Origin of the sequence: Paraburkholderia dinghuensis (assembly GCF_003837865.1) — a bacterium.
Lineage (GTDB): Bacteria > Pseudomonadota > Gammaproteobacteria > Burkholderiales > Burkholderiaceae > Paraburkholderia > Paraburkholderia dinghuensis.
Genome location: NZ_RQIS01000015.1, coordinates 50,037 through 106,219, shown reverse-complemented (window position 1 = coordinate 106,219; position 56,183 = coordinate 50,037). Strand labels below are relative to the sequence as shown.

Genomic DNA, 56,183 nt, shown 5'->3' with positions numbered 1-56,183 from the left:
GGCAACGGTGCTGACCGCGGCGAGCGCTCCGGGCGCGGGGGCCGTGATGGGTCACCATGTCGACGTACCCGGCGCGCCAGAAGCAACCCGGCCGGCCAAAGACGCTGCGCCACAAATCCCCGACGAATTTCTCGAGTACGAAGACGACACGCCTGCTCATCATCGGACGCTGCATTGAGCGCCCGATGGGTGCGGCTCGCCGTGAAGTCCGGGGAGCGTGCGTCTGCGTGTCTCTCTGCGAGCGGCGTCAGCGACCGAGCTGGCGCTGGATCCACGCGACGTAGCGGTCGACAAAAGACTGCAGGAATTTCCGCATATCGTCGTTGATAATTTCGCCTTTTTCGTTGATTTTGCCGTCTTCGTGCTTGATGAACATTTCAGGCAGACCGAGCAGCGAGACGTCGAGACAGGCCAGCACGGTTCGCAGATGCTGCTGCGCGATGGCCGTGCCGAGCGGGCTCAGCGAAGTACCGAGCACGGCGCCTGGCTTTCCTCGCCACGAACTCTGTCCCCGCGGACGCGATCCCCAGTCAATGGCGTTTTTCAGCACGCCCGGGATCGAGCGGTTGTATTCCGGCGTCACGAAAAGCAGCGCATCGGCCGCCTCGATCTTCTGCTTGAACTTGCGCGCGACCTCGGGAAAGTCGGCGTCATAGTCCTGGCTGTAGAGCGGCAATGCGCCAATGTCGATGAACTCGAACGAAAAGTCAGGCGGGGCCAGTGACGTCACCGCATGTGCGAGCTGCCGGTTGAACGACTCCTTGCGCAGACTGCCGACCACGACCGCGATTTGATAAGCCATCTCAGTGTCCTCGCTAGTGCGCGCGAAGCGCGGTGAAAGAGGACCTCATCATAGGCGCGAGGCCAAATTGACGAGCAGGTGATGGCCGTTGAGCCGTGCGCCTGGCAACTGGCTGTGGATAAGTCGAACACCACCGGATTTATCCACATTTTTTCTGGATAACCTTGTGGACAATTTAGCGTGAGGGTCGATACCACGGGGACTTGCGTGGGATCGTACAGCAGAAATTCGATTGCCCATATATTGGGCATTTTATATTCCGAGATTTTCGGTGCCGCTTTCGCTCGATAGATCAGAACGTTTCTCGATCGAGCAAAAGCAGGCCTGCGTGACGGCCGACTGCCGTCTGGTCGGTGAGACAACCGCGAGCCGTGGCGCGGGCCTCAAATAGCGGTCGCTCAGCGCGTGCAAATGTTCAAGTACGGCGTCCGCGAGCGCTCAGCCAAAAAGCGCGGCAACATTCTCGGGCGGACGGGCAATCACGGCGCGGCCATTGCGCACAACAATAGGTCGCTGGAGGAGGATCGGATGACGCGAAATTGATTCGTAGAGCTGATCATCGGCGACGTCGACTGCGTCGAGACCGAGTTCTTTGTACTCGGTTTCACCAGTCCGGATCATTTCGCGCAGCGGACATCCAAGCATCGCGTGCAGTGCCTTCAACTGGTCGACTGTTGGCGGAGTCTTCAGATACTCGATCACTTCGACAGCCTCATTGGCCGTGTTATAGGCGTGAGTAATGAGTTCGCAAGCACCGCGAGACTTGGAGCAGCGAGGGTTGTGATAGATCGTGATCATGGTTACCAGGTGACGAGCGAAGTGGAGTGCGGCCACACATTGTGCCGCCGATGAATCACCGGATTTTACCAGGCGCCCCGGACAGGCCGAAGCTCGGTTTGCTGGTATAGCCGCGTGGTTCGTCGGAAATCGGCGTCTTCCGCGAGGGAACTCGCTAATGGATTCAAGGGATACCCGGCGTGGCGTGCCCCATCGAGTTGGCCAACTGTGTCCGCGACCTCGGACCTTTATGCGCATAAAGCGGCTACCAGTGCCGCATCTCAATCGCGACGGAAAGGGTCATCCAGGAACGTCCAAGTCAAATCTGGCCGTGCTGATCCAGAGCTGCGATCACCTTTATGCGCATAAATCTTGGCCAAATGGCCAATTCGCAGCGTGAGCACGACAAAAGTCGTTGAATTGAAATTCATTCCCGGTAAAATTCCTAGCGATCAGCAAAACGGAGAAAATCAATTGGCAGCAGAGATAATCGCAGTCACGCAACAAAAGGGCGGGGTCGGCAAAAGCACGATCGCGATGCATCTCGGCGCGGCCTTCCACGAGAAAGGAAAGCGGGTGCTGGTCGTAGACGCCGATGGCCAAAACACTCTCATTCATTGGGCCAGTGCTTCGGGCGACGAAGAAGCCGGCATCCCGTTCCCGGTTGTGAATCTCTCCGAAGCGGGCGGGCAGATCCACCGGGAGATCAAAAAATTCATCGGTGACTACGACGTCATCGTGGTCGACTGCCCACCTTCAATAACGGAGAAAGTGTCCGGCGTCGTGTTGCTGGCTGCCTCGATCGCGATCGTTCCCACCTCGTCGTCACCCGCCGATTATTGGTCGAGCGTCGGATTGGTCAAATTGATACAGCAGGCGCAGGTCATGAACGAAGATTTGCGTGCTGTGTTCCTGCTGAACAAGACGGAAGAGAAGCGCATGCTCACGCGTGAGCTAAAGCGCGCTCTCGAAGACCTTGGCTTCCCGCTGCTCAAGACGCAGATACCTACCCGCGAGGCGTACAAACAAGCCATGGCACTCGGCCAAACGGTCCTGCAGATGAGCGACCGCGGTGCACGGCTAGCCGCGCTTGAGGTGCGCGCCGTCGCCGACGAAATTGCGGCGATGCTTCCCTGACTTTATGCGCATAAAGGACCCTGAATGAAACCCTCCCAATTTGCCAAAGGCTTTCAGGCAAGACCTGATACGACCAGCAGCGAAAAGCGCACGGCGCTCGACAGACTCAATGCCATCGATGGGCTCGTCCAGGACACTTCGAAAGCCAAAGAAGTCGCCGACCATTCGCGCCCGCCGGCAGCTGAAGCCCCCATGCCGATCGACACCGCGCCTGATCCGGTTGAAAACGAATCGTCCGAATATCGTACTTGGAGAGTCGAACATGGATACCGGCCCGGACAAATCATCGAACTGCCGTTGAAGGCGATCAAGCCGAGTCCCTTCAATCCTCGCCACTTTTACCTGAAGTCCTCGATCGCCGAGCTTGCAGTCAACCTCGCGAAACAAGGCCAGCAACAGGCCATCCATGTCATTCCCGATTACGTTACGCCCGGCAGCTATTACGTCAGCGACGGCGGACGCCGCGTACGCGCACTGAAGGAAGCGAACAAGGAAACGGTCAAGGCAATCGTCGTTGATTTGCCCATCGGGATTCAGAGTTACAAGCTTGGTTACGATCTCAACGTCCAACGCGATTCCCAGACCGTTTTCGACAACGCGGTGGTGTGGAAACGGTTTATCGACGAGAAATTCTTTCAGAGCCAGCGCGAGCTCGCGGACCATCTCGGACTCGACGAATCGACCGTGGCTGTCGCGCTGTCGATTGCGAAGTTACCGGAATCGGTGATGCAGGAAATGGTCGCCCGGACGGACCGCTTCGGGTCGAACATGGCTTATCAAGTCGGCCGCTACCATGGTGCACGCGGCACCGACGCCACGCTACGCTTGATCAACCGGATTCTTGCGGACGACCTGAGCACGCGCCAGGTCGCAGATATCGTCAAAGGACGGTCGAGCGCACAGGACAGTCCCAAAACACCTGGGCGCCAACGTTACGCTCAGCGCCTCGAGATCAAGATGGAAGGCGTATCCGTCGGCGATCTCAAGTCATACGGTGACGATCGGCTCGAACTGCGACTCAAGGGACTGTCCAAGGACCGACGCGACGAAATCCTGCATCAGATCGAACAGATTTTGCAGACCAGATAGTTAATTGCGGGAATTTCCGGAAGTCAATTTCCGGAAATTCCCGCTAGAGATCACGTCGCCGGATTACCCGGCCACACACTGCTCAGGCCGCGCGAGACTGGCCCAACGTGAATGCGAGCAGATCACCGTCGGTCGGCGCGCCCCAGGTCTTCCTCGCGAGCCAGTCGAAGAATGCAGTATCCGCCAGTTTCGATTCGAGACCACGCCGACGCCAGTCGTCTCGCATATGAGCACCGAGACCCGGCAACTCGTCGCTCTCGAACGACTCGCGCGCCACTTGCCGTTCCATCTCACCCTGTTCTTCGTAGAGCGCGCGCGCTTCTTTACGGCGATAAGCCGAGTATTCGTCGACCAGACGAGCTTTTGGATCATCTCCGCCCAGCGCTGCCACGGCGCCCTTGCCGGTTGCCGCCGAGCCCGACGCCGTCTCATCGACGGGCGGCGCATAGCCTTTCTTGAGCGCATCCTTGAACAGGGCCGCCGCACTGCGGACGGGCGGCAGGCTCGTGCTGCGCAAACGCTGCTCGGTCAGCTGAAGTGCAGCGCGAATCCGGTTCTCCTCGCTGTCAGCGTAGAGCGACTGCGCTTCCTTCAGAGGAATACCGATCTTCACCATCCGGTCGACCAGCGTGCTGTCGAATACGTTCGGATGCTCATCGAGCGCCAGCATGGGCTGCTTGCGCTCGGTGACGCGAAACTGGATTTCGGCTACCCGGCGACCTTCGCGATGTTCGATCAACTCGACGAATATGTTCGTGACCGCGTTGACTTCCGCGATGGCGGGGCGAAGATAGTCGCGTTTGAAATACTTGTATTCGCGTTTGGCCTCGTCGCCCGCCTCGGTATCCGGTGTGCCCGACAGGATCGGACGCCACCATTCCCAGGTCTCGCGCATCGTGAGATGGCTGGGATTCGTCAGGTAACGCACGCAGATTTCGTACAGCGCAAGGCCTGCGCTGCTGCGCAACTGGCTCTGAAACTGCAGACTCAAACGGGCATACTGCACCGGGTCGAGCAGCTTTTTCTTGATCTTTGGCGCGAACGAAAATTCGACCCAGACGCGCCGTGTAGCCGGATCCTCGAGGATTTCAGCGTCGGCGATCAGCGTCGAAATACCCCACTTCCGGCCAGGTTTCTGACTCGACGTCCCCTGACTCCATTCGACCTGCACCGACACCATGCGGCGCAAGTGCTCCTTCACGAGGGCGGTATCGTTGGAGTCGAACGCTGAATTCGCGACGATGTCCGACAACAGGGCGCGATACGTATCCCCCGACTCGTCTGCCTGCTGGGCGACGGCAAGCAGGACGTTGAAAAGCTTGCGAGTCAGCAACGTAATCTTGCCGCTTTTCGGTTGAATCGCGATCGCCTCGACGGCCTTGCGTAATTCGGCCGAACTGGGGCTTACCACATCGGTTTTTTTCACACGCTTCGTGGCCATGCGTCGAGTCGAGGAGAGATTTTCGCGAAAGGATACCGTCTGTGGTGATAGGCGTCTATAGGGGCGCTCTCACCATTGCCGGTGATGTGCATGCGCCGAACGTGGCTCACCACGGGACGCTCCCGAACAGGCTCACCCTTCGCTACAAGCCGCACTCGGCACAAACGTTACGGGTCGCACTATCCGCGTGGATGGCCCCGATCCTGCAGTCGGACAAGTTCTCCATCGTGCTCCCGTATCGCCTCACCTTAAAAAATTTTGACGAATCTCCGGTTCACTGCGAAATGACGTAACGGCACTACGACGGATGGCGTGAGGAGAGATCCTCTCCGGGGAGAAATCGTCAGGAGGCCGTGGCCGGATCGAAAACACCGTGTCGAAACGCACGAGACGGCACGAGAAGGCCGCAAACACTTCGCCGAATGCTCCGTCCTGCCATGCCGATCCAACGGGCATACGCCTTCATGTGGAAAGTCGCGGTTCGCGGGGCTCGCGTAAACCCGCTCTACGAGGACGGCAGGCCGATTCGTCAGTCAGGGATGACAACACAATCCGCTCCTGTCTCTCCCGAAAAATCTCACCTACAGGGCTAGAGCGAGACTGATGCGATGCCGCTTCTCGCCATCGGGACGCTAAATAGTGCCGAACGAGACTCCTGAAAAGCCTCACCTTTGACGCGTTGTGACGTCTCGCCAACGTTTGAAGGTCCCCGGCAAAGCACCTCCCGAAAAAGCTCACCGCACTCGATCTCATGTAGAAAAAGCCAATAGATTCCGTAACTTATCCACATATACTCGCACGCAGTATCCATACCGCCACGGTCCCGAAAAAGCTCACCATACCATCCATAGCCGACGAGCTGACTGCCGCACCCAGTTCAGTCGAGTGCCCCCGAAAAGCCTCACCTCAACGAACCACGAACGCCAGATCGCCCGGTCCCCAGGCCCGCCTCGTCGGTGTTTTCACGTTAGTGAACGCCAACTAGCTCCCGAATTAGCTCACCTTCAGCGAGATCAGGTGTTTCATCAGATCCCGAAAAAGCTCACCACAGGTGCCTGCGAACCCAAATTGGCATGCAACTGGCCTTCGTCACTTCAGAATCCCGAAAAATCTCACCTCACAACGCAAAACACACTTCTGCGGTCGGTGTGACAGGCTGTCTCCCAGCGCCCCACCTCTGTCGAACCTCCCGTAAACCCTCACCTGAAGGACTTCAACAGCATCCCCGGGCCTTAAATGAGCGCCCAGCCCCTGAAAAACCTCACGTTACGGAGCCGATTTGTCCCGTTTCGGCTCACCTCGCTCTTCGCAGGGCCGTTTTTCGACCTGAAAGTCCAGCAAATCAGAGGTCCCGAATCCCCTCACCGTTACAAATCGAGCAACTTTCAAAGGACTGGCGGTAATCCGCAGGCTTCCGGGTTACCTGCTCCCGTAGCCGCTCACCTGTGCGTAAAAGTCAAAAATGCCCCTTTCCCCGAACTCGCTCACCTCCCTTCCTGAACTGACTCACCGGCATCCCCGAACCCCATCACTCGACCATCCCGCAGCTTCTCACCCGACATCCTGTAAAGCTTCACCTGACTTCGCCGAAACCCTTGCCAGGTAAGGGTTTGCCGTGGCGTTAACGTTTTTAACAGGTATCAAGGGTGTTTACTTTTATTACTCTCAAGCACCGCCAAGCCGAGCGCCTCCTGAAACATCCTGAGCAAACCACGCTACGTCCCGACTCAACCCGGCACGACAAGCGTGAAACATTCGGGGGAAAATCCGCGACAACTAAAAATCGCGCATTTACAATGATTTATGGAACAAACTTCGCTTTGTTTCACGGAGTCGCGACGTCAATCGACGCTACCGACACCGTCCGCAGGTGTAGGGGGTCCAATTAGGGCGTATTTCTGGCACCATTGCCAAAAACGTAGCGGACATTACGTAATTTGTTATTATTTACATATCGTGCCGAGCCCCGAGACCACAATGATGCAAGATGAAAACCGCCAGACCCTGCGCGACGAGCTTGAAGCTTTGCGTAACGACGGAGCGCGGCGGCAAGATCTCTCACTACACGCCTGTAAGCGTCTCTTTTTCGATTTCGGGATCCGTCCGTCGATGGCGGCCGTTCGAGATCTGACGCAAACCGGTAGCGCAAGCGACATCCCAAAAGATATTGAACTGTTCTGGCAACGGATCCGCACCGCGTCGCGAGTACGTGTCGGCACAGGTTCTATCCCTCCAGCACTGGAGGAACGTGCGGGTGAACTGCTCGGCGCCCTGTTCCAGGAAGCGCAGACGCTCGCCCGCGAGGCCCTCGAATCCGAGCGGGCCGACATCGAAAGCGGCAAGAATCAAGCCGAACAAGCTGTCCAGAATGCCGAAGCGCGTCGGGCGGCCGTCGACGAGATGCTTCAGCGCAGTGAAGCCAGAACCGAAGCGGCCTGGGCAAAAATCCGCGAGCTGGAAAACCAGATCGCCGCATCGTCGGCTCACGGGGCCGTTCACCACGATAGCCTTCAGGGCGCAATACGGCGCCTCGAGGCGGAAAACGACATCCTGACAAAACGCCTCGAAGCCGAACAGGCAACCAACGCTGGGTTGCGCGATCGCATCGACGCCCTTCATGAGGATCTGCGCACGAGCACAGAGCACTATGCCCAGCAGATCAAGGACGCGCTCGCCGAGGCCGAGCGCCGCGTCAAGCCAATGCTGGTCGAACTCGATTCGCTACGCACCATGTCATCGACGTGGCAGGCCGCACAGCGCGAAGCCGGCAAGAAGGAGTTCGATTTCATCCAGCAACTGGCGACGGCGAAAGCCCGCTCGGATCGCCTCGACGCGCTGCTGCGCGAACGCTCCGATGAGGTTGACGCCCTCACACGAAAGATCACAACGTTGCGCGGCCAGCAGGGCGTCGATGCGTCGGTGGCGCAAGTGTTGTGCACCCTTGCCGAGTCGGGTCGACTGAGCGACGAAGAACTCACCCGTCTGGGTACGGAAGTCGACGGGTACGTCAGCTTGCCGGTTCGTTGTCCGAAGTGTCAGGAAGGTGAGCCGGAACTCTCCGAGGTCGATGACCACTATGAACTGTCGTGTCCGGAATGCGAACACACATCCGGCCTCGGCGGTTCGCGTCTTGAGGCCTTCAGCCGGTTCATGTCGGGAAAGCCGGCGTCCGGTGCAGCTTGAGGTGAGTGGTTACGGGATCCCGCCGATGTGATCCAAAGTGAGCTTCTACAGGAGCCAATGTGAGGCCGGCATGGCACCGGCCACCGTTCAGGCCCTTTCATGCAAGGCTTCGTGCCCTGCCGACGTTTCACGATCAACCCACATTTGCCACGCTCGATGGAGTCGGCCAGCCGAAATCGGTTGCATGAAACCGAGCCACTGTCCGACTAGTTCCGCATTCACACCTTGTTCGAAGCGATCCGCAGCGAAGGTGTTACGCAGTGTCTGCGGACTGGCACGTTGCGCGCGCGTCTCGGGAATGCCTGCGGCCGCGACGATCGCGTCGACCGCGCGAAGGATGGTGGCCTTGTGCATCGGCCGTCCGGAAGGCGAGCCCGGAAAAACGAGTTGTCCCGGCAATCCGGCTTCGCGTCGCGATTCGAGCCAGGCGCTCAGTACGTCCACCGCAAAAGGCGCGAGCCGCGTGACGCGCGTGAACATCGGATTGTCGGCCTCGATCGTCAGCCATTCCGAACCGGGCGTCGTGGCGTCCAGTGTCAGCGCGATGGCGTCGCCCGTCTTCAGTCCGCCGCCCAGAAACACGGCGACCAGCGCGCGGTCACGGTATTCGCGCCAGCGCTTCGCCGCCGAGTGTTCCGTGAGTGGCGCAAAGAGCCGGGCCAGGATCGCGGTCCTTTCAGCCGGGTCCAGAAAACCTGTTGGTTCGTTCTCGCGCGCATTGCGCCAGGCCGCTTCCCCGTCCTGCGCGATAAAGCGTGCGGGGTTGGTCGAAGCGAGTTCGATTTGACGGACATGATCGAGGACGCGCTCGATCAACCGCAGGTAGCGCAGACGTTGCGGTTTCTTTACGTCGAGCCCAGCGACGAATTCAGAGATCGTTCCGGTGTCGACCGAAAGTATCGTCTTGTGGCGCGTCGCCATCCACTCGAGAAAGCGGCCCCACTGGACACGGTAGACGTCGGCCGAGGACTGACGGAATTGCTGCGAGGCGAGCCAGGCATCGAAGGCGCCCGCCGGATCCTGTTGCCAGTCGGCGCGTTGCTGGTCAAAGAGGTCGCGTGAAGTTTGAGAAGACATCATCGCTCTCATTCCGTTAGTTGCGTTCTTGGCGCCCATTCTAACTGCAGGTCCATCGGGCGAGGTGGATATTCATCTACAGTTGGTTCGGCTAACCGGCCGAACTGCTAGCCGCCCCAGGCGCGCAGACGTCGATCTTCGCTTTGGTCTCGGGCTTCCCGGCCCGCCCGCACGGCGCTTTGCGCGGCACGTTCATAAGCGGAAACCGCGAAAGCGAACACGGCGGGCAACGCATTCGAGTGGCCGAAATCCACCGGATCATCGGTTTCCGGATAAGCAAGTTCGCCCGGACGCTGAAAGAGGCCAAGCATGTTGACGTCGTGCCGCCCGGCGAATCCCAGATCTGCAAGGGCCTCGGCCTCGATTGCATGCAGCAGCCTCCACGTCAGCGGAACCTGCTGCGCGATGTACCGCTGGGCAATACCGCGAACGACGTGTTCGAGGTCACGCGCGGCCGCCTGAAAACGCAAGGCGGCCAGATCCTGTTCATTTGGGGTCTGCATGGCTGCTCCGGAAGATCAATCGCACTGTATAAATATACAGTACTCGAGGCAACCATGCAGCGCTCGGTGCGCGTTCAGCCGTGGATCACGACGAGCAGCGCGCGCGCTTCGCCTTTACCGGCGTTGCGTATTGCGTGTGGTTGGTCCGCGACGTAGCGCGCCGTGTCCGCGGTTTTCACGCGCTGTGCCGTTCCGGCCGCTTCGATGTCAATGGTTCCCTGCAGCACCGTCAGGTGCTCGCGCGTGCCGGGTTCGTGCGCATTCGATACCAGTGCACCACCCGGCTTTAGCGTCAGTTCATACCATTCGAAGTGACCCGCAAGCTCGATCGGCCCCCAGACACGCAACTGGTAGCCCGCGTCGTGACCGAGCAGCGTTGGTATGTCGTGCGGACCCGCGACCGAGATCGCGTCAATGGCCTTGGGCGCCGCGAACAGCGAATCCAGCTTCACGCCGAGCGCGTTCGTGAGCCGCCACGCCACGGCAATGGTCGGATTCGCTTTGTCGCGTTCGATTTCCGATAGCATGGATTTCGATACGCCCGCCGCGCGCGACAGGTCGTCGAGCGTCATCTTGCGCTCGTTGCGCAGCCGCTGGATCTGTTCGCCGACGCGCGGCGGCGTCACGCCGGGAACGGCCTGTGCTGGCGCCTGATCTGACGTCGCAGTGCCGGACGCGCGCGGTTTTCGGGTGCTTGCCATTTGCTGCCCCATCGTTTAGAGTTTGTTCGACATATCGAACTTAGGTTCGAAAAAACGAATATTTTCGGTAAGGCTGACGGCGACTATAGCAGGCCGCGGCCCGTCCTGTCAGGAGCAAGACCTATGCGAACCCCCTACCTTGCACATCTGCGCGCGACGCTCGACCAGATTCGCGCCGACGGTTTCTACAAGAGCGAGCGCGTGATCGCGACGCCGCAGTCGTCGGCCATCCGTCTCGCGGATGGAAGCGGCGTGCTGAACTTCTGCGCAAACAACTATCTGGGCCTCGCCGACGATGCGCGTCTCATCGCCGCGGCGAAGGACGGACTCGATCGCGACGGGTTTGGCATGGCGTCGGTGCGTTTTATCTGCGGCACGCAGACGGTGCACAAGGAACTCGAAACTGCGCTCTCACAGTTTCTCCAGACCGAGGACTGCATTCTCTATTCAAGCTGTTTCGATGCGAATGGCGGTCTCTTCGAAACCCTGCTCGGTGAAGAAGACGCGATCATCAGCGACGAACTGAACCACGCGAGCATTATTGACGGGATTCGTCTTTCGAAAGCGCGCCGCTACCGCTACAAGAACAACGATCTCGCCGACCTCGAATCGAAACTGCGCGAAGCCGATGAAGGCGGGGCGCGTTACAAGCTGATTGCAACCGACGGTGTGTTTTCGATGGACGGCATCATCGCCGACCTCAAAGGCATCTGCGATCTCGCCGAACGTTACGACGCACTCGTGATGGTCGACGACTCGCACGCCGTGGGCTTCATCGGCGAACACGGCCGCGGCACGCCGGAGCACTGTGGCGTCGCGGACCGCGTGGACATCGTCACCGGTACGCTCGGCAAGGCGCTCGGCGGTGCGTCGGGTGGTTATATCGCGGGGAAAAAGGAAGTGGTCGAGTTGCTGCGTCAGCGCTCTCGCCCGTACCTCTTTTCGAACACGCTCACGCCGAGTATCGCCGCCGCTTCGCTCAAGGTGCTCGAGCTGATCGCGAGCGACGAAGGCGCGCAACTGCGGGCACGCGTGCGTGCGAACGGCTCGCATTTTCGCCGCGAGATGAGCGCGCTCGGCTTCACGCTCGTGCCGGGCGAGCATCCGATCATTCCGGTGATGCTCGGTGACGCACAAATCGCCTCGAAGATGGCCGACGCGCTGTTGCATGAAGGCGTGTACGTCATCGGTTTTTCGTTTCCGGTGGTGCCGAAGGGCCGTGCGCGCATCCGCACGCAGATGAGCGCCGCCCACGCGCCGGAACAGATTGAACGCGCGATTGCGGCGTTCGCACGCGTAGGCCGGCAGCTTGGCGTGATTTGAAAGGAATCCTGAACGAAATGAAAGCACTTGCGAAACTCGAACGCGCGCCCGGTCTCACGCTGACCGATGTGCCGAAGCCCGAAGTCGGGCACAACGATGTGATGATCAAGATTCTCCGCACGGCGATCTGCGGGACCGATATTCATATCTGGAAGTGGGACGACTGGGCCCAGCAAACCATACCTGTGCCGATGCACGTCGGTCACGAATACGTCGGCGAAATCGTCGAAATGGGCCAGGAAGTGCGCGGCTTCAAGATTGGCGATCGCGTATCCGGCGAAGGTCACATTACGTGCGGATTCTGCCGCAACTGCCGCGCGGGGCGTCGCCATCTTTGTCGCAACACGGTGGGTGTGGGGGTGAACCGTGAAGGCGCGTTCGCTGAATATCTCGTGATTCCGGCATTCAACGCGTTCAAGATTCCACCCGAGATTTCCGACGATCTCGCCGCGATCTTCGATCCGTTCGGCAACGCGACGCACACTGCCCTTTCGTTCAACCTCGTCGGCGAGGACGTGCTCATCACGGGCGCGGGGCCGATCGGCATCATGGCGGTGGCAATCGCGAAGCACGTGGGTGCGCGCAATGTTGTCATTACCGATGTGAATGACTACCGTCTCGAACTCGCCCGCAAGATGGGCGCGACGCGCGCCGTGAACGTGTCGCGCGAATCGCTGCGCGATGTGATGAGCGACCTGCACATGACCGAGGGTTTCGATGTGGGCCTCGAAATGTCGGGCGTACCGAGTGCGTTTACGTCGATGCTCGAAGCGATGAATCACGGCGGCAAGGTTGCGTTGCTCGGTATCCTGCCGTCGCAGACTGCGATCGACTGGAATCAGGTGATCTTCAAGGGCCTCGAAATGAAGGGCATTTACGGCCGTGAGATGTTCGAGACCTGGTACAAGATGGTCGCCATGCTCCAAAGCGGGCTCGATCTGACGCCGATCATCACGCACCGTTTCGGCGTGGACGACTACGAAAAGGGCTTCGCCGCGATGCTCTCCGGCGAGAGCGGTAAGGTCATTCTCGACTGGACCCGCGCGGCGGCTTGACGGCCTGGGTAACTCAATTCGCCCTGGCCGGCTGTTCGAATTCGGCCTCGATTCGCACGTTGATATCGTCGCCGACCGCCGGATACCAGGTCGTCAGTCCGAACTTCGCCCGGCTGAAATGGCCCGTCGCGGTGAAGCCCACGGTTGGCTGCTTCGTCAGCGGATTCGGCGCGTAACCATTGAAGGTCACGTCCAGCGTGACCGGCTGGGTGACGTCGCGAATCGTCAGATTGCCGGTGAGTGAGCCACGTGCCTTATCCGCGCGGTCGAAACGTGTGCTGACGAAGCGGATCTGCGGATAGCGCGCCACGTCCAGCATCTGCGTTCCTTTCACCATCTGGTCCAGTTGAGGCACGTTCGTGTCGAGACTGGATGCGTCGATGGTTGCCTCGACCGTCGCATTGTCAAGTCCACTCGCGCTCAGGTCGAGGTGCGCGCTGGCACGGTCGAAGCGCATGACAAAGCGCGAGTAGTGCAGGTGATCGACGTCGAACACCACGCTCCAGTGATGTGCGTCCAGTTCGTAGCGGCCGGCCGGCACGGCCGTCTCCGTGGTGCTCACGCTGTGAGTGACAACGCGCAGCGGCGTGCACGCCCAGAGCAGGCACGCCGCTCCCAGCGCCGCACAGCAGGCGCGACGCCTCCTGCCGGTAATGTGTTTTTCTTTCATATCATCTCCCTCGTTGCCTCGATGTTAACGCGTCGGGGCTTCCATCTATTCCACGCAACACCCGGGCGAGGATTTTTCTCCGCTTGATTCGGGAGAATGATCGTTCTACACTCGCGCGGTGGAGAACGATCGTTCTCCGTCGACACAATGCACAAAGCAACGCACAAAGCCGCCGGCCCGGCGCGGGCGGCGTGTGTGATGATGGAGATTGCAGCATGAACCCGACCGCCGCCTCGCAGCTCGACGCCCGCGAGCGCCTGCTCGATGCCGCCGAAGCGCTGATCTACGCAGGCGGCATTCACGCCACCGGCGTCGACGCGATTGTCCGCGAGGCGGGCGCCGCGCGAAAGAGCTTCTACAACTGGTTCGAGTCGAAGGACGCACTGGTCGCCGCGGCGTTGACGCGGCGCGACGAGCGCTGGATGCGCTGGTTCGTCGACGGCACACTCAAGCGCGCACGCGCGCCTCGCACGCGCCTGATTGCGATGTTCGATGTTCTGCGCGAGTGGTTCGCATCCGACGATTTTCACGGTTGCGCATTTCTGAACGCGGCAGGCGAAACGGCATCGCCTGACGATCCCGTCCGGCTCATCGCGCGCGAGCACAAGGCGCGGCTGCTTGCCTTCGTGCGCGAGCAGTGCGATGCCCTCGTGGCCGCGAACGAAATGGATCGACGTCACGCCGCGCGTCTCGCGCGTCAGTGGCTGATCCTGATCGACGGTGCGATCGGCGTCGCGTTGGTGAGCGGCGACGCCGATGCCGCGCTCGATGCGCGCGCGGCTGCGAGGCAGTTGCTCGATGCGTTCACCCGTACGCGCACGTTCCGCAGTCGTCCCCCATCGCGGTCGCCCGCCCGGCGCACCGCTCGTTCCGAGGAGAAAGATCATGAGTGACACCGCTGAAGTCCGTCCGCCGCTCCCGCCGTTCACACGCGAGACCGCAATCCAGAAGGTGCGCGCAGCGGAGGACGCGTGGAATACGCGCGATCCGAAACGCGTGGCGCTGGCCTACACGCCGCAAAGCGTCTGGCGCAATCGTGCTGAATTCATCACGGGCCGCGAGGCGATCGCCGAATTCCTTTCGCGCAAGTGGGCGCGTGAACTCGATTACCGGCTCATCAAGGAACTGTGGGCTTTTACGGAGAACCGCATCGCGGTGCGCTTCGCCTACGAGTGTCACGACGATTCAGGTAACTGGTTTCGCTCGTACGGCAACGAGAACTGGGAATTCGACGAGAACGGCCTGATGGCACGCCGATTTGCGTCGATCAACGACTTGCCGATTGCCGCGAAGGACCGTCTCTTCCACTGGCCGCCCGGCCGTCGTCCCGACGATCATCCGGGCCTGAGTGACCTCGGTTTGTAAGGCGCGTCACGCCGCGTTTATCGCGTTGACTTTCGGATCGGGCGTAATAGAGGTCGGCGCGGACTCTCCGCGCGGACCGGTCCGGGCAGATTCTCCATTGCATATGAAACGGGTTGCGGTAAAGTGCGCGCAGACCTGAACCAGACGACCCGAAGCGGATCGGCGCAAGAGAGGATCAATACGCATGCGTTTTTGGCAGAAATACGGGGGCAAGGCGACGATAAAGGCAATCGGCATGACGGCGTGCGGCGCGCTCGCGCTCGGCGCGGCAACCGGTGCGTGCGCAGCCGACTGGTGTAGCGGCGGTTTGTGGGTCGATGCGATGGTGGCCTCTTACCACATCCATCCCGACAAGGATTTCGAGCAATTCAATCCGGGGCTCGGCATCGAATGCTGGCCAGGTCAGACGTGGGGGCTCACGGCGGGTGGCTTTCGCAATTCGCTGCGGCGGCCTTCGTTTTACGGCGGCGGGATCTGGGCGCCGGAGTTGCTGCACTGGGGTTATGTGCGCCTAGCCGCGATGGGCGGCATCATCTCCGGCTACAACTACGGCAACTGGGGGCTTGGACACAATCACAGCGTCGGTCCGGTCGCGGCCCCGGTCGTGATGGTGGCGTACAAGCGCGTGGGCGTGAATTTCATCGTGATTCCTCCGATCCCTTCCGACGATCTTCCGTTCACGATCGGGTTTCAGTTGCGCTTCAAGTTCTGAGCGGGAGGTCGCCGCGTGGAATGGAGGCAGGGATGAAGTGTGGGTGTTCCGCCCGCGCACCGGAGATTGACCTGGCGTGAGGGACGCGAATTATACCGACGGTGCGCGCTGACGCTCCAGTCCTGACAGTTGAACCACGCGAAGCGAACCTGAGTGTTGGCGTCGTCCGGATCCGGGGCCGTGCGCGCGATACCTGTGGCGCCCATGTCAGCGTCTGCGTTGAACCGATAGTAGTACGTGGTATTTGGTGAGAGGCCTGTCGCCTTCGCGCGGACGGTGAAGTCGTAGGTGGCCAGCGCCTCGAGCGGAACGCTGACGACGAGGTCCGGGAAGTGCGGCTGTGTCGATACCTAGAGTGGTAACCGTACCGTACGCGCAGCGCCTGTCGCAGCGATGTGTTCGCAGCACGCGAGGCCGACGCGAATCAAGCGCGCGCGGGCGCCTTCCGTGATCGTTTCCGTGTACCCGCTTCGTTGCGCGAGCGCAGCTGTTCCAGCTGGCTCGCGATCATGCTTGCCACCGTACGGGCTACCGCGGCCGTGTCTTGACGCTCGTCGAACAGCATCTCGACCGTAGCGTAAATCAGCTCGACCGCGATGCGGCAGGTGAGCTCCAGCTCGGCCCTGGGCGCATCCGGAAGTACCTGCGACAGCAGCTGGGTCTGCATTTTTGTGACCTTTGCGTGCGAGGTGAGACGCACGTCCTGCAGGACCGGGACGGCACGCATGGCGCGCATGATCCACACCCCGCCCACGGCTTGCTCGGTCGCGGCGTAGGTATCCAGGATCAGCCCCTCCAGAGCACGCTCGAGGTCCGCGACTGTGCCGTCGAACAACCCCGGCGAGATCCAGCGCTCGATCCGTTCGTTTTGCCGCTGCATCAGCCGTTGTCCGAGTTCGGACAGCAGCGCGTACTTGTTTGGGAAGTAGCGATACAGCGCCGGAGGCGTCAGGCTCGCGCGCTCGCAAACCATGTTCGTCGAGAGGCGTTCGATTCCAACATCGGCGAGCGTCTGCGCGGCCACTTCGAGTATGCGCTCGTATGTTTCGGCGGCCCGTTGCTGGGCCGGTTGCATCTTCGTCGAGAGCGATGGCTTCTGTTTGCGGTCGGTTTTCATTGCATGCATGTCTGTGCGCCGCGTCCGGGATTGTCCCAGGGAGCGGCGCTCACCAAAAAGATAGTGATCGCTATATACTGCGCGAAAAGATAGTCATGACTATATATTAGCGATGACTATTGTTTTGGTTGAAGCATAACCTTCTTTCCCCCGAACGGTTCTTTCCCTGCCAAGGAACTTCATCGTGAAAGTCAGGACAGCACTGCTTTTCGCCAGCACCCTCGCGTTGGTCTCAACGGCATTCGCAGCCGACAGTGCCGACGACGCCAACGGCCTCTGGATGACTGCGGAGCACGACGCCGTGATCGAATTCAAGCCGTGCGATGCCCCGGGAGGCGCGTTGTGCGGGAGCATCGTCTGGGACAGGGATGCCGGTACGCCGACCGACACGTGCGGCATCCGCATTGCCCAGTTGGGGCGATACAACGACGGTGCGTGGCGCGATGGCTGGGTCTACGATCCACGCGACAAGAAAAAATACAAAGGAATCGTTCGTGTGAAGTCCGGGAATCTCTATCTGCGTGCGTTCGTGGGTATCGAAATGCTTGGAGAGACCGAGCAACTCACTCATGTTGCTGCGTTGCCGGCTACGCCGGTTTGCAAGTAATCATGCCCGTGGGAGCTAGCCGTGCTACTGCGCGCCATCTTTTCAGCCTGAACGACTCAGCCAGTTTCCGTGCAACGGACAACCCGGCTTGCCTGGGTGATCGAGACAAGACGAATGGAAGCTAAAAGCGGGTTGGTGCTGGCCGTCGATCTGGGAACGTCCGGCTGCAAATGCGCGTTGGTCGACCTTGACGGAGACGTGCATGGATGGTCGTTTCGCTCCGTGCCGTTGCATGTCGAGGCGGGCGCGGCCGAGCAGGACCCGAACGCGTGGTGGGCGGCCTTTCTGGAAAGCGCTAACGAACTGTTCGCCAGGGAAGCCGGATTGCGTCGCCGTGTGCTGGCCGTGTGCTGTTCGACGCAATCGGAAGGAACGGTTTGCGTGGACCGCGATCACCGAAGCATCGGCCCGGCAATGACCTGGCTCGATTCGCGCGGCGCGGCGCCCATGGCGCGGCGTGCGCGCGGACGCGGGCCAAACATCGAGGGCTATGGCCCGTTGAAGCTCTGGCGCTGGCTGCGCCTGACCGGCGGCGCACCGTCGCTTTCCGGGCGGGACTGCGCCGGGCACATCGCCTGGCTGCGCGACCACGAACCGGAACGGTACGACCGAACCTACAAGTTCCTGAACGTCCTGGACTTCATGAACCTGCGGCTGACCGGCCGGTTCTGCACGACTCGGGATTCGATCCTGACCACGTGGGTCACGGACAATCGGGACGTCGATCATGTGAAGTACGATGACAGCCTGTTGCGCATGCTGCGTATCGATGCGGACAAACTGCCTGAGATAGTAAGGTCTACTGATATTATCGGAACGCTTTTGCCGGACGTCGCGGCGTCACTCGGGCTCGATGCCGGGACCGCTGTCGTGGCCGGCGCCGTAGACAACTCGGCAGTGGCGGTCGGCGCGGCCGTCGACGACTTCGAGACCCATCTGTATCTCGGCACGTCGTCGTGGCTCGGTGCGCATGTTCCGTCGATGAAGACCGACGTCCGGAACAAGATCGCCGCGGTGCCCTGCGCCCGGGATGGGCGCTACCTCGCGATGGCGCTGCAATCGACTGCGGGCGCGAATCTTACGTTCCTGCGCGAGCGTATCCTCTATCACCCGGACGAACTCGCGAGCGACGAAGAGCACCCGGCCGTGTACGAGGTGTTGAACCAGATCGCGGCGCGCGTACCCGCTGGCGCGCGCGGGCTGATCTACACCCCGTGGCTGCAAGGCGAGCGCACGCCGGTCGACGATCCGTGCCTGCGCGCGGGGCTGTTCAACCTGTCGCTCGAGCACTCGCGCGAGGACATCTTCCGGGCGTTCCTCGAAGGCGTCGCGCTGAACACGCGCTGGATGCTGGAACCCTTCTCACGCTTTCTGGGCCGCGACGCCGGAACCATCACAGCCGTGGGCGGGGGAGCGCAATCCGACGTGTGGTGCCAGATTATTGCGGACGTGACTGGACAACCGGTTCGTCAACTCGCGAGGCCGATCCAGGCCAACGCGATCGGAGCGACGTTCATCGCCGGTGTGGGGTTGGGTGCGTTGCGCTTCAGCGACCTTTCCGCGCTACGCAGGATCCGGCGCACGTATGAACCGGCAACCGCCCTGCGGCGCCTGTACGGCGACAAGTTCGGGGCCTTCAAGGAAGTGCGCGCACGCCTCGCGCCCCTCTATCGCCGCCTGAACGCACCCACGGTGACGACCGCATGAGCACCTTTTACGTACGCCAGGCCGTAGTCGATCTCTGCAACGGACTATCGCGTCGCGGCTACCTCGCGGGCACGGGCGGCAACATCGCCATCCGGATCGGCACGGACCGGTTCGCCGTGACCCCGTCGGCGACGGACTACGCCACAATGAGCGCCGCCGACGTCTGCGTGCTGCGTCTTGACGATCTGAAGCGTATGGAAGGCGGGCGGGCCGCGTCGGTGGAAAGCGGTCTGCACGCGCGCGTGCTGCGCGCTCGCGCCGACGTTCAGTGCAGCATTCACACGCATCAGCCCGTGGCAAGCGCATGTGCGTTGCTGGGGAAGCCGCTGGACGTGCCGGAAGGTCCCCTGCGCCGATCGCTTGGATCGCGGGTTCCGGTGATCGGCTATGCGCCTTCGGGGAGCGGCTGGTTGTCGTCAAAGCTGGCCCGCGCGCTGCGCGAAGACATTCAGGCGTACTTGATGTTGAACCATGGCGTGCTGTGCTGCGGGGCGAGTCCGACTGCCGCCGTCGAAGCGGTCGAACATCTCGAGACCCTGACTCGCATGCATCTGACGCACATGATCGAGGCGCGCGCCGCGCGCGAACCCAGACAACGGACCATCTTGCTGCAAGTGGCGAGCGCACTTGCAGAAACCTCTCCATTCGATCGGACCGACACGCCATGAGCAACACCGTCATCGCCCATTCGTTCGGCAACTCAGCCGCCGACGCCAACGCCGCATTACCTGCGATCCCGACGTGGCCCGACGTGGATAACCTGTACCGCCGGTTCGACGCGCTAGTCCGGCAACCGATGCGGCCCATCCGCGCCGACGCGATGGACCAGGTGATGCGTTACTTCAATGAGCGTTGCAGGCGTTCGAAACAGCTGGCGGACGAAGCAAAGGCCGTCATTCCCGGCGGCGTCCAGCACAACCTTGCATTCAATCATCCGTTTCCCCTTGCTATCGCACAGGCCGAAGGGGCACACATGACGGACGTGGACGGAAATCGCTATATCGACTTCCTCCAGGCGGGCGGGCCGACGCTCCTCGGCTCCAATCATCCGGCCGTGCGGCAGAAAGTGAACGAAGTGCTGGACACGTGCGGCCCTGTCACCGGTCTGCTGCACGAATATGAGGTGAAGCTCGCGGAACTGGTGTGCCAGTCCATGCCGGGCGTCGAGATGGTGCGGTTACTGGGTTCCGGCACGGAAGCCGTGATGGGGGCGGTTCGTCTCGCCCGCGCCTACACCCGGAAAAAATGGGTCGTCAAAATCGGCGGCGCGTACCACGGCTGGAGCGATCAACTGGTGTTCGGCATGCGCTTGCCCGGAACGGGCCGCATGGAGGCGGTGGGCATTCCGCGCGGCGCGACGGCCCACACCCAGGAGTGCCATCCCAACGATCTCGACGCGCTGCGCCGCAAGCTTCAACTCAATCGCCTGCGTGGCGGGACGGCTGCCGTGCTGGTCGAGCCGTTCGGGCCGGAAAGCGGAACGCGGCCCGTGCATCGCGACTACAACCGCCAGGTCCGCGCACTGTGCGATGAATTCGGCGCGCTGCTGATTTTCGACGAGGTGGTCACCGGCTTTCGCGCCGGAATGGGCGGCGCGCAAGCCTACTTCGGCGTGACCCCCGATCTGACCGTGCTCGGCAAGTGCCTGACCGGCGGCTATCCGATGGCGGGCGCGATCGGTGGGCGCAAAGAAGTGATGATGCTGCTGGTCGGCGGAATCGGCACTACGTCGCGCCGTGCATTCGTCGGCGGCACGCTGTCGGCGAATCCGCTCTCGTGTGCTGCGGGCTACCACGCGCTGCTCGAGGCGCAACGCGTGAATGCGGCCGGCGTCGCCGGGCGTGCAGGCGAGCGCCTGTGCCAGGGTCTTGCCGAAATCATCGAACGCCTCGGGCTGCCCTACGTGACGTACAACATGGGCTCCATCGTGCACCTGCAGACATCGGGCGTGCTCCTGCTGGATACGAGCAACATCGTCAAGCTGATCCGTGTGAAAAATGAAGCCAGGGCGCGCAAAACCATGATGGAGGAGATGGGCGCGGCCTATACGGCACACGGTTTGATCACGCTCGCCGGAAGCCGGATCTACACCAGTTTCGCGGATACCGACGAGGTCGTCGACGACGCGCTGAATCGCTTCGAAGACGTTTTCAGGCTGGTTTGAATCATGTCGGTCGAACAGATGCTCGAGGCACAGTGGGTACAGACGCGCGACCGTCTTGTCGCAAAACAGTTGCTCGGACCGTCACACGCAAGCCTTTCGCTGCGAATCCCGGGGACGGACGCCATGTGGTTCGGTGCCGCTACCGACAACGCACCCCGCAGGATCGCCGTGGACGATACGGCCACGGCGGTTCCCGGCAGCGATCTTCATCTTGCGATCTATGCCGCGCGAAAAGACGTGGGCGCGATCGGCGTCGGCGGCGGGACGTTCGGCCGCTTGCTGGCTCACTCGGGCGACGCGATGCCGGGCGTATTCGATGAGCAGGTACGTCATCTCGGTCGCATGCGTCCCGCGGTCGGGCACGTTCGCGAGGTCAAGCGGGCGCTGGGCGGCGGGACCAATGCGCTAATCGTGCAAGGGGATCCGATCTGTCTGGGCATGACAGCGACCCGCCTCGCGCTGAATGCCGAACTGTTCGAGAAATGCGCCAAGGCGTTTGTGCTCGCCATGGCAGCTGGTTCACGCGTGAAGCAGTTGCCATGGCTCGTGCGCAGCGTAGCGAATGGACGTCTGATGAAGGACGAGCGACGTGCGATGGAGCGCATCCAGCAGGGAATGCTGCCTGAGGAAAGTCGGAGTTATTGAAGGCATCAATAACAAAGGGGGAGACCACATGAAAACGACGAATACCGCAAGCGGATTTTCCGCGGTGCAAGTGAGCGCCGCGCTTGCGATCGGAACCATTGCGCTTCTGATGATCGGGATCCAGCCGATCCTGCTGGGTGAACTGGTCGACGCGAAGCGCGTGACGCTCGAGGGTGTGGGTCTCGTGGCGATGGGCGAGATCGTGACGCTCGGCCTCGGCGTGGCGCTCGGCGATCTGCTCGTGCCAGTGTCGTGGCTAAGACGAGTTGCGATTATTGCGGGCTTGTCGAGCGCCGCGTTCGATCTGCTGACGACGCACGCTTCGGGTGACGGTCCGATGCTCGCCGTGCGTGCGTGCGCCGGCCTGGCGGAAGGTTTGCTGGTCTGGGGCACCACCGGCGTGGTGGTGCGTAGCGCCAATCCAACCCGCGTCGCCGCGATCTTCTTCGTCGTGCAGACTCTCGGTCAGGCGCTGGTCGGTGCGGTCCTCGCCAACCTCGTCATTCCGCGCGCGGGTTGGCAAGGCGGTTTCGAGACGCTGGCCGGACTATCGCTGCTGACCTGCGGCCTGGCGTTTGTCCAGCCCGCCACGTTGTCCCCGCTCGCGTCCGGTTCCACAGGGGACTTCCGCTGGTCTCCAGCCCTGTTGCTGCCGCTGCTCGTCGCATTCCTGCAACTCGCGGCGGTGGGTGCCTTCTGGGCCTATATGGAACCGTTGGGCAAGGTCGCCGGGCTGGATGGCCGCTCGTCCCAGACCTTGATTTCAGGCGTATTGGCGGCGCAGGTCCTGGGCGGCACCGCGGCGTCGCTGCTTGCTCGCCGCGTCGGAGCGAGGCCGGTTGTGTTCTGCGCCTCCCTCATATTCATCGCCGCCTTGACGACGGTGCACTGGATGTCGGCGGGACACGCACTGGTGTTTGGCGTCGCGAGCCTGCTGTTCGGTTTCGTCTGGCTTTTCGCGCTGCCGTTTCATGTCGCGCTCGCGTTCCAGGCCGACCCGAGTGGCCGTCTGGCGAGTCTCGTTCCCGCCGCGCAGTTGATCGGCAGCGCGTTCGGACCGCTCGCGGCGTCGCTCCTCGTGCAGGGCGACAACGCAACGGCCGTGCCGCTCGCAAGCATCTTCTTCGCCGCGCTCGCCACACTGCCGCTGCGAAGGATGCGCGAGCGACGGGTGTCCGCCACAGCATAAGGCATCCTTAAGATATGACGGACCGTCCGGATCAGATCGGTCAAGCGTCGCGCTGCCGGAAGGGGCATGCGGAATCCTGCTCACTGCTGATTTACAGGTGCTTCGAGCGATCCATGCATAGCCAGCATGTCGTCTGCCGCGCGTGGCGTGACCTGACACGCCGGCGGCGACGCAGTCTGGAACGACGGCGTGAGTTGGGGGTAAAGAAGCGATTTTCTATAACAAGAAGCTTATAACTTCGGAGACCAAAATGAAAAAACGAAAAGAAAGTATCCGCGTGGCGTGCTGCGCGGCGATGGCGCTCGCCGGTGTCACAGCACACGCACAAAGCAGCGTCACGCTGTATGGCGTGCTCGACGCAGGCATTCGCTATGAAACGCACGGCGTGAGCTACGGGCCGGACGGCATGCCGGTGTCGACGGGCACGAAGGTGTCGATGACGGACGGGGGCGGACTGACTGAGAGCTACTGGGGTCTCAAGGGCCAGGAGCAGATCGATACCGACCTGCAGGTCCAGTTCCAGCTCGAGAGCCACTTCGGGCCGAATAGCGGCAGCATCGTACCGGCGGGTTCGGACAACTTCTTCCAGGTTGCCTATGTGGGACTTGTGTCGCAGAAGTTCGGCGAACTGATGCTCGGCCGGCAGTACAACGTCGCGTTCGAGACGGTGTCGCTCGCGTATGGATCGAATCTGTGGGCCGGTCCGCAGGATCCGTACTTCAACCTGTTCAAACCGGAAATGACCATGCTGGCAGCCGCGCGCACGAGCAACATGGTCCAGTATGGCGCGCAGTTCGGCGACCTGTACGTGCTCGCCCAATACGCGCTCGGCGGGCACGCGGGCAGCGGCACGCAGGGCAGCCAGGCAGGCGCGGGCGTCGCCTATGCACCCGACAAGGGACCGTTCACGTTCGGCGCGGCGTTCCTGCGCAGTTGGGACGACAACAGCCATGCAAAGTTCGACATCTACACCGTCGGCGGTACGGTGACGCTCGGCAATGCAACCTTCAACGCCGGATATATCGAGAACGCACGCGACAACAACTTCACTTCGTTCTCGAACGGTCCGTTCGGCCCGATCGATCTCGCGGGGCTCGGCATCATCTCGCCGATACAGGTCGTCGATCCGACGCAGCCTGGGGGATTCAACAAGCGAAAAATGGGGCTGTTTGGATTCACCTACAAAATCTCGCCGACGCTGACCGCCGCGATCAACACCTGGTGGACCGCGCAGTCCGGCTATACGTCGGACTTCGACGGCCACGCGCGGCAATTCCAGGCGATCGCCGGCTACAGTCTGTCGAAGCGCACCATGCTGTACGCGGAAGTCGACTACGCGGTCTACCGCGACGGCCTCGTGGGCGCGCAGCTCGTGGGCGTCAACGGGCAGTCGCCGACCATCAGCACCACACAGTTCGGCGCGACAGTGGGCCTCCGTCACTACTTCTAGGGGTTTTGCCGCGATAGCGATGGCGGCTGGCGTAGCGTTCGATATAACCAGAAGCGCTTCTGCCGCCAACGAATGCAGAACCCGTCGTCACTCGCGATGGCACGAAGCTGTTTCCGGCCACTGCGCGTCACGCATCATCGATATTCCTCCGGTCGGCGTGCCGCTTCTTTTGCGTTGACATCGACGACGTCGGCGTGCACCAGTTCTCCGTGCTGCGCCGGCGCCTCACCCTCGCGCATTCCCTCCTTGAAGCTCTTCACGGCACCGCCAAGATCGCCGCCGATATTGCGCAGCTTCTTCGTGCCGAACACCAGCGCCACGATCAGCAAAACGATAAGCCAGTGCCAGATACTGAATTCACCCATGGAAACTCTCCTTTAAATCACCACGATTACGCATTGCGCCGACTGATCCTGCGCACGACGAGCCAGCCCGCCGCGATCAGACAGGCCGCGAGTGTTGCCACCGAGCGTGCCGGCGTGACTACGAACTGCGTTGTCAAAACGCCGCGCATCAAATCGACGGCATAAGCGGCGGGGTCGAATACGGCGGCAAGCCGGATCCAGTCGGGCGCGAGATCGAGTGGATAGAGCGCGCCCGAAAGGAAAAACATGGGCAGCAGCAGCGTGTTCGATACGACTGGAAACACGATCACCGACTGGAACGGCAGTGCGAGCGCGAGTCCGAGTGCCGAGAAGGCAAGTGAGGCAAGCGCCATTGCCATGACAAGGAGGGCGAGGCGCGGCATCGTCAGACCGATGCCGATTGTCGGCGAGAATGGGAGCAGCAGCGCGCTTTGCACCAACGCGACAACCGCACCGGCGCCTATCTTGCCAGCCGCGATCTCGACGCGTTTCACCGGTGAGACGAGCAGAGCGTTCAGAAGGCCGGTTTGCCGGTCGTGCACGATGCCGACTGCGGCTGAGATGGCCGTGAACATCAACGAAAGGCCGACGACGCCCGGAAAGATGTACGCCTGATAGCCGCTGACCTCCGCGTAGGTGCCGCTCCTGAGCGCGGCGCCCAGAACGAATAGATACAGCAGCGGCTGCGTGAGGCCGAGCGCGATCCGCAGCGGCGATGCCCAGAACCGCTTCAGGTCGAACCACACGATCGCGAGCACGTTGCTCATGCGTATGCCCTTCCTGTTGCGTGGGTCATGCGGATTGCGCGGCGTGGTTCGTCGTGGCGCGCGCGGCTCCAGTGCTCAACGATGTCAATGAGCCTGGGCGCCTCGATTTCCGCGCTGGAGACGCTGCACGGAATGCGTTGCAGCAGGGCCGGCAACGCGGCCTGCGGATTAGCGACCCAAATCTCAACGCCATCCTCGCGAACGGTCGCGACATACCCCGCTTCGCCAAGCCACCGCCGCGCGTCTTCGCTGCTCGGCACGCCGAGCCGGATCGTGCCGGGAATGTTCGCGCACAGTGCGCGCCACGGGCCATCCGCGAGCACACTTCCTTGATGCATCACGATGACGCGATCGGCGTCGCTTGCCTCGTCGGCATGGTGTGTCGAGCACAGGACGGTATGACCGTCGCCGACGAGCGTCCTGATTTCGGACCAGAAGACATGTCGTGCGGCGACATCGAGACCAAGCGTAGGTTCGTCGAGCAACAGCACACGCGGCCGTGCGATAAGTGCGCGCGCAAGTTCCAGCCGACGGCGCTGCCCGCCAGAGAGGCGCTGGACCCGTGTGGCCGCGAGCGCTTCGAGCCCGAGCGCCGTCAGCAACTCATCGACACGCTGCCGCGCAGCACGGCCCCTCAATCCCTGGCATTGCGCGATGAAACGCAAATTGTCGTGTGCGCTCAGACGCGGTTCCAGCGCGGATTCCTGAAACACGACGCCGATTTTCGAACGCACCTGCGCAGGCATCGCGATTGCGTCGATACCGTCGATGAAGATGCTCCCGCTGTCCGGTGCGGCGAGCGTGGCCAGAAGCGAGAGCAGCGTCGTTTTGCCAGCGCCGTTCAATCCAACGATCGCCACGAGTCCGGCGCTACCGATCGTCACGCTGACGTCGTTAAGAATTGCGCGCTCGCCGCGGCTAAAGCTCACATTTCGCAGGTCGATACAGGGTGCGTCCGGCATGGTGGAGATACTGGCCGTTCAATTGAGTAGCGTGGGGCGCAGCGACGGATCCGCGAAATGCAGCCTCGCCGCCATGGGCGCAGACGCCCACACGTGCCCCTGAGCGTCGACTATCAACACTGCTTCGACGCCGATCTTGCGCGCAAGCGACATCGCCGCCGCAGAACCAGCGATGAACGGTGGCTTGCTTGCGCCATCGGACAATGCGCCCGCATGCGGACCGGGTTTGACGAGCACCGTCACCGACTCGCTCTGCGTGGCGGGAAAGCCCGTGCGCGGATCGAGGATGTGGCAATAGCGCACACCATTGGACTCGAAGAAGCGTTCGTAGTCGCCGCTCGTGCCGATTGCTTCGCCGTCGCGCAGTTCGAGCGTCGCGAGTGACCCCGGTTTGCGCGGGTCCTGGATACCGACTTGCCACGGCGTGCCGCCCTTGCTTCCGAGCGCGAGCAGGTTGCCGCCCACGTCGATCAATGCATTTTCCACGCCGCGCTGCTTCAGTATCGCGGCGGCGTCGTCCAGAGACCAACCCTTCGCGTATCCGCCGAAATCGATCGCGACGGCACGGTTTGCACTCCTGACGACACCGGACGGCGAAATATCGAGATCCGCGATGCTGGCGTGCCGCGCCCACTCGCGCTGTACCGCGTCGCGCGATGGCGGCTTTACGTCGAATTGATCGGCCTGAAAGCCCCATAGCCGAATGAGCTTGCCGATACCGGGGTCGAACAATCCGTTTGTGTCGACTGACAGCTGCCGCGCCGCGCGCAGAATCTGCGCCAGGTCCGCGGACGCCTGGAATGGCTCACCCGCTGCGATGCTCTGGTTGAGCCGGGTGACCTCAGACGGCTGCCACGCGTGCATCTCGCGATGCATGGCCTGGAAATGCGCGAAGACTGCGTTGGTGTCCTGCTGCGCCTGATCGAGCGGTACGCCATAAAGCGCCAGCTGCACGCGAGTGCCGAAAACGTAAGTGCCTTGAACGTAGACTTCCGGCGCCCGGAGCGTTGCCCAGAGTCCGGCGGAGATGGCAAAAATAACGGCCAGCGAAATCAGGATGATTCTTCGGAAAGTGAACAATTTGCCAATGCTCCAGACAGTTTTTTACGCTCGGCAGACTGGCAATCTGATTCGCTGCGATGACTCGTCGTTACGTTTTTTGGGATGGTTATACACCCGTTTGATTCTCATCAAACTGGGCGTTTTGACGCACTGTTGGATGGGTGTCGCGACCGATCGCCACAGGGCTCACAAATGTCGCATTTGAAGCGCATCATTTATTAAGATAAGTCAATTCGCATTGACGGGCGGTACGCCACACTACGTGCCTGCAGGATATTCTTCCGCCCATTATTGGGATAACGATGGCCCTTATTAGCAAGGGGGTAGCGAAAGCGAGTTATCAAACTGCATAGGTTTGGAGTGTGGTTAGTTACCTCGAAGCCGAGAGATTTTTGTTCTCTGGCCTCGAGACGATTGGTAGATGTGAAACGAATTGACGAGTGAGAGCGTGATGACAATCTCAAAAGAAACTGAAAAGGCAGCAATCCTGGGGCGTCGGAAGTTCCTTGCTTCTTCCGCGGTTGCGGGTCTGGCAGGCGCCAGCCTGACGCTGGGTCTGGCCGGCTGCAACAAGGGCAGCAACGACGCTACGGCAGCGGCACCGGGCAATGCAAGCAGCGGCGCAAGCGGTGCGAGCGCTGACTCCTCCATCAACTGGGATAAGTATGAAGTGCATCCCGGCAAGCTCGATACGTACTACGGCTTTTCGAGCGGCGGGCACTCGGGCGATGTGCGCGTTATCGGCTTTCCGTCGGGACGCGAAATCCGCAAGATTCCGGTGTTCAACGTCGACTGTATGTCGGGTTGGGGCATCACGAACGAATCGCGGAAGATCATCGGCACGCGGCCGAACGGTCAGCTGAACTTCATTACCGGCGATACGCACCACGTCCACATGACGTACACGGACGGCCTGTACAACGGCAAATACATTTTCGTCAACGACAAGATCAATGCGCGTATCGCGCGTATTCGTCTCGACACGATGGAATGCGATGCGATGACGACGCTGCCGAACGTGCAGGGTTTCCATGGCATCTTCCCGGACAAGCGCGACCCGGTTGACGAGAAGATCAACTACTCGACGCGCGTGTTCTGCGGTAACGAATTCCATATTCCGCTCCCGAACAACGGCCACGATCTCAACGATCCGACGAAGTACGGCTGCCTGTTCACCTGCGTCGACGCTGAAACGATGCAGCCGCGCTGGCAGGTTCGCGTCGACGGCAACATGGACCTCGTCGCGACCTCGTATGACGGCAAGCTCGCCTGCTCGAACCAGTACAACACGGAAAACGGCGTCCACTACGAAGAAATGATGTCGGCGGAACGCGACTCGTGCGTGTTCTTCAACATCGCGCGCATCGAGGCAGCGATCAAGGCCGGCAAGTTCACCCACGTCGGCGACTCGAAGGTGCCGGTTGTGGACGGCACGAAGGCCGGCAACCCCGACCCGAAGACCGCGCTGACCGCCTACGTTCCGGTTCCGAAGAACCCGCACGGCGTGAACATCTCGCCGGACGGCAAGTACTACGCCTGCGCCGGCAAGCTGTCCCCGACGGCCACGGTGATCTCGCACGAACTGATGCTCAAGTGGTTCGACGGTGGTTTGAAAGAGCCGCGCGATGCAGTCGTCGCCGAGCCGGAAATCGGTCTTGGACCGCTCCACACGGGCTTCGACGGCAAGGGCTTCGTCTATACCACGCTGTTCCTCGACAGCCAGATCGTCAAGTGGGATCTCGAGGCAGCGATGAAGGCGTACAAGGGCGACAAGGACGCGAAGGTGGTCGTCGACCGTATCGACGTGCACTATCAGCCGGGTCACGGCTTCACGTCGATGGGCGAAACGAACCAGCCGGACGGTCAGTACTTCGTTTCGGACAACAAGTTCTCGAAGGACCGTTATCTGCCGGTCGGTCCGCTGCACCCGGAAAACGGTCAGCTGATCGATATCAGCGGCGACAAGATGAAGCTCGTGGGCGACCATCCGATGTATCCGGAACCGCACGACACGATCATGGTTCGCCGCGACATCATCAAGACGCGTCAGGTCTATGACATCAACGAGTTCCCGCTGGCCGTCAAGAGCCCGAAGGACTGCCGCGTCGAGCGTAACGGCAAGAAGGTGACGATCCATCTGACGTCGCAGGCTCCGACGTTCGGTCTGCGTGAGTGGACGGTGAAGAAGGGCGACGAAGTCACGGTCATCCTGACGAACCTGGATAAGGTCGAAGACTTGACGCACGGCTTCGCAATCCCGTTCCACAACGTCAACTTCGTCGTGCACCCGCAACAAACCCAGTCGGTCACATTCATTGCTGACAAGCCGGGCGTGTACTGGGCCTATTGCACGAACTTCTGCCACGCGCTGCACCTTGAAATGCGCTCGCGCATGATCGTGGAAGCGTAACGCGTCAATGCAGTAGTGAAGGCTCAGGCGGGCCGGGGAAGATGTGTACGCCCCGGCCCGCCCACCCGGCTTCATTTGAATATTGCAGTACACCTTTCGCTGGTAGTTCAGAATGCCGCAGTTCCGACTTGTCGTGGTGCCCGCGCTTGCGATGCTGTTCGTACGCGCTGTTGCCGCCGCCACACTCACCGTGCATCCCGGCGAGCGGATTGGTGCAGCGATCGATGCGGCCAAGCCTGGCGACACCATCGTCGTCCATGGCGGACGCTACGATGAGAATCTCAAGATCGGCAAGCGCCTCACGTTGCGCGGCATTGACCGGCCGATCATCGACGGACACAACACAGGCGACGTCATCCGCATCACGGCGCCGGACGTGACGATCAGCGGTCTCTCGATCGTGAACAGCGGTGCCAACCTGACCGCGCAGAACGCCGGCATCTATGTGCAACCCGGCGCTGACCGTGCCCAGATCGACCATTGCGAGCTCGTCTACAACCTGTTCGGACTCTGGATCGAACGCTCGGCAGACGTGCACGTGAGCGACAACGTTATCGTCGGCAAACGAGACCTTCGTTCTCCGGATCGCGGCAATGGCATCCAGCTTTACAACACGACGGGTGCACAGATCGTCGGCAACTCCATCAGCTATTCGCGTGACGGCATTTACGTCGATGTGTCGCGGAACGCGCTCTTCAAAGGTAATTCGATTCACAACGTCCGCTACGGAACGCATTACATGAATTCGTATTACAACGTATGGGACGGCAACGAGGTGTATCACAACCGGGGCGGCCTCGCGATCATGGAGTCGCGCAATCAGGTCGTGAAGAACAACCGGGTGTGGGGTAACACCGACCACGGAATCATGCTGCGCACGCTGCAGGATTCGGTCATCGAAAACAATGTCGTCGCCGGAAACCAGCGCGGCCTGTTTATTTACGACGCCGAATACAACACGCTGCGCGGCAACCTCGTCGTGGACAACAAAGTCGGCGTGCACCTGTGGGGCGGGTCGTACCAGAACGATGTGACCGGCAACGACTTCATCCGTAACCAGGAGCAGATCCGCTACGTCGCCGCGAAGGACGTCGCGTGGACCGGCAATTACTGGAGCAACTATTACGGCTGGGACAGGCGCGGCCGCGGCATCGGCGACATTCCTTATACCGCGAACGATCTCGTCGACCGGCTGACCTGGCGTGTGCCCGCGGTGAGCGTGCTGATGAACAGCCCCGCCGTGCAGTCGCTGCGCCTGATCGCTCAACAATTCCCGCTTGTGTCGGTGCCGAGTGTGGTCGACAGCGCACCGCGTATGCAGCCGTCCCACACAGCGTGGTCGCAATGGGTCGGGAGGCAACATGATTGAACTTACTGGCGTTACAAAATCGTACGGCGCGCTGCTGGCGCTCCAGGGCGTTGACCTCGCGGTTCGCAAGGGTGAAATGTTCGGCCTGATCGGCCGCAACGGCGCGGGCAAGAGCACGCTGTTCCAGCTCATGCTCGGCCTTCTCAGCGCCGACGCCGGATGCGTGCAGGTCGATGGCGAAAGCGTCGCCGGTCCGCGTTTTCGTGCGGTCAAACGCAGGCTCGGGTACCTGCCCGAAAACATCGTGCTTTACGACAACCTGAGCGGCGTCGAAACGCTGCGCTTTTTCGCGCGGCTCAAGGGCGTCGACACGGCGGAGTGCATGCCTCTGCTCGAGCAGGTCGGCCTCAAAGGCGCGGCGGCGCGGAAAGTGCGCGAATACTCGAAAGGGATGAAGCAGCGGCTTGGCTTCGCGCAAGCGCTGCTTGGCAATCCGGCGCTGCTGTTTCTCGACGAGCCGACTAACGGTCTCGATCCAGAGGGCATCCGCGAGTTCTATCAAATCCTGAAGACGCGCCAGGAAGCGGGCACGACGATCGTCATCACATCGCACATTCTTGCCGAGATCCAGCAGCGCGTGGATCGTCTGGCGATCCTGCAAGGCGGGCGAATCCGCGCGGTCGGCAGCGTGCCGGCACTGCGCGGCGAGGCGAATCTGCCGCTCTCCATGGAAATCGTCACGCATTCGGACGATACGCGGGCGCTCGTGGAGGCGTTGCAGCGCACACCGTTCGGAAAGCTGACGATCCGCGGTCGCCACATCGTCTTCGAATGTCAGCGCGAAGCAAAAATGTTGGCTATTGCAGCGCTGTCGCCGCTGTCCGGCCATATCGCGGATCTGCAAATTCAGGAGCCGTCGCTCGAAGATGTGTTCCTTGGCTGTATGGGGGTGGATGCATGAGCCTGGCCATTTTCTCGTCATGGACCCAGATCCGCGTGATCGCAGGCAAGGAATTCCGCGATCGCATCCGTAACCGCTGGGTGCTTGCGGTGTCGCTTGTGTTCGGCGTGTTCACGCTCGCAACGTCGTACTTCGGCGCGGCGACGCAGGGAGCGGTCGGCTTTCACGGCGTCGAGGCACTGATCGCGAGCCTCGTCAGCCTCACGATCTATCTGCTGCCGCTGATCGCGCTGATTCTCGGCTTCGACGCAATCGTTGGCGAGCGCGAACGCGGCACCCTGAACCTGTTGTTGTCGTATCCGGTCACGCGTGTCGAACTGCTGCTCGGCAAGTACGTGGGCCTCGCCGCGGCGCTGAGCTGCGCAACGCTTGCCGGCTTCGGTCTCGCCGGCATCGTGATCGCCGTGCGCGCGCCCAACGCTGACTGGTTTCAGTACGCGGGCTTCGTGATCAGCGCAGTGCTGCTCGGCTGGGTATTCCTGAGCCTCGCGGTATCCGCGTCGGTTTTCTGTGCAAGCCGGACCTCGGCGAGCGGTGTTGCGATCGCACTGTGGTTTTTCTTCGTGCTCGTCTACGACCTCATGTTGCTCGGCGCGCTCGTGCTGACCGGCGGTGCGGTGCTCGGATCGCTGTTTCCGGTGCTGCTCATGCTCAATCCCGCCGACATCTTCCGGATCCTGAACATCTTCGGTCCGGGCGATTTGCGCACGATGTATGGCCTCGTCAGCGTGTTTCCGCCTGCGCTTGCACAACCGTTCGTTCTCGGCCCAGTGATGCTCGTCTGGATTGCGGCGCCGCTCGGCCTTGCTGCCTGGAGATTCAATCGATGAAGCACCATACCTTAAAGAGCATCGCCGCGCTGGCGGTCACGGTGCTCGCCTTCGGCCTTGCTGCCGGATGCCACAACGATTCCGGCGCGCTGCCCGCGCCGCACGAGATTACCGATTCGACGGTCAGCGTACTCGACGGAATGAGCCTCAAAGAGTATCCGGGACCGAAGGCCCAGATGCTCTATGCCGACGGACACGCGGACTTCTTCTGCGACACGCTCGGGCTCTTTTCGGTCTATCTGCGTCCGGAGCATGACCGCAAGGTCAGCGCGATGTACGTGCAGGACATGGGCGCAGCCGACTGGCTGCACCCGGAGGGCCACTGGATCGACGCGACGCAGGCGACTTACGTAGTGGGCTCCAAAAAGGCTGGCGCGATGGGGCAGACCTTCGTTTCATTCGCAAAGGAAAGCGACGCTGAGCAATTCGTGAAATCCGAAGGCGGCAAGCTGTATCACTTCAATCAGATCACAAGCGATATGGCGACGACCGATGGCGGCGTGGTCAAAGACCAGAACATGTAAGGACATTGAGATGACGCAATTCTTTTACAACGTGCCCTCGGAGGCGGCCAAGCAGATCGAGTCGCTGAGCCGCTTGCTCTACGACCTGCGTGAGGACCGCAAGACCATTCTCGCGAATTACCGTGCCGACGACGAGGCAGCGCTGCTCGCCATGATCGCGGAAGGTAAGGTGGGCGAACACCCGGCTTATGAACACTACCTCAGCGCGAAGACGCTTCTGGAAACGCGTGAAGTCATTCGCGAACAGTTGCGCGAAGTGCTGGCGACAGGATTTTGATCATGCTGCATATTGAACTGAAAGAACCGATCGAGACGGCGTTCGACGCGAGCCAGGTGGTGTCGGTCACGCTTTGTCGCGATGCGCTCGATTTGAGCCTCGCCAACGGCGTCGAGTTGACGGTACGTATCGTCGACCCAGCTGAGTACGTGATGAGCTGGCGCTGGGGCGAAGCCGGGATGTGCATTGATACCGCGCCGCTGCACAAGACGCTCGGCACATTTCCGAACCATCTTCACACTCCCGATGGCCGGGCCGTCGACGATCCCGTCACCGAGATCGGCGCGGACCCGTTGCGCAACGTCAGCACGCTGATCAGCCGGCTGCTCGAACAGCCGCTGTTGGGTTTTGAAGCGTAGTTTGCGCACGATCCGGTCGAAGCGCGGACCCATCAATCCTGAAACTCCTAATGAGGAAGATCATGAAAAATCGTAAAGTTTTGCTCGCAGCATTTGGATTCGCCCTTGCAGCGGCCAGCGTAGCCCCGGCCGCAAATGCCGCGGATGGCGAAAAGGTGTTCAAGAGCGTCTGCTTCATGTGCCACCAGACGGGCGCAGGCGGTGCACCCGTATTCGGCAACAAGGCGGACTGGGCTCCGCGTATCAAGCAGGGCAAGCCGACGCTGTACAAGCACGCGCTCGGTGGCTTCACCGGCAACAACGGCACGATGCCCCCGCGCGGTGGTGGTTCGAGCCTGAAGGACGACGAAGTGAAAGCAGCCGTCGACTTCATGGTTGCCAAGGCTCAGTGATGTGAGTGGAGACGCTGTGCCGCTCCGGGGCAATGTGAGCGGTGCGGCGTCGAGAAGTTTTCGCCATCGGGGCGCGTTTCGTCCGCGTAACCGCGTTGACGCTGCGCCATTCCAGGCGACCCCCTCAAAGCGACAAAAATGAAAGCTACGTTTCGGTTCTTGCTGTTCGCGCTCTTGATCGCCGTGACCCATCCGGTCTTCGCTTCGATTTACGAGCAGGAATTGCCCGACCAACTGTTCAGCCAGCCCGAGATGTGCAAGTGGACCGACTGCGCAGGTGTGCTGCCGGGTTCAAACGAATTCTCCGCCCGCAAGGGCGCTCCGCCGTACGTCGAGGCCTACGCTAACGACGGACACGCGCGTGTGCTCAAAGGCTACGTATTCCTGTCGACCGACATCGTCGACATTCAAGGCTATTCCGGTAAGCCGATCGTCACGCTGATCGGCATGGACACGAAAGGTGTGATCACCGGCGTCAGAGTGCTCAAGCACAGTGAGCCGATCTTGCTGGTCGGCATTCCCGAAAGCAAGCTGCTCACATTTCTCCGCCAGTACGTCGGCAAGTTCGCTGGCGAGCGTTTCGAAATCGGCCAGAGCAGCGCGGGCGATAAGGGCCTCGACGCAATTTCTGGCGCGACGGTCACGGCCATTGCCGAGAACCAGTTGATCTCGCGCTGCGCGGTTGCGGTCGCCAGCCAGGTCGGTATCGTAAAGGAAGCGGTCCTGCCGCAGGCAAAGCTGCTGCAGTCCAACACGCGCTACGGATGGAGCCAGCTCGTTGACATGGGGGCGGTCCAGCATCTCGAGGTCCATGCGAGCGACGTTGGCGCGGCAGACACCGGCTCACCCTATCTCGATCTCTACTATGGCTACCTGAACGCACCCGCGATCGGCAAAAGCGTGCTCGGCGACTACGAATACGCGCAACTCATGAACCGTCTCCAGCCTGGAGACCAGGCGATTTTCGTCGTGGCAAACGGCACGGAGTCGTTCAAGGGATCGGGCTTCGTGCGAGGCGGCATCTATGATCGCATCCAGGTCCAGCAGGGAATCAACGCGTTCACGTTCAAGGATTCCGATTATCTGAATCTCTATTCGTTGGAAGCAGCTGGCACGCCCGCCTTCAACGAGACCGGCATCTTCATCATCCGTAACACGAAATTCAGCGCGGCCTATCCGTGGAAGTTCGTGTTCCTTGGTCACAAGGTGGACAAGGAAACGGGTGCAAAGAGCTTTTCGACATTCAACTCGCCGTACTGGCTGCCTGCGACCTTCCTCGAGGGTGGCCGTCCGAAGGTCGCGGAGGAAACGCCAGCGTGGTGGAACGCATGGAACGGCAAGAAACTGGAAATCGGCCTCTTCATTGGCTGGGCCGTTGCCGTCATGGCGTTCTTTGCGACTCGCGACCGTTGGGTGCGCAAGGCGAAACGCGCAAATAAGCGTTGGGTCTCCTGGCCGAAAACCGCGAGTTGGTTGATCGCGATAGGCTTCGCCGGCTGGCATGAGATGGCACAGCCATCCATTACGCAGGTGCTGACGTTCATCCATTCGCTGTTTGGCGGGTGGAAGATGTCGCTCTTCCTTTCCGATCCGTTCATTTTCGTCTTCTGGATCGTGATCGCGATTACCGTGATCATCTGGGGACGCGGGTTGTTTTGCGGCTGGATGTGTCCGTTCGGCTCGATGTCCGAGATGCTTTACAAGCTGGGGCGCGCAACCGGCCTGAAGAAGCTGCAGACCAAGCTGCCGATGCGCTGGCACAACCGGCTGCGCAAGCTCAAGTACGTGGTGTTCGCGGTATTGCTCGTCGTGTCGTTCTTCTCGATGCCCTGGGCTGAAAAGCTCGCGGAAATCGAACCGTTCAAGACGACGTTCCTCGTTGGCGTACTCAACCGCTCGTGGCCGTTCATGTTGTTCTGGACCGTCATTGTCGGCGCATCGATTTTCATTGAACGGCCGTTCTGCAAGTATCTGTGCCCGCTCGGAGCAAGTCTTGCATTGCCGGGCTGGCGGCGCCTGCTCAAACTGCGGCGCAAGCCTGAATGCACGAGCTGCCATGCCTGTGCGGTCGGCTGCGGCTCACTGGCGATCGACGAAAAAGGCCGCATCGACCAGATGGAGTGCATGCTCTGCCTCGACTGCATGGTGATGTACTACGACGAGCACAGCTGCCCGCCGCTGTCGAAAGAGCGGAAAAGGCGCGAAAAGGAAAAGCTGCCGCTGACTCGAGTGGGCAAGGACGGATATTTCATTCCGATCAAGCTCGAAACCGCGGGGAGCGCGAGCACGGGGGCCGTCAAGGCTGCGCCGGCGTCGTCGCGTGTTGCTGAATCTCTTTCCACTACAGAACAAAACAGGACGGTTGAATGAATCGAATGCGCAAGGTTTGGGTGGCCCTGCATATAACCGCGGGCCTCTCGGGGTGGGCAGCGCTCACGCACGCGGCACAGGTGAGCACGCCGGACGCGAGTCGAGGACAGGCCGTCGCGGCAGTGTGCGCGGCGTGCCACGGAGCCGACGGCAACAGCGCGGCCGAGACCTTTCCGAAGCTCGCGGGGCAGCATGCCGGGTATATCGTCAAACAGCTAGGCGATTTCAAGGCGCAATCCGCCGGCGGCCAACCGGTCCGAACCAACCCGATCATGGCCGGGATGGCGAGTGCACTTTCCGATCAACAGGTCGTGGACGTCGCCGCCTATTTCGCGTCGCAGACTCCGAAGCCCGGAGACGCGCAAAACAAGGACACGTTCGCACTCGGACAAAAAATCTATCGCGGCGGCATTGCCGACAAGGGCGTGCCGGCGTGTGCGGGCTGCCATGGTCCGACGGGGCAGGGCATCCCCTCGCAGTATCCGCGTCTTTCGGGGCAATGGGCGGCATACACCACAGCACAGTTGACCGCGTTCACGCAGGGAGCGGGCGCGCGTGACAACAGCGTGCCGATGCATGCGATTGCATCGCGTCTTTCGGACAGCGAGATCAAGGCGGTGGCCGACTACATTTCAGGGCTGCGCTAAAGACGCCATTCGCGCGGGCTCGCGGCCCCAAAGATGGCGTTAAGAAATCAATCTAGAAACGAGGAATGTCATGCAAGTCCACGAAGACGAACATGTCGACAGCGGCCGCCGTACGTGGCTGATTGCGGCGTCGGTAGCAGGGGGCGTGGGGGGCCTGGCCGCGGTCGTACCTTTCGCAGGTTCGTTCGCACCTTCCGAAAAGGCAAAGGCCGCTGGTGCACCAGTTGAGGTCGATATCAGCAATCTCAAGCCCGGCGAGATGATGACCGTCGCCTGGCGAGGCAAGCCTGTGTGGATCTTCCACCGCACCGATCAAATGCTCGCCGATGTCCAGAAGGCCAGCAGTGAACTCGCCGATCCGCTGACGAAGAATCCGTTCTCGATGCCGGAGCCCGAGTATTGCAAGAACGAATTCCGCTCGCGCGCCGAACACAAGAACATTCTCGTGGCGGTCGCCGTGTGCACACATCTGGGCTGCACGCCGACGGCGCGATTCCAGGAAGGCCCGCAGCCGAATTTGCCCGAGAACTGGCCGGGTGGTTTCCTGTGCCCGTGCCACGGTTCCACCTACGATCTTTCCGGCCGCGTGTTCAAGAACAAACCTGCGCCGCAGAATCTCGACATCCCGCCTCACATGTTCACGTCCGCGACGCAGCTCGTGATCGGCAAGGACGAAAAAGGAGAAGCATAAATGGCGAGCGTCACTGAACATAAGGTCGAAACAAAGGGGCTCGTCGGCTGGGTCGACAAACGCTTTCCGTTGACCGCGACGTGGAAGGCACATCTGTCCGAGTACTACGCGCCGAAGAATTTCAATTACTGGTACTTCTTTGGCTCGCTCGCGCTGCTCGTTCTGGTGAACCAGATCGTCACCGGCATTTTCCTCACCATGAACTACAAGCCCGACTCGACGCTCGCGTTCGCGTCGGTCGAGTACATCATGCGCGAGGTGCCGTGGGGCTGGCTGATCCGCTACATGCACTCGACGGGCGCCTCGATGTTCTTCGTGGTCGTCTATCTGCATATGTTCCGCGGGCTTCTGTACGGTTCATACCGTAAGCCTCGCGAGCTGGTGTGGATCTTCGGCTGCGCGATTTTCCTGTGCCTGATGGCCGAGGCATTCTTCGGCTATCTGTTGCCGTGGGGCCAGATGTCCTACTGGGGCGCCCAGGTGATCGTGAACCTGTTCTCGGCGATTCCAGTTGTCGGTCCGGACTTGTCGCTCTGGATTCGCGGCGATTATGTCGTCTCGGACGTCACGCTGAACCGCTTCTTCGCGTTCCACGTGATCGCGATTCCGCTCGTGCTGCTGGGGCTGGTGTTCGCGCACATCGTCGCGCTGCACGAAGTCGGTTCGAATAATCCCGACGGCATCGAGATCAAGGAGAAGAAGGACGCGAACGGCAAGCCGCTCGACGGCATTCCGTTCCATCCGTACTACTCTGTGCACGACTTCATGGGCGTGTGCATCTTCCTGATGGTCTTCGCGGCGATCATATTTTTCTCGCCGGAAATGGGCGGCTACTTCCTCGAAGCGAATAACTTCGTGCCGGCCAATCCGCTGCAGACGCCGCCTGAAATTGCGCCGGTCTGGTACTTCACCGCGTTCTACGCGATGCTGCGTGCCACCACCGACCCGTTCAAGATCGTGCTGATGATCGTGGTCGCGCTGCTCGGCCTGCTCGCACTCGTGCGCGCGCGCGGCAAGTGGCGTGCGGGGCTGCCGGTGCTGGCGGTCCTCGTAGTCCTCGCGATGTATTTCACGCAGTCGAAGTTCTGGGGCGTCGTGGTGATGGGATCGGCGGTGGTTTCGCTCTTCTTCCTGCCGTGGCTCGACCAGGCACCGGTGAAGTCGATTCGCTACCGGCCGTTCTTCCACAAGGTGTTCCTCGCGATCTTCGTGGTGGTGTTCTTCATCCTGGGGTTCCTCGGCACACGGCCGCCATCGCCCGTGGGCACGCTTGTCGCCCAGGTCTGCGCGCTCATCTACTTCGCGTTCTTCCTCGGCATGCCGTTCTGGACGCGGCTTGGCACCTTCAAGCAGCCGCCTGAGCGCGTGCGCTTCAAGGCCCATTAACTGACGAGCGAGGAGAACACGACTATGAAGATAAAGCTGCTTTCGACACTCGCCCGCAGGGCTGCGGCCTTGGCCACGGTCGCTCTGGCATTCTCGGTTGCTGGAGCGCCGGCGTGGGCTGAGGAAAACATTCCGCTCGATCACGCGCCCGAAAGGGCGAATGATCTTGCCTCGCTCCAGCATGGCGCGCAATTGTTCGTCAACTATTGCCTGAATTGCCATAGTGCGAACCTGATGCGTTACAGCCGGTTAGAGGGTCTCGGCATTTCGCAAAAGCAGATCGAGACAAACCTGATGTTTACGGCGGACAAGGTGGGTAGCACGATGACCGTCGCTATCCGGCCGGAAGATGCCAAAAGCTGGTTCGGTGCAACGCCGCCGGATCTTTCGGTGGAAGCGCGTTCACGCGGCAGCGACTGGCTTTACACCTACCTTCGCAGCTTCTACACCGACGACACGCGGCCGACCGGCTGGAATAACATGGTGTATCAGAACGTGAGCATGCCGCATCCGCTGTGGCAGTTGCAGGGTACGCGGACAGCGAAGTTCGAAGACACAGTCGACAAGGCAAGCGGCGAGAAAATCCATCGCTTTGTGGGTTACCAACAGGTCACGCCCGGGAAACTCTCGCCGGCGGATTATGACGCCGACGTTGCCGATCTCGTGGCGTACCTCGGCTGGATGTCCGAGCCGGAACAGAGGACGCGCAAGCAACTCGGCGTCTGGGTGCTGCTGTTCCTGGGTGGTATGACGTTCATTGCGTGGCGGTTGAACGCAGCGTACTGGAAAGACATCAAATAACCGCATCGGCAATCTATTGGATTCCTGAAAGATTGCCGAAAGCCGGATTATCTTGCTGCAGAGTGGCGTGGTTCAGGAGACAGGCGAAATTCTGAACCACGCTTCACGGCGAGGATTGCTGTGTCGCCGGATGCGAGACGAGGTTACCGATCAGAAGGCGCGTCAATTCGACTTGTTCAGAGGCGAGATCGGCGAACGTACACCTGTCGAGCACATCGAAATACGCGCGCGTGGCCGCTGCGAATGCGCAGCGAAGTTCAGCGGACGCCGTGATTGCGCTTGCGTCGTTATTCACATCGAAGCGTTCGCCCACGTCCAGATTGCGTTCCATCACGCGAACGATTTCACCAACAGTAATGCACCCTGCAGGGCGGCCAAGGCGCAAGCCACCCGCGCGACCTCGTGCCGTACTCAGATACCCCGCTTTGCCAAGCGCATGAACGACCTTCGTCAGATAGTTGCGCGAAATACCGAACGCCGCGGAAATCTGTTCGACCGTGATGAGTTCGTCGGCGTGAGCCGTGGTGTAGACCAGCGCCAGCAGACCGTACCGGGTGAAGCCTGTAAGCCGCATAGTTGTTTGCTAACGAAAATTGGCAATAAAGATGTGCTTTGCTTACGGATGCATTGCACCCGATACTTTCCGGATGAATTAATCGCACATCGATAATACGGCTGCACTTATTGCCGGAAAAATGCTGCGGCTCAATTTTTCCGCGAGTCGGTTCAATTAAACGTTTGCGTTTGTTGGCGCGTCGATCAGCAGAATTCGGTGCAAGCAAGACCCGGCTTTACTGAAGCGGACGGAGTTCCGCGAACGGGTGCGACATACGGCTCGAAATGGCCGATCACTGTTTGACGGCGGGCATATCTATCCATACTTTCGCGCGCGACAATTGGAGAATATGCCGCTGACGCATCTATCCAGTTCAATCTAATACAAAGCCGCTAACCGTCGGAGCAGCCAAATGCGGGCAGGTAAGATTCGATTTCAGGAATTCCTTTCGAAGATGCCGTTGTTCAACGAAATGTCACCGGACGAACTCGACGCTCTTGCGCAGGGAACGACTGAAGTGAGGGTGGCGCGTGGCACGACGATATTTCGTCGCGGGGATCCCTGCCTGGGTTTCCATACTGTCGTGTATGGTTTAATCAAGCTGAGTATCAGTTCTCCCATCGGTGAAGAGAAGATCGTGCGTCTCGTGGGGCCCGGCGACGGCTTCGGCGAAGCATTGATGTTCATGGACAAGGCCTATATCGTGTCCGCGCAGGCGTTGGCCGACACTTTGCTGTTACATGTGAAGAAGTCAGTCGTCGTTCCCAGGCTCGAGCAGGATCCCGTCTTTGCTCGCAAGATGCTGGCCAGTCTCAGCATGCGTCTTCACAATCTGATGCGCGACGTGGAGGCGTACTCGCTCCAGTCCGGAACACAGCGAGTCGTCGGCTATCTGCTGAACCTTGTAGACGGTAATTCGCAGACCGCCCAGCACGTGCGGCTGGAATCCGGCAAGAGAACGATTGCGTCGCGGCTTAACATTACGCCGGAACATTTTTCGCGCATCTTGCGCGATCTGCGCGTCCGGGAGCTCATTCAAATTAAAGGTCGCGAAATCACGATTCCTGATGTCGCTCGTCTAAGAAATGGTTGAGCGAGAAGCCGGGCTCGACCGCGTTCGAACTGCTCAATAACGGACGACGCGTTCTCGCACCGCCGAGACGAATGCCGGATCGACTTTGCCGATAACCGATGTGCGCGCGACGATACGGCCGTTCTCGTCCAGAAGCGCGATAACGGCGTTATGGCTGAAATCTGCGTTTGTGCGCTGGCGGTACGCGACACCGAGCGTCGCGGCAAACGCCATCGTGTCTCCGGCTGTCGTGCGTGTGAGGCGCCAGTGCGCGGGGTCGAGCTGATGCGCTTTTGCCACCGCCGCGAGATTAACGACATCGTCATGTGCCGGATCGATGCTGACCAGCAGCACGGAAGGCGCTGCGTGGTCCGGCACGTTCAATGCGTGGCGAATCTGATCGATGGTGTCGATCGTCAATGGGCACGCAGCGGAGCAGGCCGTATAAAACATGCTGACAATGACAGGCCGTCCGCGCATCGACGCGAGATCGAACTGTCGTCCTTGCTGGTCCTGCAACGCAAGAGGCAACTGGTACAGCGAATCGCCCGGTAGCGTGAGGGATGGCGCGGCAGCGAAGAGCGCTGGACAAACCAGCAGGAGAGCGTAAAGGAATAGTCGAATGCGCTTCATGTCGCGTCCTTGTTGTTGATGACATTCTCCCCGCCGGGATCCTTGACGCAACGGAAGCCCACGCTGCTACTGCTGTCGATGGGTGTCATTGCGGCGAGAGCCGAGACGCGCATGATCAGCGAGAAATCGGTGCGATCGGAGAATGCGAGCGCACCGCCGCCGCAAAGGCGGAGCTCGTTGCTTCCGCCTGGACTACGCCCATCCGCGTCGGCAAATAGCGAGGCATAGTCGTCCACCCATTCACCGACCAGCGTGTGCATGCCGTATAGCCCATACACGTTCGGAGCCTCCCGGACGGGCGTCGCGGCTGGTCTGCTGAAACTGTCCACCAGGGTCGCGAGTATGCGCGCCTGGCGTACGGTATCCGCGCGCGCATCGCGATGCTGCGCGTCCGCTGCTGCTGCGTACTCCCATTCGATCCAGCGCGGAAGCCGCGCCGCTTCCGATGCGCAATAGGCGCGCGCCGCAAACCAACTAACGCCTGTTACTGCCTGATTGGGGGGAGCGTCGGGACCGAGGCTCAATGGTCCGTCCCAGCGCGACAGATAATCGCGCGTGGCGAACAGTGCGGCGATACGATCGCGGCGCCAACGCGCATCGCGGTTGACGAAGGCGAGGAACTCGGCGTTCGTCACGAATCTCGCCCGCATGCGAAATGGAGCTACGACAAGCTTGTCTCCGGTCTCGTCCGTCAATTTGAGCGCGCTACGGAGGGATCCGCCCGTTACTTCGACATAACGCGCATCAGCAAAAGCACACGAAGCGGTCATCGACAGCGCCGCCGCGAGCATGAGCAACCGGAACCGCATAAACACGCTTCCTCCGAACGAAAAACTCAAATACAACGTATCACTGCGTTGCTGCGCCGAAGTGCAGCACCGTTGTCATCCACCTGCATGCGTCTGGCCGTTTCGAGCCCGTGTGGATTCCATTACAGCGCGAATGATGGATAGCACTCTCGGAGGACGTATATGTCGCGTCAAGTGACATGACGAGAATGCTTAACATCTCTTCAGGAATTCGCGTGGTGTGTTCGCTGATTTTTCAGGTGATCACCACGCAAAGCGTTGTGCGTTGAATTGCATATGCCTTACCGTGGCGTGCCGAAAAGACGCAGGGAATGAGGATCGATTCTCTGCAGACACGAAAGCACAACGCCGAAAATTCGACGAAGACTTTGAATGCGGTGAGATGCATTTTGAACAGCCAGGAGATGTTAGGCCGGATTGTCTCCAGCGATCTGTGAGTAACGCCGTGTGATTTTTCGCAGGCCTTGATGATCACAGAAGATTGTGCGGATAGAGATAAACCCCGCGAACAACTGCCGCACGTGGCAAATCGAAACAATACTGGAGCCTTGTGCCGAGAATCACACGGACGATTGTTCGATCATCCCGCCTGAGCGCACTGAAAACGTTTCCGCATCGGTGATGCTGCGCTGCTTAAGCTAGCGAAATGTCGGCGCTTCAATACATGAAACTTCGGTGGACTGGATTTACGCGTAGTGCGTGGTCCGGTTTGCATGCGACATCCTGCCAATTAACCGGGGTTGGATAATTAACTCATGTTAAGGCGTGTAGCGGTCTCGCACGGCAATCTTGTTTTTGTTTTGTAAGCGCTCTTTAGCTTGAGATGAGCGTGCCCCGTTCGTTGAATTTAATGGGTAGGGCTAACTGTGCCAATGTGACGCGGATTGTAGGTCTGTGTGATTCATTGGAAATGAAGGCGAAGTGGTTTGCGTAAAAAAATCCTTTAACTAGCGACGACCAAGTTTTATCCGCTTCGGTGCATTGCGCATGAACGCTGTCGCCGGGCGGCGGGAACCTGTAAGGAGAATAACGATGACAAGAAGGTTGTGTACCGCACTTGCTAGCCTCGGTCTGCTGGCGAGCCTCGCGTATCCGCTCGCTGCGATGTCCGCGACTGCCCCGGCTGGCGCCGTGCCGGGTGATTTTGGGCCGCCACAGGGGGACCCGATTCATGCCGTGCTGACCAGTCCGCCGAATGTGCCGCCGCCGATCACGCGAGACTACCCTGCGCGAGTCATCGTCGATCTCGAGGTCAAAGAGGTGAAGCAGGAAATCGCTGATGGCGCCACTTACGACTTCTGGACGTTCGGCGGCACAGTGCCGGGTAGTTTCATCCGCGTGCGTCAGGGCGATACGGTGGAACTCCATCTGAAGAATCCGTCGAATTCGCACATGCCGCACAACATCGATCTGCACGCGGTGACAGGTCCGGGCGGGGGCGCGGCATTGACACTCGCGTCGCCGGGTCACGATGCCACATTCACGTTCAAGGCGCTGAATGCGGGTCTTTTCGTCTATCACTGCGCGGCCGCCCCGGTTGGCATGCATATCGCCAATGGTATGTACGGCATGATCGAAGTCGATCCGCCCGAGGGATTGCCGAAGGTCGATCGCGAATACTACGTCATGCAGGGTGACTTCTACACGAATGGCAAGTATCACGACAAAGGCATGCAGTCGTTCGATCCGGAGAAGGCCGTCGACGAGCGTCCGACCTACGTCTTGTTCAACGGACGGGAAGGCTCGCTCACCGGCGATAAAGCGCTGAAGGCGAAAGTCGGGGAAACGGTCCGGCTGTTTGTGGGCAACGGCGGTCCGAATCTGGTGTCGAGCTTCCACGTAATCGGTGCGGTGTTCGACAAGGTGTGGGACGGATCGTATAAGCACTATGAGGAGAGCGTGCAGACCACGCTGATTCCAGCGGGGGGCTCGAAGGTCGTCCAGTTCAACACTGTCGTGCCGGGCACTTTCCTCCTCGTCGACCATTCGATTTTCCGTACCTTCAATCAGGGTGCGCTGGGGATGATCAAAGTCGAGGGTCCCGCCGCGCCGGACGTTTATTCGTCTGCTGCACCGGCGAAATAGTGTGGTGTCGCGTGCGAAGGCGACCTGACGCTTTCGCACTCGACGGCCAGCGCTACCGCGCTGCCGCCCGGCATCGAGGCATCCTCGTAACGCCGCGCGGCAGCACCTGCTTTCAGCGGCGCTGAACGCGACAGTGGGCGGTTTGTGTTGCGTTCCACAATTCGCTCGCGTTCGTGTTCGCCTGGTCGCCATGCTGTCGTCGGATGCTCGACGCGAATCCAGTACGCTACGGTCGGTTCCGTAGCCACGGTGTCGATTGCATACCGGAATGGTGAGGATTTCCAGGAGTTATCAGGGTAGGGCGAGGGATTGATAAAGATCCGCACCTTCGCGTAGTGGCATTGGCGTCTCGCAAACCGGGAAGCCAATCGCGCGGACTCGGCTGAGCCCCAGGCGGACCGGTGAGCATCTACGGGACGCGATGGCCCGCCGATCGGTGAGCGTTTCCGGGAGCGTGGGCTATCGGATACGTGATCGGATGGCGCACGCCGAGGACAGATCCGCAGTGCGCGCACGGTAGACGGTTACCTGGCGTTGGTATGGCGAGCGATGGGTCATAGCGAGCCGTCACTCATTGGCGACACCTAAGCTGCCGTGAGGACGTTCGCACATAATTTAGTTCGTAATGCAGAAAAAAATGGTTTGAAGGAGCATTCGACCAAGAAGAAGGGGGAGACCTTTCGGAGGTGTAGCGGTCGCAATGGTGAGGGTTTTCGGGAGTCGATCGTGCATCTGCAAAAGATTGCGCAGTCGGACGATGGTTCGATCCTGATTCCCTTGGTGGCTGTCAAACCACACGCCGAAGGGGAGAATCTGCAGTAACGGGCGTTTATTGTGCATGCGCCATGCGTGCATTTCGATCACGAACGGTTACGCGCGACGCCACAAAAATTTCACCGACGCGCGTTGCCGCGCACATGGAACGGTGAGCTTGTTCGGGATGTCTCTCCCGAACATGGTCGCTCGAGAATTCGCGTTATAGTGCTGTCTGCTGCGATGCGGCAGGGGTGCTCCGCGATCGCCTGGACGAATCGCATGAGGCACCCGATTCCGGCCGCGCCCCGCGCGCGGTCCGCAACGGAGTCCTGATATGGGCATTCTCGACAGACTATTCGGAACGCGACCGAAGTCCGTGCCGGAAACGCCGCAGATCCGCGCGTTGATCGAGCGTCTACTGGTGTTGAGCCCGTCGCTCAGGCTCGCGGATGGCTTTCGGGAGCGCGTCACGCCAGCGCTGACCTGCTCGATTGACTATGTGAGCCACCTCGTGAGCGAACTGCCGCAGGCCCACGAGGCGAGTGCGTCGACCTGGCTCGACGACCCCTACATTCACGCGTTCTTCGCGGCTGCCGACGAGGTCGCGCACATTCTCAGCCGCTCGCCCGAACTGCACGCGTGGTTCGAAAGCCATTCGCTCGCGCGTGAGACCTTTGCCGTGCTCGGCATGGCGATGACCGAGCGCCGCGTGTTCGGCGTCGAGCAGGTCGGCGACACGGTTCACGCCGACGTCGTGCGTACGACGCTGAGTTTCGACGATCATCAGGTGCGCGTCTGCGGCGAAACGGAAGCCGATCTGCGCGAGCAGATCGTGCAGCGCGTGGTCGAGCAGATCGCACTGGAGGGCCTCGCGCAGATCAGCGCCGACGAGTCGCGTCGCGACGCGCTCGTGCAGGAGCGCGCGTTATTGAAGACGCGACTGCAACTGCTGACACGCCACGGTGCGGGGACGCACAAGATGCTCGGCGAGCGCGCTTTGTCGAATGCCGCTGAGCGCATCGAACTGGAAGCCGCGATAGAGGCCAACGAGCGCGAGATAGGCGCGCTTGGTTTGAAGACCGATGCGCTCGCGCACGAACTCGACGTGATCTGCGACGTGCTGAGTCATCCCGAGCGGCACACGAATGTCGCGATGAAACGCTACCGGCTGAATGCGATGAACGTGGTGATCGAGGCGAGCGCGACGCCGGATGGCGCCGAAATCGTCTTTCCGCTCGCACAGCTACCCGCGAGTCCGCTCGTCGAGCGGGCGTTTTCGCTGGTTCGTTTCGCACGCTCGGATCTCGTGCCGCTGCCCACCATACTCGATAAAGACAGCCGCTTCGTGATCTGAGTGGCGCCGTAGTTCGGTGAATGGTGAGGGTTTTCGGGAGCGGTGAGTGCGCGGACCTTGCGTCGAGCACGGTCGCCGATGGTGCTTCCCCGACGCATTGAATAATTGCGCCACCGCACACCGGGAAAATTTCCTGGTAGTCCCAGGTTCGGCGAAGGAAATCTTGCCAAAATTCGCGCAAATAGACGGAATTCGTCGCGCGAGAGTGCGGGCGCGCTCGAAGGTGAGAACTTTCGGGAGTGGCTCGGAAAACGCGTTCTGGCCGCGTGCGCGGTGCCTTTATGACGCTCTGGCGGAAGGTTCGACGCGAGCCGCGAACGCGAAAGGTGAGCCTTTTCGGGGGCGCGTGATCAGGAGCACAACGAGGCATACGACGATGCCCACGCTGAGACGCCGTCGCGTTCGATCGAGAAGCGCTGTACGTCGTTGGCCGCGTGTGGTGCGTCCTCGCTGGCGATGTCGAATGTCTCGCCGCCGATCTCGATTGTGACGTAGCGGTCGCCGTGCCTGAGTGCGTGACCCGTGAGCGTCCCCGTCCACGCGCCATCGGGCGTCGCGCGCAGCGCGCGCGGCGCGACGCGCCACATCACACGCGTGCCGGCGGCGAGCGACGCGTCGGCGCACGGCAGGCGAAGGCCGCTCGCGGTTTCGATAACGCTCGCAGCGCTCACGACGCCGATGCCGACGTTACGCAATCCGAGCAGCTCGGCCACGCGTAGCGATGCCGGCCGCTGGAACACGTCGTCGACGGGACCCGCCTGCAAGACGCGGCCTTGTTCGATGACCAGCACTTCGTCCGCGAGCAATGCGGCTTCATCGGGGTCGTGCGTGACGATGACGGTCACCGCATCGATTTCACGCTGCAGTGCGCGTAGCGACTGCTGCAGACGGCGGCGGCGTGGCGTGTCGAGGGCCGCGAACGGTTCGTCGAAGAGCAGCAGTTGGCTGTGTCGCGAGAGTGCGCGCGCGAGCGCGACGCGCTGGCGCTGGCCGAACGATAGCTCGCGCGGCAGGCGCGCCGTGAGCTTGTCGAGTCCGAGATGGGCGAGCCAGTAGCGCGCGTTGGTCGCATCGGCGCCGACCGGAAACGCCAGTTGCTGCGCGACCGTCATGTGCGGAAAGAGGCCGTAGTCCTGCGGCATGTAGCCGATCTGCCGACGCTCCGGCGGCAGCGCGCCGAGATCGGCGTCGCCGAGCGTGACCGAACCCGCGTCGTTCTGCTCGAGCCCCGCGATGATGCGCAGGGCGAGCGACTTACCCGAACCGGACGGCCCGATGATGGCGAGCCGACGCGTGCGCGGTTGCCATGCCACATCGAGGTTGAACGTGCCGAGCTTGCGTGTCGCGTCGAATGCGAGACGCAGGACTTCGCCGGACTGGACTGGCGCTGCGGGCGTGAAGCTCGCGGGTTCGTCGCCGTTGTCGGTGGGCGGGGCGAGCGATGCGCGTGCGCCGCGGCTATAGACGGAGAGCACGGCGCAGACGATCGCGATGGCGAGCGTCGGCAACAGGAGCGGCATCATCGCGGGCAGCCCCTGGCCACCGAACACGACGTAGGTATAGACCGGCAGCGAATACGGGTGATAGGCGACCATCACGGTCGCGCCGAACTCGCCGAACGCGCGCAGCCACGCGAGTGCGAGTCCGGCTCGAATGGCCGGCCACACGATAGGCAGCGTGACGCGAAAGAAGCGCGTGAGGGCGTGATGGCCGAGCGTGGCGGCGACATCGTCGTAGACGGGATCGACGGCGGCGAACGCGGAGCGCGCCGCGATGATCAGGAACGGTGCGGCGACAAAGGTTTGCGCGAGCACGATGCCCGCGAACGAGTCGGTGAGCCTGCCGTCGAAGAACTGGCCGATGCCGCTGTACGGACCGACGAGAAACAGCAGCAGCACGCCGCTCGTGAGCGGCGGCAGCGCGAGCGGCAGTTGCACGACGAAGCCGAGCAGCGCGACCGCGCGCGAGCGCGAGCGTGCGAGCCAGTAGCCGAGCGGCACGCCGCCCGCGAGGATGATGAGCGTGGCGACGCTCGCGCTCATCGCCGACACGGCCACCGCGGACCACGTCGCGCGCCAGTCGACGCTCGCCCAGTCGGCCTGGCCGATCTGCGGGATGCTGGCGGCGAACGGCGCGCAGAGATAGACCGCGAGCAGCGCGCCGAGCCACAGAAGCGGCCGTGCCGCAGACTGCTTCACGACTATTGTTGCGCGGCGTCGATCACGGCCTGCACCGACGGCGGAATCGCCTCGACGCTACCCTGGACCGCAGGCTTCGTCACGTCGACGCCATGTTCGGCGAGCAGCTTGCGGCCTTCGGCACTGAGCAGGAAGTTGACGAAGCGCGTGGCGCCGGCGCGATTGGTGGCGTCGTTGAGGATCGTGAGCGTGTAGCTGGCCTTGATCTTTAGCTCGGGCGCGGGGTGGATCGACGGGATCTTGAGGTCGGACGTTTCGGTCGAGTAGAAGAAGCCGGCATCGAGCTGGCCCGACTGCAGTCGGCCGACGAGCGTTTCTTCAGGCAGGACCTGCTGGGGATTGTCCGGCGCACCGAGCGTCTTTTCGACGAGGTCCGGCTGGTGATAAGCCTCGGCGGCCTTCGTCATGAGTTCGACGGTAAACGCGCCTTTCGGATCGAGCTTCGGATCGGTGCGCCCGAGACGCAGGCCCGGCTCGCGGAGCACTTCGTCCCACTTCTTCGTTTTGAAGGCTGCAGAGAAGCGGCTCTTCGGGTTGTAGCCGATCAGGAGCGGCGATTCGGCGAAGTTGACATACCACGAGACGTGATTGCCGTTCGCGTCACCCGTCAGACTCGTGTTGACCTTTGGGCTCGCGCTGATGAACACGTCGCCACGGCGCAGCTTGCCCTTGATCTCATTGGCGATCTTGTTGGACCCGGCGGCGTAGCCCTTGAAGTGCAGGCCCGTTTCCTTCTCGAATGCCGGACCGACGCTCTTCTCCATCAGGTTCACGAGCGAACCGGCGTACAGGACGTTGACGTCGGTGTCATCGGCGGCAAGGGCGTTCGCGCTGGCGCCGAACACGCCGGACAACACGGCAACCGAGGCAATCAGTTTTCGAATCATTGTTGTTTTCCGTGGCGTTATAAAGAGCGATATATTACGCCGGACTTGGCCCTCAATGGGATCGTCCGGATGGCCAATCGTGTTCGTGGCGACGTTTAAGGGCTCGCGCGCTCAGTTACACTTGGCTTTTCTCAATAACCGGTGTGCGCGTAGCGACGGCATGCCACAGGAGACCTCTATGCGTACAAGTGCACGGAATCACTTTTCTGGTCAGGTCAGTGCAGTGAAGGCCGGCGCCGTCAACGACGAAGTCACGCTGCGCACGGACAGCGGGCTCGACATCGTTGCGATCATCACGCACGGCAGCGCCGCGTCGCTGGGTCTCGCGGCGGGCAAGCCGGCGTTCGCGCTGGTGAAGGCGTCATCGGTGATCGTGATGGTCGATGGAGACGCGGCCAAAGTTTCCACGCGCAACGTGGTGGCGGGCACGGTCGAATCGGTCACGAAGGGCGCCGTCAACGCCGAAGTCGTGATTGCGGCAACGGGCGGCGCGAAGATCGCTGCGATCGTGACCAACGAGAGCGTCGGGCACCTCGGCCTCGCGGCGGGCAAGGCCGCTACGGCGCTCTTCAAGGCGTCGAGCGTGATTGTCGGCGTCGACGCGTAACGCGCTGTTCCGTCCGGCATCCGCGGACTCGTGTCCGCGGGCGGTGCCGGGTTGTGCCAGTTGTTGGCTCGTGGCTCGGCATCGCGGCGGCGCAATTCAACCCTGATCGCGCGTGACCTTGCGCACGCAACGGGCATCGCGCATGGCCGTGTGTCGTCTGCACTAAAATCTGCGGTTTCGCACGCTTGATTGTGCGCAACCGGCCTTCGCCTTTCCCGCAGTTCATGAAGACTCCCCCCTCTCCAACCGGGGATGCCGCCGCATCGCCCAGTCTCGCGCGCAGCCGCGGCTTCCAGCGCTTCTGGGGCGCGCGCGTGCTGTCGTCGGCTTCGTTCCAGATGCTCGGCGTGGCGATGGGCTGGCACATCTACGCGCTCACGCACAGCGCATTTGCCCTCGGCCTTGTCGGCCTCGCGCAATTCGTGCCGATGTTTCTGCTCACGCTCGTCGTCGGCCATGTTGCGGACCGCTACGACCGGCGCAGGATCGTCGCCGTGTGCCAGGCGATTGAATGCGTCGCTGCGCTGACCTTCGCGATCGGGACGTTCGGCGGCTGGCTCGGCGCGCCGCTCATCTACGCGCTGGCGGCGTGCATAGGTGCGGCGCGCGCCTTCGAGTCGCCGGCCTTGTCGTCGCTCCTGCCGGGTGTCGTGCAACGCGCGCAGTTGCCCCACGCGACTGCGTTGTCCGCATCGGCGAACCAGACCGCGCAGATCGTCGGTCCGGCGCTCGGCGGCCTGCTCTACGGCGTGGGCGCGGGGGCCGCGTATCTCACGTGTGCGTTGTCTTTCGCAGCGGCCGCCGCCCTGACGAGCGCGATTCCGCTCACGACGAAACCCGCCGCGCGTGCGCCCGTGACACTCGAATCCATGTTTTCGGGCATCGCTTTCATCCGCTCGCAGCCCGTGATCCTCGGCGCGCTATCGCTCGATCTCTTTGCTGTCCTGTTCGGCGGCGCGACCGCGCTGCTGCCCGTGTTCGCGCGCGACATCCTGCATGCCGGTCCCGTCGCGCTCGGGCTGCTGCGCTCGGCGTCGGCTGTGGGTGCGCTCGCGGGTTCGATCTGGCTCGCGCATTTCCCGCTGCGACGGCGCCCGGGGCTCGCGATGTTCGGCGGCGTGATCGTGTTCGGACTCGCGACCGTCGCGTTCGGGCTGTCGCATAACTTCGTCGTCTCGTTGATCGCGCTTGCGGTGCTGGGCGCGTCGGATGTGGTGAGCGTGGTCGTGCGGCTGTCGCTCGTGCAGTTGCGCACGCCGGAGGAGATGCTCGGGCGCGTCAGCGCCGTCAGTTCGCTTTTCATCGGCACCTCGAACCAGCTCGGCGAGTTCGAGTCGGGCCTGACCGCCGGATGGTGGGGCGCGCAACGTGCGGTGCTGATCGGCGGCGTGGCCACGATCGGTGTCGCATTGCTCTGGATGAAGCTGTTTCCGGGCTTGCGCGATACGCGTTCGCTCGAACGCGAGGAGTCGCGCGAGACCGCAAAGGCGGCGTGAGGCGGTTGAGCGAGGCTGTGGCGCGGGCGCGGCCGGATCTGCCGTGATCTGAATTGACGCGTCGCCCGGCAGCTCGGACTGAACCCGTTGGCCCGGAAAACCGCCTCACCCCCCATACCCTCAAGCACCGCACCACCGTTTCCCGTTATCCTTTCGCGACCGCTGTACTCATTCCATCCCCCGTTTACGTATTCATGACACCGCCCATCATGGCGATCAGGAGCGTTCGATGCGCGTAGGCCGTCCCGTCAAGGCGTTGCCGCAGCCGCTGTGCGACTACTGTGGCGCGAAGGCGCTGCTCGCGCGTTACGGCGACGAAGCGTATCCGTATCGCGACGACCACGGCACGCTCTGGGTCTGCACGTCCTGCGAGGCGTGGATCGGCGTGCCGGCTCGCAGCACGCGCAACGTGCCGCTCGGGCGCCTTGCCAATGCCGCGCTGCGCGACGCGAAGAGCCGGCTGCACGACGCGCTCGAGCCGCTCGTCGCGGCCAAGGTGCGGCGCGACGGCGTGAACGCCTTCGAAGCGCGCGGCAAGGCGATGCGCTGGCTCTCGGATGAACTCGGCTTTGACCTGCCCAATCCGTCGATCCACCACCTGACGCTCGAACAGTGCGAGCAGGCCATCCGCCACACCGAGGCGTTCGTCGCATCGCGGCGCGGGCAGGGATCGGCCGCGGAGAACTGAACGGTCGTTCGCCTGAATCGGTCACGTCTGGTTACATAGATGCGACCGTGTGTGTCTCAACCTTCTGCGCGGCCTGCCGTTATTGCACGAGAACAGTTTCTTTCGTGTGCCATGGCCAAAACCATTTCCTTTCCGAACCGGACGCAGGCAGCCCGGTCCCGCCGCAACAACAAGGCGATGCTGTTGCCGATGCCGCGTGCATGCGCCGACGACCTCGCGCTCCAGGTGCATCTCGCGCTGGCGGCGCTGCGTCGGGGCGGCGCCAGTCACGATGCCCAGGCGCTGCTGCACGTGCACGTGCTGGCGACGATGATCGCCGATGCCGGTTACGGCGTGCTAACGCAGGCTCAGGTGGACGACGCGGATGCGGCGCTGCTCGCCTGCTACCAGCGCGGACAATCGGGCGGCGGCTGGCAGCTCGATAAAGCGGGTTTCGACGCGGTGGCCGCGATCCTGAATGTCTATGACGAACAATTGCAGTGCGCGCCGCTCTGGGTGCTGAACGAGGCGAGCGAGCGGCTCGACCGGATGGGCGCGCCCGGCGCCGGCCAGCAGGCCATGCGCAAGCTGGCTTGAATAGCGCAGGGGCGGGTGGCGGTGCGCCGGGCATGCGGCGTGCGGCCACCCAATTCGAATCGAAAGCAGCAGTACATGCGATGTGACTGATGGGCCCCTGGAAGAAAGACGAACCGGGAGCCGGCACGGGGAGCGATGGGCCGGATCGAAGGCGAGGCAGGTGTGCGTCAGTGCGGCGGAACCGCGTTATCGGACGACTCCGCCAGCCGTCGTCGCCGTAAGCGCCCCGCGATCCGTCCCCCGACTGCGCCGCGCGCCACCCGCCGCGCCATGGTGGTGCAGGGGTGTCGCAGTGGTGTCGTTGGCACGGGATTTGACGCGGCGCGCAAATCGTGTTGACTTCCGGCGGGCGGCGTGACTAAAATTCGCCCGTCTTAACAAAAGGGGCTGACGCCTTGGACAGTAGCAGTTGTCGATCTTCGAAGAGTTTCGCTGCCTGACCGGCAGGACGTCCGCGCTCCCTTTTCCAGAAGCCGCCGTCTTGCCAGCAGGCAGATGGTGCGCGTCCAGCAGTAAATCCTCGTGCATCCTTGTTAGCGTCAGTCAGGCGCCGTTCGCGTTCATGCGTGCAGCGCGTGGCTGATATCGCGCCACGAACGGTCTCGCGTTCGCGGCACGGCGTGTTCGCTTCGCCTCGCGTTCGCGAAGTGCGCGCCGTTACAGACGACGTTCGCGCGTCGCCGTGCAATAAGGAGTTCTGATGTCAGACAGTGACAGTTATCCGTTATGCCGCTTCCTTTCGACCTTACCTGAGGAAAGCGGGCAGACGTGAGCCGCTTCGCGCGCATGCCGCGCAATGCCTGTCTGCTGGCTTTCCTCGCCGACGCGTCCTTCTGGACGCGAGGAGATCCAGCATGAAATTCAGCCTTCTTTTGCCACACCAGCCACACCTGACGCAAACGCCGCAACCGCTTCATCCCGATGCAGACGGCGCCCGCCTGCGCGCGGAAGTTTCGCCGACGCGCAGTCAGCCGACGTTCGCTGCGCGCTGGCGCGACCTGCGCGCACGCGTGTTCCGGATCTGAAAGACCGGCCCGGCGCGCATTCACGCGCCGGGGACCTGCACATCGCCCAGATTTCAGTGTTTCAACATGAATCAGCTCATCCGCTCAATGCGAACGACTAACCGTACAGCGCGCGGCGTCCGGCGTACAACCGGCACGGGAGGCCAGTGATGGAATTCGGCTTCAATCTGAACCGCACGGCCAACGCTTCGGCGTGGCGCGTGCTGCCCAATCGCTGGGACTTCATTGCATTCCCGTTGATCATCTGCCTGATCGCGATGGGCGCCATCGGCTTTCACGAGACGATGGCCCCCATTTCGACGCTCCAGTCCGAGGCCATTTCGCTCGATCCGCGGATGTTGCCCGAGTACGCCATGCGCACCACGCTGCGCATGCTCGCGGCGATGGTCGCCTCGCTGACCTTCACGCTGGTGTACGGCACGCTCGCCGCAAAGAGTCGCCGCGCGGGCCAGGTGCTCGTGCCGATCCTCGACATCCTGCAGTCGGTGCCGGTGCTCGGCTATATCTCGTTCACGGTGACGTTCTTTCTCGCGCTGTTTCCGTCGCGCGTACTGGGCGCCGAACTCGCGGCGATCTTCGCGATCTTCACGAGCCAGGCCTGGAACATGACGTTT

Annotated in this window: 52 protein-coding genes and 5 pseudogenes (1 of these 57 only partly in view); 39 read left to right on the top strand and 18 right to left on the bottom strand. The window is 61.5% G+C overall.

Going from position 1 to position 56,183, the window contains the following annotated elements:
- A protein-coding gene (locus tag D1Y85_RS19900) for a hypothetical protein (RefSeq protein ID WP_124152791.1) crosses the window boundary here: on the top strand, positions 1-178 show its 3' portion. The gene continues 509 nt to the left of window position 1, outside the view; the window shows 178 of its 687 coding nt (coding positions 510-687); its start codon lies off the left edge, out of view; its stop codon occupies positions 176-178.
- Positions 179-247: 69 nt separating this feature from the next.
- Here the strand turns inward: D1Y85_RS19900 and D1Y85_RS19895 are convergent, their stop codons facing one another.
- Entirely contained in the window at positions 248-802 is a 555-nt protein-coding gene (locus D1Y85_RS19895) for an NADPH-dependent FMN reductase (protein ID WP_124152790.1), read from the bottom strand.
- Positions 803-1,240: 438 nt separating this feature from the next.
- Positions 1,241-1,600: an arsenate reductase (glutaredoxin) gene (arsC, locus tag D1Y85_RS19890; protein ID WP_124152789.1), complete on the bottom strand. Its 360-nt coding sequence runs from the start codon at positions 1,598-1,600 to the stop codon at positions 1,241-1,243.
- A 453-nt stretch (positions 1,601-2,053) separates the two neighbouring features.
- Between arsC and parA the strand changes: the two genes are divergently transcribed.
- The 3 genes and pseudogenes from parA to D1Y85_RS19880 all read left to right on the top strand — a co-directional run.
- Positions 2,054-2,716 carry a ParA family partition ATPase gene (gene parA / locus D1Y85_RS19885; protein WP_124152839.1) on the top strand — a complete coding sequence of 221 codons (663 nt, stop codon included), beginning with the start codon at positions 2,054-2,056 and terminating at the stop codon, positions 2,714-2,716.
- A 24-nt stretch (positions 2,717-2,740) separates the two neighbouring features.
- Positions 2,741-2,848, top strand: a pseudogene (locus tag D1Y85_RS28120) (ParB/RepB/Spo0J family partition protein); the annotation flags it as partial.
- Positions 2,849-2,941: 93 nt separating this feature from the next.
- A pseudogene (locus D1Y85_RS19880) lies at positions 2,942-3,805 on the top strand (ParB/RepB/Spo0J family partition protein); the annotation flags it as partial.
- An 82-nt stretch (positions 3,806-3,887) separates the two neighbouring features.
- On the opposite strand, the gene D1Y85_RS19875 reads toward D1Y85_RS19880, so the two are convergent.
- Positions 3,888-5,246, bottom strand: a complete 1,359-nt coding sequence (locus D1Y85_RS19875; RefSeq protein WP_124152787.1) for a replication initiation protein — start codon at positions 5,244-5,246, stop codon at positions 3,888-3,890.
- Positions 5,247-7,223: 1,977 nt separating this feature from the next.
- On the opposite strand from D1Y85_RS19875, the gene D1Y85_RS19870 reads away from it, so the two are divergent.
- A complete protein-coding gene (locus tag D1Y85_RS19870; RefSeq protein ID WP_124152786.1) occupies positions 7,224-8,429 on the top strand; it encodes a DNA-binding protein in 1,206 nt (401 codons plus the stop codon).
- Between the two features lie 87 nt (positions 8,430-8,516).
- Here the strand turns inward: D1Y85_RS19870 and D1Y85_RS19865 are convergent, their stop codons facing one another.
- The 3 genes from D1Y85_RS19865 to D1Y85_RS19855 all read right to left on the bottom strand — a co-directional run bounded on the left by D1Y85_RS19865 (position 8,517) and on the right by D1Y85_RS19855 (position 10,722).
- Positions 8,517-9,509: a tyrosine-type recombinase/integrase gene (locus D1Y85_RS19865; protein ID WP_246024991.1), complete on the bottom strand. Its 993-nt coding sequence runs from the start codon at positions 9,507-9,509 to the stop codon at positions 8,517-8,519.
- A gap of 104 nt (positions 9,510-9,613) precedes the next feature.
- Positions 9,614-10,009, bottom strand: coding sequence for a DUF2471 family protein (locus D1Y85_RS19860; protein WP_124152784.1), 396 nt, complete (start codon positions 10,007-10,009; stop codon positions 9,614-9,616).
- Positions 10,010-10,083: 74 nt separating this feature from the next.
- The gene (locus tag D1Y85_RS19855; protein ID WP_124152783.1) at positions 10,084-10,722 is read right to left on the bottom strand and encodes a helix-turn-helix domain-containing protein; all 639 of its coding nucleotides are present in this window, start codon (positions 10,720-10,722) and stop codon (positions 10,084-10,086) included.
- Between the two features lie 111 nt (positions 10,723-10,833).
- Here D1Y85_RS19855 and D1Y85_RS19850 point away from each other — a divergent pair, with 111 nt between their 5' ends.
- Entirely contained in the window at positions 10,834-12,033 is a 1,200-nt protein-coding gene (locus D1Y85_RS19850; protein WP_124152782.1) for a glycine C-acetyltransferase, read from the top strand.
- 17 nt (positions 12,034-12,050) lie between these two features.
- Positions 12,051-13,088 (top strand): L-threonine 3-dehydrogenase, encoded by a 1,038-nt coding sequence (gene tdh / locus D1Y85_RS19845; protein ID WP_124152781.1) that lies wholly within the window; start codon positions 12,051-12,053, stop codon positions 13,086-13,088.
- Positions 13,089-13,101: 13 nt separating this feature from the next.
- Here tdh and D1Y85_RS19840 read toward each other — a convergent pair whose 3' ends face one another.
- Positions 13,102-13,758 carry a YceI family protein gene (locus tag D1Y85_RS19840; protein WP_124152780.1) on the bottom strand — a complete coding sequence of 219 codons (657 nt, stop codon included), beginning with the start codon at positions 13,756-13,758 and terminating at the stop codon, positions 13,102-13,104.
- A 215-nt stretch (positions 13,759-13,973) separates the two neighbouring features.
- Here D1Y85_RS19840 and D1Y85_RS19835 point away from each other — a divergent pair, with 215 nt between their 5' ends.
- The 3 genes from D1Y85_RS19835 to D1Y85_RS19825 all read left to right on the top strand — a co-directional run bounded on the left by D1Y85_RS19835 (position 13,974) and on the right by D1Y85_RS19825 (position 15,835).
- Entirely contained in the window at positions 13,974-14,651 is a 678-nt protein-coding gene (locus D1Y85_RS19835) for a TetR/AcrR family transcriptional regulator (protein WP_124152779.1), read from the top strand.
- Positions 14,644-15,123, top strand: a complete 480-nt coding sequence (locus D1Y85_RS19830) for a nuclear transport factor 2 family protein (protein WP_124152778.1) — start codon at positions 14,644-14,646, stop codon at positions 15,121-15,123. Before D1Y85_RS19835 ends, D1Y85_RS19830 begins: the two co-directional genes overlap by 8 nt.
- Positions 15,124-15,358: 235 nt before the next feature.
- Positions 15,359-15,835, top strand: a complete 477-nt coding sequence (locus D1Y85_RS19825; protein WP_124152838.1) for a hypothetical protein — start codon at positions 15,359-15,361, stop codon at positions 15,833-15,835.
- Here D1Y85_RS19825 and D1Y85_RS19820 read toward each other — a convergent pair.
- Positions 15,814-16,173, bottom strand: a pseudogene (locus tag D1Y85_RS19820) (PhoD-like phosphatase N-terminal domain-containing protein); the annotation flags it as partial. The gene D1Y85_RS19825 and the pseudogene D1Y85_RS19820 overlap by 22 nt on opposite strands.
- Before the next feature lie 86 nt (positions 16,174-16,259).
- Positions 16,260-16,952 carry a TetR/AcrR family transcriptional regulator gene (locus D1Y85_RS19815; protein WP_124152777.1) on the bottom strand — a complete coding sequence of 231 codons (693 nt, stop codon included), beginning with the start codon at positions 16,950-16,952 and terminating at the stop codon, positions 16,260-16,262.
- Between the two features lie 184 nt (positions 16,953-17,136).
- Here D1Y85_RS19815 and D1Y85_RS19810 point away from each other — a divergent pair, with 184 nt between their 5' ends.
- The 7 genes from D1Y85_RS19810 (at position 17,137) to D1Y85_RS19780 (ending at position 24,714) form a co-directional block, all read left to right on the top strand.
- Positions 17,137-17,559, top strand: a complete 423-nt coding sequence (locus D1Y85_RS19810) for a DUF2147 domain-containing protein (RefSeq protein ID WP_124152776.1) — start codon at positions 17,137-17,139, stop codon at positions 17,557-17,559.
- Between the two features lie 114 nt (positions 17,560-17,673).
- The gene (locus D1Y85_RS19805) at positions 17,674-19,266 is read left to right on the top strand and encodes a xylulokinase (RefSeq protein WP_124152775.1); all 1,593 of its coding nucleotides are present in this window, start codon (positions 17,674-17,676) and stop codon (positions 19,264-19,266) included.
- Positions 19,263-19,934, top strand: a complete 672-nt coding sequence (locus D1Y85_RS19800; protein WP_124152774.1) for a class II aldolase/adducin family protein — start codon at positions 19,263-19,265, stop codon at positions 19,932-19,934. The genes D1Y85_RS19805 and D1Y85_RS19800 overlap by 4 nt, the downstream gene beginning before the upstream one ends.
- A complete protein-coding gene (locus D1Y85_RS19795) occupies positions 19,931-21,430 on the top strand; it encodes an aspartate aminotransferase family protein (protein WP_124152773.1) in 1,500 nt (499 codons plus the stop codon). The genes D1Y85_RS19800 and D1Y85_RS19795 overlap by 4 nt, the downstream gene beginning before the upstream one ends.
- A gap of 3 nt (positions 21,431-21,433) precedes the next feature.
- Complete coding sequence (locus D1Y85_RS19790) at positions 21,434-22,075, top strand: hypothetical protein (protein WP_124152772.1); 642 nt, start codon at positions 21,434-21,436, stop codon at positions 22,073-22,075.
- A gap of 28 nt (positions 22,076-22,103) precedes the next feature.
- The gene (locus D1Y85_RS19785; RefSeq protein ID WP_124152771.1) at positions 22,104-23,264 is read left to right on the top strand and encodes an MFS transporter; all 1,161 of its coding nucleotides are present in this window, start codon (positions 22,104-22,106) and stop codon (positions 23,262-23,264) included.
- A gap of 250 nt (positions 23,265-23,514) precedes the next feature.
- Complete coding sequence (locus D1Y85_RS19780) at positions 23,515-24,714, top strand: porin (protein WP_124152770.1); 1,200 nt, start codon at positions 23,515-23,517, stop codon at positions 24,712-24,714.
- Positions 24,715-24,848: 134 nt separating this feature from the next.
- Here the strand turns inward: D1Y85_RS19780 and tatA are convergent, their stop codons facing one another.
- The 4 genes from tatA to D1Y85_RS19760 are packed head-to-tail and all read right to left on the bottom strand — an operon-like array spanning position 24,849 to position 27,870.
- The gene (tatA, locus tag D1Y85_RS19775) at positions 24,849-25,079 is read right to left on the bottom strand and encodes a Sec-independent protein translocase subunit TatA (RefSeq protein WP_124152769.1); all 231 of its coding nucleotides are present in this window, start codon (positions 25,077-25,079) and stop codon (positions 24,849-24,851) included.
- A gap of 26 nt (positions 25,080-25,105) precedes the next feature.
- Positions 25,106-25,846 carry an ABC transporter permease gene (locus D1Y85_RS19770; RefSeq protein ID WP_124152768.1) on the bottom strand — a complete coding sequence of 247 codons (741 nt, stop codon included), beginning with the start codon at positions 25,844-25,846 and terminating at the stop codon, positions 25,106-25,108.
- Positions 25,843-26,808 (bottom strand): heme ABC exporter ATP-binding protein CcmA, encoded by a 966-nt coding sequence (gene ccmA / locus D1Y85_RS19765; protein WP_124152767.1) that lies wholly within the window; start codon positions 26,806-26,808, stop codon positions 25,843-25,845. The genes D1Y85_RS19770 and ccmA overlap by 4 nt, the downstream gene beginning before the upstream one ends.
- Before the next feature lie 18 nt (positions 26,809-26,826).
- On the bottom strand, positions 26,827-27,870 hold the full coding sequence (locus D1Y85_RS19760; protein ID WP_425466956.1) for an FAD:protein FMN transferase: 1,044 nt from the start codon (positions 27,868-27,870) through the stop codon (positions 26,827-26,829).
- Positions 27,871-28,321: 451 nt separating this feature from the next.
- Between D1Y85_RS19760 and nosZ the strand changes: the two genes are divergently transcribed.
- The 13 genes from nosZ (at position 28,322) to D1Y85_RS19695 (ending at position 40,827) form a co-directional block, all read left to right on the top strand.
- Positions 28,322-30,280: a TAT-dependent nitrous-oxide reductase gene (gene nosZ, locus D1Y85_RS19755; protein WP_124152765.1), complete on the top strand. Its 1,959-nt coding sequence runs from the start codon at positions 28,322-28,324 to the stop codon at positions 30,278-30,280.
- A 112-nt stretch (positions 30,281-30,392) separates the two neighbouring features.
- Positions 30,393-31,649 carry a nitrous oxide reductase family maturation protein NosD gene (locus D1Y85_RS19750; protein ID WP_124152764.1) on the top strand — a complete coding sequence of 419 codons (1,257 nt, stop codon included), beginning with the start codon at positions 30,393-30,395 and terminating at the stop codon, positions 31,647-31,649.
- Complete coding sequence (locus tag D1Y85_RS19745) at positions 31,642-32,550, top strand: ABC transporter ATP-binding protein (protein WP_124152763.1); 909 nt, start codon at positions 31,642-31,644, stop codon at positions 32,548-32,550. The genes D1Y85_RS19750 and D1Y85_RS19745 overlap by 8 nt, the downstream gene beginning before the upstream one ends.
- Complete coding sequence (locus D1Y85_RS19740; RefSeq protein ID WP_124152762.1) at positions 32,547-33,380, top strand: ABC transporter permease; 834 nt, start codon at positions 32,547-32,549, stop codon at positions 33,378-33,380. Before D1Y85_RS19745 ends, D1Y85_RS19740 begins: the two co-directional genes overlap by 4 nt.
- Entirely contained in the window at positions 33,377-33,904 is a 528-nt protein-coding gene (locus D1Y85_RS19735) for a nitrous oxide reductase accessory protein NosL (RefSeq protein ID WP_124152761.1), read from the top strand. The genes D1Y85_RS19740 and D1Y85_RS19735 overlap by 4 nt, the downstream gene beginning before the upstream one ends.
- Positions 33,905-33,914: 10 nt before the next feature.
- Positions 33,915-34,181, top strand: coding sequence for a hypothetical protein (locus tag D1Y85_RS19730; protein ID WP_124152760.1), 267 nt, complete (start codon positions 33,915-33,917; stop codon positions 34,179-34,181).
- Positions 34,182-34,183: 2 nt separating this feature from the next.
- Positions 34,184-34,540, top strand: a complete 357-nt coding sequence (locus D1Y85_RS19725; RefSeq protein WP_124152759.1) for a hypothetical protein — start codon at positions 34,184-34,186, stop codon at positions 34,538-34,540.
- Between the two features lie 62 nt (positions 34,541-34,602).
- Positions 34,603-34,932 (top strand): c-type cytochrome, encoded by a 330-nt coding sequence (locus tag D1Y85_RS19720; protein WP_124152758.1) that lies wholly within the window; start codon positions 34,603-34,605, stop codon positions 34,930-34,932.
- Positions 34,933-35,070: 138 nt separating this feature from the next.
- Complete coding sequence (locus D1Y85_RS19715; protein ID WP_124152757.1) at positions 35,071-37,302, top strand: 4Fe-4S binding protein; 2,232 nt, start codon at positions 35,071-35,073, stop codon at positions 37,300-37,302.
- Positions 37,299-37,949 carry a c-type cytochrome gene (locus tag D1Y85_RS19710; RefSeq protein WP_124152756.1) on the top strand — a complete coding sequence of 217 codons (651 nt, stop codon included), beginning with the start codon at positions 37,299-37,301 and terminating at the stop codon, positions 37,947-37,949. The genes D1Y85_RS19715 and D1Y85_RS19710 overlap by 4 nt, the downstream gene beginning before the upstream one ends.
- A gap of 70 nt (positions 37,950-38,019) precedes the next feature.
- Positions 38,020-38,640: a ubiquinol-cytochrome c reductase iron-sulfur subunit gene (gene petA, locus D1Y85_RS19705; protein WP_124152755.1), complete on the top strand. Its 621-nt coding sequence runs from the start codon at positions 38,020-38,022 to the stop codon at positions 38,638-38,640.
- Positions 38,641-40,026, top strand: coding sequence for a cytochrome b (locus D1Y85_RS19700; protein WP_124152754.1), 1,386 nt, complete (start codon positions 38,641-38,643; stop codon positions 40,024-40,026). It abuts the gene before it with no gap.
- A gap of 24 nt (positions 40,027-40,050) precedes the next feature.
- A complete protein-coding gene (locus D1Y85_RS19695) occupies positions 40,051-40,827 on the top strand; it encodes a cytochrome c1 (RefSeq protein WP_124152753.1) in 777 nt (258 codons plus the stop codon).
- A 103-nt stretch (positions 40,828-40,930) separates the two neighbouring features.
- Here D1Y85_RS19695 and D1Y85_RS19690 read toward each other — a convergent pair whose 3' ends face one another.
- On the bottom strand, positions 40,931-41,401 hold the full coding sequence (locus D1Y85_RS19690) for an Rrf2 family transcriptional regulator (protein ID WP_124152752.1): 471 nt from the start codon (positions 41,399-41,401) through the stop codon (positions 40,931-40,933).
- A 394-nt stretch (positions 41,402-41,795) separates the two neighbouring features.
- Here D1Y85_RS19690 and D1Y85_RS19685 point away from each other — a divergent pair, with 394 nt between their 5' ends.
- Positions 41,796-42,476 carry a Crp/Fnr family transcriptional regulator gene (locus D1Y85_RS19685; RefSeq protein WP_124152751.1) on the top strand — a complete coding sequence of 227 codons (681 nt, stop codon included), beginning with the start codon at positions 41,796-41,798 and terminating at the stop codon, positions 42,474-42,476.
- Between the two features lie 33 nt (positions 42,477-42,509).
- Here D1Y85_RS19685 and D1Y85_RS19680 read toward each other — a convergent pair whose 3' ends face one another.
- Together D1Y85_RS19680 and D1Y85_RS19675 are read right to left on the bottom strand one after the other, a co-directional pair.
- Positions 42,510-43,088: an SCO family protein gene (locus D1Y85_RS19680; RefSeq protein ID WP_124152750.1), complete on the bottom strand. Its 579-nt coding sequence runs from the start codon at positions 43,086-43,088 to the stop codon at positions 42,510-42,512.
- Entirely contained in the window at positions 43,085-43,897 is an 813-nt protein-coding gene (locus D1Y85_RS19675) for a formylglycine-generating enzyme family protein (protein WP_246024993.1), read from the bottom strand. The genes D1Y85_RS19680 and D1Y85_RS19675 overlap by 4 nt, the downstream gene beginning before the upstream one ends.
- A gap of 1,104 nt (positions 43,898-45,001) precedes the next feature.
- Here D1Y85_RS19675 and nirK point away from each other — a divergent pair.
- Both nirK and D1Y85_RS19665 read left to right on the top strand, forming a co-directional pair.
- A pseudogene (nirK, locus tag D1Y85_RS19670) lies at positions 45,002-45,961 on the top strand (copper-containing nitrite reductase); the annotation flags it as partial.
- A gap of 1,111 nt (positions 45,962-47,072) precedes the next feature.
- The gene (locus D1Y85_RS19665) at positions 47,073-48,092 is read left to right on the top strand and encodes a hypothetical protein (RefSeq protein ID WP_124152747.1); all 1,020 of its coding nucleotides are present in this window, start codon (positions 47,073-47,075) and stop codon (positions 48,090-48,092) included.
- 350 nt (positions 48,093-48,442) lie between these two features.
- On the opposite strand, the gene D1Y85_RS19660 is transcribed toward D1Y85_RS19665, so the two are convergent.
- On the bottom strand, positions 48,443-50,290 hold the full coding sequence (locus tag D1Y85_RS19660) for an ABC transporter ATP-binding protein/permease (protein WP_124152746.1): 1,848 nt from the start codon (positions 50,288-50,290) through the stop codon (positions 48,443-48,445).
- A 2-nt stretch (positions 50,291-50,292) separates the two neighbouring features.
- Positions 50,293-51,177: an extracellular solute-binding protein gene (locus D1Y85_RS19655; protein WP_124152745.1), complete on the bottom strand. Its 885-nt coding sequence runs from the start codon at positions 51,175-51,177 to the stop codon at positions 50,293-50,295.
- 178 nt (positions 51,178-51,355) lie between these two features.
- Between D1Y85_RS19655 and D1Y85_RS19650 the strand changes: the two genes are divergently transcribed.
- From D1Y85_RS19650 to D1Y85_RS19630, 6 genes and pseudogenes are all read left to right on the top strand, one after another.
- On the top strand, positions 51,356-51,784 hold the full coding sequence (locus tag D1Y85_RS19650) for a TOBE domain-containing protein (protein WP_124152744.1): 429 nt from the start codon (positions 51,356-51,358) through the stop codon (positions 51,782-51,784).
- A 224-nt stretch (positions 51,785-52,008) separates the two neighbouring features.
- On the top strand, positions 52,009-53,280 hold the full coding sequence (locus tag D1Y85_RS19645; protein ID WP_124152743.1) for an MFS transporter: 1,272 nt from the start codon (positions 52,009-52,011) through the stop codon (positions 53,278-53,280).
- A gap of 229 nt (positions 53,281-53,509) precedes the next feature.
- On the top strand, positions 53,510-53,968 hold the full coding sequence (locus tag D1Y85_RS19640) for a zinc-finger-containing protein (protein ID WP_124152742.1): 459 nt from the start codon (positions 53,510-53,512) through the stop codon (positions 53,966-53,968).
- A 111-nt stretch (positions 53,969-54,079) separates the two neighbouring features.
- Entirely contained in the window at positions 54,080-54,544 is a 465-nt protein-coding gene (locus D1Y85_RS19635) for a hypothetical protein (RefSeq protein WP_124152741.1), read from the top strand.
- A gap of 854 nt (positions 54,545-55,398) precedes the next feature.
- Complete coding sequence (locus D1Y85_RS27140; protein ID WP_185219050.1) at positions 55,399-55,569, top strand: hypothetical protein; 171 nt, start codon at positions 55,399-55,401, stop codon at positions 55,567-55,569.
- Positions 55,570-55,718: 149 nt separating this feature from the next.
- Positions 55,719-56,183: pseudogene (locus D1Y85_RS19630) on the top strand (sulfonate ABC transporter permease); the annotation flags it as partial.

What these genes read in the sequence shown, in the direction of transcription:
- D1Y85_RS19895 (WP_124152790.1), bottom strand. Translation starts at nt 802, where the DNA reads ATGGCTTATCAAATCGCGGTCGTGGTCGGCAGTCTGCGCAAGGAGTCG.
- arsC (WP_124152789.1), bottom strand. Translation starts at nt 1,600, where the DNA reads ATGATCACGATCTATCACAACCCTCGCTGCTCCAAGTCTCGCGGTGCT.
- D1Y85_RS19875 (WP_124152787.1), bottom strand. Translation starts at nt 5,246, where the DNA reads ATGGCCACGAAGCGTGTGAAAAAAACCGATGTGGTAAGCCCCAGTTCG.
- D1Y85_RS19870 (WP_124152786.1), top strand. Translation starts at nt 7,224, where the DNA reads ATGATGCAAGATGAAAACCGCCAGACCCTGCGCGACGAGCTTGAAGCT.
- D1Y85_RS19865 (WP_246024991.1), bottom strand. Translation starts at nt 9,509, where the DNA reads ATGATGTCTTCTCAAACTTCACGCGACCTCTTTGACCAGCAACGCGCC.
- D1Y85_RS19860 (WP_124152784.1), bottom strand. Translation starts at nt 10,009, where the DNA reads ATGCAGACCCCAAATGAACAGGATCTGGCCGCCTTGCGTTTTCAGGCG.
- D1Y85_RS19855 (WP_124152783.1), bottom strand. Translation starts at nt 10,722, where the DNA reads ATGGGGCAGCAAATGGCAAGCACCCGAAAACCGCGCGCGTCCGGCACT.
- D1Y85_RS19850 (WP_124152782.1), top strand. Translation starts at nt 10,834, where the DNA reads ATGCGAACCCCCTACCTTGCACATCTGCGCGCGACGCTCGACCAGATT.
- tdh (WP_124152781.1), top strand. Translation starts at nt 12,051, where the DNA reads ATGAAAGCACTTGCGAAACTCGAACGCGCGCCCGGTCTCACGCTGACC.
- D1Y85_RS19840 (WP_124152780.1), bottom strand. Translation starts at nt 13,758, where the DNA reads ATGAAAGAAAAACACATTACCGGCAGGAGGCGTCGCGCCTGCTGTGCG.
- D1Y85_RS19835 (WP_124152779.1), top strand. Translation starts at nt 13,974, where the DNA reads ATGAACCCGACCGCCGCCTCGCAGCTCGACGCCCGCGAGCGCCTGCTC.
- D1Y85_RS19830 (WP_124152778.1), top strand. Translation starts at nt 14,644, where the DNA reads ATGAGTGACACCGCTGAAGTCCGTCCGCCGCTCCCGCCGTTCACACGC.
- D1Y85_RS19825 (WP_124152838.1), top strand. Translation starts at nt 15,359, where the DNA reads ATGACGGCGTGCGGCGCGCTCGCGCTCGGCGCGGCAACCGGTGCGTGC.
- D1Y85_RS19815 (WP_124152777.1), bottom strand. Translation starts at nt 16,952, where the DNA reads ATGAAAACCGACCGCAAACAGAAGCCATCGCTCTCGACGAAGATGCAA.
- D1Y85_RS19805 (WP_124152775.1), top strand. Translation starts at nt 17,674, where the DNA reads ATGGAAGCTAAAAGCGGGTTGGTGCTGGCCGTCGATCTGGGAACGTCC.
- D1Y85_RS19800 (WP_124152774.1), top strand. Translation starts at nt 19,263, where the DNA reads ATGAGCACCTTTTACGTACGCCAGGCCGTAGTCGATCTCTGCAACGGA.
- D1Y85_RS19795 (WP_124152773.1), top strand. Translation starts at nt 19,931, where the DNA reads ATGAGCAACACCGTCATCGCCCATTCGTTCGGCAACTCAGCCGCCGAC.
- D1Y85_RS19790 (WP_124152772.1), top strand. Translation starts at nt 21,434, where the DNA reads ATGTCGGTCGAACAGATGCTCGAGGCACAGTGGGTACAGACGCGCGAC.
- D1Y85_RS19785 (WP_124152771.1), top strand. Translation starts at nt 22,104, where the DNA reads ATGAAAACGACGAATACCGCAAGCGGATTTTCCGCGGTGCAAGTGAGC.
- D1Y85_RS19780 (WP_124152770.1), top strand. Translation starts at nt 23,515, where the DNA reads ATGAAAAAACGAAAAGAAAGTATCCGCGTGGCGTGCTGCGCGGCGATG.
- tatA (WP_124152769.1), bottom strand. Translation starts at nt 25,079, where the DNA reads ATGGGTGAATTCAGTATCTGGCACTGGCTTATCGTTTTGCTGATCGTG.
- D1Y85_RS19770 (WP_124152768.1), bottom strand. Translation starts at nt 25,846, where the DNA reads ATGAGCAACGTGCTCGCGATCGTGTGGTTCGACCTGAAGCGGTTCTGG.
- ccmA (WP_124152767.1), bottom strand. Translation starts at nt 26,808, where the DNA reads ATGCCGGACGCACCCTGTATCGACCTGCGAAATGTGAGCTTTAGCCGC.
- nosZ (WP_124152765.1), top strand. Translation starts at nt 28,322, where the DNA reads ATGACAATCTCAAAAGAAACTGAAAAGGCAGCAATCCTGGGGCGTCGG.
- D1Y85_RS19750 (WP_124152764.1), top strand. Translation starts at nt 30,393, where the DNA reads ATGCCGCAGTTCCGACTTGTCGTGGTGCCCGCGCTTGCGATGCTGTTC.
- D1Y85_RS19745 (WP_124152763.1), top strand. Translation starts at nt 31,642, where the DNA reads ATGATTGAACTTACTGGCGTTACAAAATCGTACGGCGCGCTGCTGGCG.
- D1Y85_RS19740 (WP_124152762.1), top strand. Translation starts at nt 32,547, where the DNA reads ATGAGCCTGGCCATTTTCTCGTCATGGACCCAGATCCGCGTGATCGCA.
- D1Y85_RS19735 (WP_124152761.1), top strand. Translation starts at nt 33,377, where the DNA reads ATGAAGCACCATACCTTAAAGAGCATCGCCGCGCTGGCGGTCACGGTG.
- D1Y85_RS19730 (WP_124152760.1), top strand. Translation starts at nt 33,915, where the DNA reads ATGACGCAATTCTTTTACAACGTGCCCTCGGAGGCGGCCAAGCAGATC.
- D1Y85_RS19725 (WP_124152759.1), top strand. Translation starts at nt 34,184, where the DNA reads ATGCTGCATATTGAACTGAAAGAACCGATCGAGACGGCGTTCGACGCG.
- D1Y85_RS19720 (WP_124152758.1), top strand. Translation starts at nt 34,603, where the DNA reads ATGAAAAATCGTAAAGTTTTGCTCGCAGCATTTGGATTCGCCCTTGCA.
- D1Y85_RS19715 (WP_124152757.1), top strand. Translation starts at nt 35,071, where the DNA reads ATGAAAGCTACGTTTCGGTTCTTGCTGTTCGCGCTCTTGATCGCCGTG.
- D1Y85_RS19710 (WP_124152756.1), top strand. Translation starts at nt 37,299, where the DNA reads ATGAATCGAATGCGCAAGGTTTGGGTGGCCCTGCATATAACCGCGGGC.
- petA (WP_124152755.1), top strand. Translation starts at nt 38,020, where the DNA reads ATGCAAGTCCACGAAGACGAACATGTCGACAGCGGCCGCCGTACGTGG.
- D1Y85_RS19700 (WP_124152754.1), top strand. Translation starts at nt 38,641, where the DNA reads ATGGCGAGCGTCACTGAACATAAGGTCGAAACAAAGGGGCTCGTCGGC.
- D1Y85_RS19695 (WP_124152753.1), top strand. Translation starts at nt 40,051, where the DNA reads ATGAAGATAAAGCTGCTTTCGACACTCGCCCGCAGGGCTGCGGCCTTG.
- D1Y85_RS19690 (WP_124152752.1), bottom strand. Translation starts at nt 41,401, where the DNA reads ATGCGGCTTACAGGCTTCACCCGGTACGGTCTGCTGGCGCTGGTCTAC.
- D1Y85_RS19685 (WP_124152751.1), top strand. Translation starts at nt 41,796, where the DNA reads ATGCGGGCAGGTAAGATTCGATTTCAGGAATTCCTTTCGAAGATGCCG.
- D1Y85_RS19680 (WP_124152750.1), bottom strand. Translation starts at nt 43,088, where the DNA reads ATGAAGCGCATTCGACTATTCCTTTACGCTCTCCTGCTGGTTTGTCCA.
- D1Y85_RS19675 (WP_246024993.1), bottom strand. Translation starts at nt 43,897, where the DNA reads ATGCGGTTCCGGTTGCTCATGCTCGCGGCGGCGCTGTCGATGACCGCT.
- D1Y85_RS19665 (WP_124152747.1), top strand. Translation starts at nt 47,073, where the DNA reads ATGGGCATTCTCGACAGACTATTCGGAACGCGACCGAAGTCCGTGCCG.
- D1Y85_RS19655 (WP_124152745.1), bottom strand. Translation starts at nt 51,177, where the DNA reads ATGATTCGAAAACTGATTGCCTCGGTTGCCGTGTTGTCCGGCGTGTTC.
- D1Y85_RS19650 (WP_124152744.1), top strand. Translation starts at nt 51,356, where the DNA reads ATGCGTACAAGTGCACGGAATCACTTTTCTGGTCAGGTCAGTGCAGTG.
- D1Y85_RS19645 (WP_124152743.1), top strand. Translation starts at nt 52,009, where the DNA reads ATGAAGACTCCCCCCTCTCCAACCGGGGATGCCGCCGCATCGCCCAGT.
- D1Y85_RS19640 (WP_124152742.1), top strand. Translation starts at nt 53,510, where the DNA reads ATGCGCGTAGGCCGTCCCGTCAAGGCGTTGCCGCAGCCGCTGTGCGAC.
- D1Y85_RS19635 (WP_124152741.1), top strand. Translation starts at nt 54,080, where the DNA reads ATGGCCAAAACCATTTCCTTTCCGAACCGGACGCAGGCAGCCCGGTCC.
- D1Y85_RS27140 (WP_185219050.1), top strand. Translation starts at nt 55,399, where the DNA reads ATGAAATTCAGCCTTCTTTTGCCACACCAGCCACACCTGACGCAAACG.